The sequence below is a fragment of the Verrucomicrobiota bacterium genome, assembly GCA_039027815.1.
Lineage (GTDB): Bacteria > Verrucomicrobiota > Verrucomicrobiia > Verrucomicrobiales > JBCCJK01 > JBCCJK01.
The window spans coordinates 1-55,463 of sequence record JBCCJK010000014.1 but is presented as its reverse complement, the minus strand read 5'-3'; the positions used below and the strand labels follow the sequence as shown (position 1 = coordinate 55,463).

Annotated in this window: 60 protein-coding genes and 1 tRNA gene (1 of these 61 running past the window's edge); 47 read left to right on the top strand and 14 right to left on the bottom strand. The window is 59.6% G+C overall.

Features of this window, described 5'->3' with window-relative positions; genetic code table 11:
- Together AAF555_05855 and AAF555_05850 are read right to left on the bottom strand one after the other, a co-directional pair.
- Nucleotides 1–1,530, bottom strand: the 5' portion of a protein-coding gene (locus AAF555_05855) for an FAD-binding protein (GenBank protein ID MEM6911091.1). The gene continues 225 nt to the left of window position 1, outside the view; the window shows 1,530 of its 1,755 coding nt (coding positions 1–1,530); it begins with the start codon at nt 1,528–1,530; the stop codon falls past the left edge of the window.
- Nucleotides 1,531–1,657: 127 nt separating this feature from the next.
- Nucleotides 1,658–2,782 (bottom strand): alkene reductase, encoded by a 1,125-nt coding sequence (locus AAF555_05850; GenBank protein ID MEM6911090.1) that lies wholly within the window; start codon nt 2,780–2,782, stop codon nt 1,658–1,660.
- A 162-nt stretch (nt 2,783–2,944) separates the two neighbouring features.
- Between AAF555_05850 and AAF555_05845 the strand changes: the two genes are divergently transcribed.
- The 45 genes from AAF555_05845 to AAF555_05625 all read left to right on the top strand — a co-directional run bounded on the left by AAF555_05845 (nt 2,945) and on the right by AAF555_05625 (nt 42,549).
- On the top strand, nt 2,945–4,522 hold the full coding sequence (locus AAF555_05845; protein ID MEM6911089.1) for a sulfatase-like hydrolase/transferase: 1,578 nt from the start codon (nt 2,945–2,947) through the stop codon (nt 4,520–4,522).
- 36 nt (nt 4,523–4,558) lie between these two features.
- Nucleotides 4,559–5,617, top strand: coding sequence for an FAD-dependent oxidoreductase (locus AAF555_05840; protein MEM6911088.1), 1,059 nt, complete (start codon nt 4,559–4,561; stop codon nt 5,615–5,617).
- Between the two features lie 33 nt (nt 5,618–5,650).
- A complete protein-coding gene (gene queA / locus AAF555_05835; protein ID MEM6911087.1) occupies nt 5,651–6,649 on the top strand; it encodes a tRNA preQ1(34) S-adenosylmethionine ribosyltransferase-isomerase QueA in 999 nt (332 codons plus the stop codon).
- Complete coding sequence (locus AAF555_05830) at nt 6,646–8,058, top strand: NAD(P)/FAD-dependent oxidoreductase (protein MEM6911086.1); 1,413 nt, start codon at nt 6,646–6,648, stop codon at nt 8,056–8,058. The genes queA and AAF555_05830 overlap by 4 nt, the downstream gene beginning before the upstream one ends.
- 203 nt (nt 8,059–8,261) lie before the next feature.
- Nucleotides 8,262–8,906, top strand: coding sequence for an NYN domain-containing protein (locus AAF555_05825; protein MEM6911085.1), 645 nt, complete (start codon nt 8,262–8,264; stop codon nt 8,904–8,906).
- 975 nt (nt 8,907–9,881) lie between these two features.
- A complete protein-coding gene (locus tag AAF555_05820; GenBank protein ID MEM6911084.1) occupies nt 9,882–10,043 on the top strand; it encodes a hypothetical protein in 162 nt (53 codons plus the stop codon).
- A gap of 207 nt (nt 10,044–10,250) precedes the next feature.
- Nucleotides 10,251–10,532: a hypothetical protein gene (locus AAF555_05815; GenBank protein ID MEM6911083.1), complete on the top strand. Its 282-nt coding sequence runs from the start codon at nt 10,251–10,253 to the stop codon at nt 10,530–10,532.
- Complete coding sequence (locus AAF555_05810) at nt 10,529–11,122, top strand: hypothetical protein (protein ID MEM6911082.1); 594 nt, start codon at nt 10,529–10,531, stop codon at nt 11,120–11,122. Before AAF555_05815 ends, AAF555_05810 begins: the two co-directional genes overlap by 4 nt.
- 217 nt (nt 11,123–11,339) lie before the next feature.
- Nucleotides 11,340–11,753 (top strand): hypothetical protein, encoded by a 414-nt coding sequence (locus tag AAF555_05805; GenBank protein ID MEM6911081.1) that lies wholly within the window; start codon nt 11,340–11,342, stop codon nt 11,751–11,753.
- 27 nt (nt 11,754–11,780) lie between these two features.
- Nucleotides 11,781–12,674: a DHHA1 domain-containing protein gene (locus AAF555_05800; GenBank protein ID MEM6911080.1), complete on the top strand. Its 894-nt coding sequence runs from the start codon at nt 11,781–11,783 to the stop codon at nt 12,672–12,674.
- 184 nt (nt 12,675–12,858) lie between these two features.
- Nucleotides 12,859–13,098 (top strand): hypothetical protein, encoded by a 240-nt coding sequence (locus AAF555_05795; GenBank protein ID MEM6911079.1) that lies wholly within the window; start codon nt 12,859–12,861, stop codon nt 13,096–13,098.
- Nucleotides 13,095–13,757 (top strand): hypothetical protein, encoded by a 663-nt coding sequence (locus AAF555_05790; GenBank protein ID MEM6911078.1) that lies wholly within the window; start codon nt 13,095–13,097, stop codon nt 13,755–13,757. The genes AAF555_05795 and AAF555_05790 overlap by 4 nt, the downstream gene beginning before the upstream one ends.
- 290 nt (nt 13,758–14,047) lie before the next feature.
- Nucleotides 14,048–14,749: a hypothetical protein gene (locus tag AAF555_05785; GenBank protein ID MEM6911077.1), complete on the top strand. Its 702-nt coding sequence runs from the start codon at nt 14,048–14,050 to the stop codon at nt 14,747–14,749.
- A gap of 23 nt (nt 14,750–14,772) precedes the next feature.
- Complete coding sequence (locus AAF555_05780) at nt 14,773–16,119, top strand: DnaB-like helicase C-terminal domain-containing protein (protein MEM6911076.1); 1,347 nt, start codon at nt 14,773–14,775, stop codon at nt 16,117–16,119.
- 91 nt (nt 16,120–16,210) lie between these two features.
- Complete coding sequence (locus tag AAF555_05775) at nt 16,211–16,408, top strand: hypothetical protein (GenBank protein MEM6911075.1); 198 nt, start codon at nt 16,211–16,213, stop codon at nt 16,406–16,408.
- 185 nt (nt 16,409–16,593) lie between these two features.
- Nucleotides 16,594–16,836 (top strand): hypothetical protein, encoded by a 243-nt coding sequence (locus AAF555_05770; GenBank protein MEM6911074.1) that lies wholly within the window; start codon nt 16,594–16,596, stop codon nt 16,834–16,836.
- Between the two features lie 56 nt (nt 16,837–16,892).
- Entirely contained in the window at nt 16,893–17,270 is a 378-nt protein-coding gene (locus tag AAF555_05765; GenBank protein ID MEM6911073.1) for a hypothetical protein, read from the top strand.
- Nucleotides 17,263–17,589: a hypothetical protein gene (locus AAF555_05760; protein ID MEM6911072.1), complete on the top strand. Its 327-nt coding sequence runs from the start codon at nt 17,263–17,265 to the stop codon at nt 17,587–17,589. Before AAF555_05765 ends, AAF555_05760 begins: the two co-directional genes overlap by 8 nt.
- A gap of 78 nt (nt 17,590–17,667) precedes the next feature.
- Nucleotides 17,668–17,940: a hypothetical protein gene (locus tag AAF555_05755; GenBank protein ID MEM6911071.1), complete on the top strand. Its 273-nt coding sequence runs from the start codon at nt 17,668–17,670 to the stop codon at nt 17,938–17,940.
- Nucleotides 17,883–19,664, top strand: coding sequence for a hypothetical protein (locus AAF555_05750; GenBank protein ID MEM6911070.1), 1,782 nt, complete (start codon nt 17,883–17,885; stop codon nt 19,662–19,664). Before AAF555_05755 ends, AAF555_05750 begins: the two co-directional genes overlap by 58 nt.
- A gap of 40 nt (nt 19,665–19,704) precedes the next feature.
- Entirely contained in the window at nt 19,705–20,079 is a 375-nt protein-coding gene (locus AAF555_05745) for a hypothetical protein (GenBank protein MEM6911069.1), read from the top strand.
- Nucleotides 20,080–20,391: 312 nt separating this feature from the next.
- Nucleotides 20,392–20,772, top strand: a complete 381-nt coding sequence (locus AAF555_05740; GenBank protein MEM6911068.1) for a hypothetical protein — start codon at nt 20,392–20,394, stop codon at nt 20,770–20,772.
- A gap of 53 nt (nt 20,773–20,825) precedes the next feature.
- A complete protein-coding gene (locus tag AAF555_05735; GenBank protein ID MEM6911067.1) occupies nt 20,826–23,030 on the top strand; it encodes a hypothetical protein in 2,205 nt (734 codons plus the stop codon).
- Complete coding sequence (locus AAF555_05730) at nt 23,027–23,275, top strand: hypothetical protein (GenBank protein MEM6911066.1); 249 nt, start codon at nt 23,027–23,029, stop codon at nt 23,273–23,275. Before AAF555_05735 ends, AAF555_05730 begins: the two co-directional genes overlap by 4 nt.
- Before the next feature lie 133 nt (nt 23,276–23,408).
- Nucleotides 23,409–23,768, top strand: coding sequence for a hypothetical protein (locus tag AAF555_05725; GenBank protein MEM6911065.1), 360 nt, complete (start codon nt 23,409–23,411; stop codon nt 23,766–23,768).
- 70 nt (nt 23,769–23,838) lie between these two features.
- Nucleotides 23,839–24,138, top strand: a complete 300-nt coding sequence (locus tag AAF555_05720) for a hypothetical protein (GenBank protein MEM6911064.1) — start codon at nt 23,839–23,841, stop codon at nt 24,136–24,138.
- Between the two features lie 70 nt (nt 24,139–24,208).
- The gene (locus AAF555_05715) at nt 24,209–24,523 is read left to right on the top strand and encodes a hypothetical protein (GenBank protein ID MEM6911063.1); all 315 of its coding nucleotides are present in this window, start codon (nt 24,209–24,211) and stop codon (nt 24,521–24,523) included.
- Nucleotides 24,524–24,710: 187 nt separating this feature from the next.
- Nucleotides 24,711–25,100, top strand: a complete 390-nt coding sequence (locus AAF555_05710) for a hypothetical protein (protein ID MEM6911062.1) — start codon at nt 24,711–24,713, stop codon at nt 25,098–25,100.
- A gap of 154 nt (nt 25,101–25,254) precedes the next feature.
- Nucleotides 25,255–26,328: a hypothetical protein gene (locus tag AAF555_05705; GenBank protein ID MEM6911061.1), complete on the top strand. Its 1,074-nt coding sequence runs from the start codon at nt 25,255–25,257 to the stop codon at nt 26,326–26,328.
- A gap of 74 nt (nt 26,329–26,402) precedes the next feature.
- Entirely contained in the window at nt 26,403–27,356 is a 954-nt protein-coding gene (locus tag AAF555_05700) for a DUF5309 family protein (GenBank protein MEM6911060.1), read from the top strand.
- Nucleotides 27,357–27,467: 111 nt separating this feature from the next.
- Nucleotides 27,468–27,821, top strand: coding sequence for a hypothetical protein (locus AAF555_05695; protein MEM6911059.1), 354 nt, complete (start codon nt 27,468–27,470; stop codon nt 27,819–27,821).
- Complete coding sequence (locus AAF555_05690; protein MEM6911058.1) at nt 27,818–28,819, top strand: hypothetical protein; 1,002 nt, start codon at nt 27,818–27,820, stop codon at nt 28,817–28,819. The genes AAF555_05695 and AAF555_05690 overlap by 4 nt, the downstream gene beginning before the upstream one ends.
- Before the next feature lie 15 nt (nt 28,820–28,834).
- Complete coding sequence (locus tag AAF555_05685) at nt 28,835–29,143, top strand: hypothetical protein (GenBank protein ID MEM6911057.1); 309 nt, start codon at nt 28,835–28,837, stop codon at nt 29,141–29,143.
- On the top strand, nt 29,143–29,934 hold the full coding sequence (locus AAF555_05680) for a hypothetical protein (protein MEM6911056.1): 792 nt from the start codon (nt 29,143–29,145) through the stop codon (nt 29,932–29,934). Before AAF555_05685 ends, AAF555_05680 begins: the two co-directional genes overlap by 1 nt.
- Nucleotides 29,934–30,608: a hypothetical protein gene (locus AAF555_05675; protein MEM6911055.1), complete on the top strand. Its 675-nt coding sequence runs from the start codon at nt 29,934–29,936 to the stop codon at nt 30,606–30,608. The genes AAF555_05680 and AAF555_05675 overlap by 1 nt, the downstream gene beginning before the upstream one ends.
- A gap of 21 nt (nt 30,609–30,629) precedes the next feature.
- Entirely contained in the window at nt 30,630–31,295 is a 666-nt protein-coding gene (locus AAF555_05670) for a hypothetical protein (protein ID MEM6911054.1), read from the top strand.
- Complete coding sequence (locus tag AAF555_05665) at nt 31,295–31,732, top strand: hypothetical protein (protein MEM6911053.1); 438 nt, start codon at nt 31,295–31,297, stop codon at nt 31,730–31,732. Before AAF555_05670 ends, AAF555_05665 begins: the two co-directional genes overlap by 1 nt.
- Nucleotides 31,729–32,349: a hypothetical protein gene (locus tag AAF555_05660; protein MEM6911052.1), complete on the top strand. Its 621-nt coding sequence runs from the start codon at nt 31,729–31,731 to the stop codon at nt 32,347–32,349. Before AAF555_05665 ends, AAF555_05660 begins: the two co-directional genes overlap by 4 nt.
- Nucleotides 32,346–32,912, top strand: a complete 567-nt coding sequence (locus AAF555_05655) for a D-Ala-D-Ala carboxypeptidase family metallohydrolase (protein ID MEM6911051.1) — start codon at nt 32,346–32,348, stop codon at nt 32,910–32,912. The genes AAF555_05660 and AAF555_05655 overlap by 4 nt, the downstream gene beginning before the upstream one ends.
- Nucleotides 32,909–33,253, top strand: a complete 345-nt coding sequence (locus AAF555_05650) for a hypothetical protein (protein MEM6911050.1) — start codon at nt 32,909–32,911, stop codon at nt 33,251–33,253. The genes AAF555_05655 and AAF555_05650 overlap by 4 nt, the downstream gene beginning before the upstream one ends.
- Nucleotides 33,254–33,365: 112 nt before the next feature.
- Complete coding sequence (locus AAF555_05645) at nt 33,366–35,081, top strand: hypothetical protein (GenBank protein ID MEM6911049.1); 1,716 nt, start codon at nt 33,366–33,368, stop codon at nt 35,079–35,081.
- A complete protein-coding gene (locus tag AAF555_05640; GenBank protein ID MEM6911048.1) occupies nt 35,078–36,388 on the top strand; it encodes a tail fiber protein in 1,311 nt (436 codons plus the stop codon). The genes AAF555_05645 and AAF555_05640 overlap by 4 nt, the downstream gene beginning before the upstream one ends.
- Before the next feature lie 15 nt (nt 36,389–36,403).
- On the top strand, nt 36,404–37,171 hold the full coding sequence (locus AAF555_05635) for a hypothetical protein (GenBank protein ID MEM6911047.1): 768 nt from the start codon (nt 36,404–36,406) through the stop codon (nt 37,169–37,171).
- Entirely contained in the window at nt 37,171–37,938 is a 768-nt protein-coding gene (locus AAF555_05630; GenBank protein ID MEM6911046.1) for a hypothetical protein, read from the top strand. Before AAF555_05635 ends, AAF555_05630 begins: the two co-directional genes overlap by 1 nt.
- A 6-nt stretch (nt 37,939–37,944) precedes the next feature.
- Nucleotides 37,945–42,549: a hypothetical protein gene (locus AAF555_05625; GenBank protein MEM6911045.1), complete on the top strand. Its 4,605-nt coding sequence runs from the start codon at nt 37,945–37,947 to the stop codon at nt 42,547–42,549.
- A gap of 51 nt (nt 42,550–42,600) precedes the next feature.
- Here AAF555_05625 and AAF555_05620 read toward each other — a convergent pair whose 3' ends face one another.
- The 8 genes from AAF555_05620 to AAF555_05585 form a co-directional block, all read right to left on the bottom strand.
- The gene (locus AAF555_05620; protein MEM6911044.1) at nt 42,601–42,879 is read right to left on the bottom strand and encodes a hypothetical protein; all 279 of its coding nucleotides are present in this window, start codon (nt 42,877–42,879) and stop codon (nt 42,601–42,603) included.
- On the bottom strand, nt 42,876–43,136 hold the full coding sequence (locus AAF555_05615; protein MEM6911043.1) for a hypothetical protein: 261 nt from the start codon (nt 43,134–43,136) through the stop codon (nt 42,876–42,878). The genes AAF555_05620 and AAF555_05615 overlap by 4 nt, the downstream gene beginning before the upstream one ends.
- Entirely contained in the window at nt 43,133–43,435 is a 303-nt protein-coding gene (locus AAF555_05610; protein ID MEM6911042.1) for a hypothetical protein, read from the bottom strand. The genes AAF555_05615 and AAF555_05610 overlap by 4 nt, the downstream gene beginning before the upstream one ends.
- 512 nt (nt 43,436–43,947) lie before the next feature.
- Nucleotides 43,948–44,196, bottom strand: coding sequence for a hypothetical protein (locus tag AAF555_05605; GenBank protein MEM6911041.1), 249 nt, complete (start codon nt 44,194–44,196; stop codon nt 43,948–43,950).
- A gap of 146 nt (nt 44,197–44,342) precedes the next feature.
- Nucleotides 44,343–45,509, bottom strand: a complete 1,167-nt coding sequence (locus tag AAF555_05600) for a hypothetical protein (protein ID MEM6911040.1) — start codon at nt 45,507–45,509, stop codon at nt 44,343–44,345.
- A gap of 171 nt (nt 45,510–45,680) precedes the next feature.
- Nucleotides 45,681–45,752 (bottom strand) — tRNA-Arg (locus AAF555_05595).
- A gap of 101 nt (nt 45,753–45,853) precedes the next feature.
- Nucleotides 45,854–46,582 carry a hypothetical protein gene (locus AAF555_05590; protein ID MEM6911039.1) on the bottom strand — a complete coding sequence of 243 codons (729 nt, stop codon included), beginning with the start codon at nt 46,580–46,582 and terminating at the stop codon, nt 45,854–45,856.
- Between the two features lie 42 nt (nt 46,583–46,624).
- Nucleotides 46,625–48,142: a tetratricopeptide repeat protein gene (locus tag AAF555_05585; protein ID MEM6911038.1), complete on the bottom strand. Its 1,518-nt coding sequence runs from the start codon at nt 48,140–48,142 to the stop codon at nt 46,625–46,627.
- Nucleotides 48,143–48,267: 125 nt separating this feature from the next.
- On the opposite strand from AAF555_05585, the gene fbaA reads away from it, so the two are divergent.
- Both fbaA and AAF555_05575 read left to right on the top strand, forming a co-directional pair.
- Nucleotides 48,268–49,299: a class II fructose-bisphosphate aldolase gene (fbaA, locus tag AAF555_05580; protein MEM6911037.1), complete on the top strand. Its 1,032-nt coding sequence runs from the start codon at nt 48,268–48,270 to the stop codon at nt 49,297–49,299.
- 98 nt (nt 49,300–49,397) lie between these two features.
- On the top strand, nt 49,398–50,156 hold the full coding sequence (locus AAF555_05575) for a VC0807 family protein (protein ID MEM6911036.1): 759 nt from the start codon (nt 49,398–49,400) through the stop codon (nt 50,154–50,156).
- Nucleotides 50,157–50,181: 25 nt separating this feature from the next.
- Here AAF555_05575 and lysS read toward each other — a convergent pair whose 3' ends face one another.
- The 4 genes from lysS to AAF555_05555 form a co-directional block, all read right to left on the bottom strand.
- The gene (lysS, locus tag AAF555_05570) at nt 50,182–51,651 is read right to left on the bottom strand and encodes a lysine--tRNA ligase (protein MEM6911035.1); all 1,470 of its coding nucleotides are present in this window, start codon (nt 51,649–51,651) and stop codon (nt 50,182–50,184) included.
- 5 nt (nt 51,652–51,656) lie between these two features.
- Nucleotides 51,657–53,045, bottom strand: coding sequence for a twin-arginine translocase subunit TatC (gene tatC, locus AAF555_05565; GenBank protein ID MEM6911034.1), 1,389 nt, complete (start codon nt 53,043–53,045; stop codon nt 51,657–51,659).
- A gap of 73 nt (nt 53,046–53,118) precedes the next feature.
- Nucleotides 53,119–53,592 (bottom strand): TspO/MBR family protein, encoded by a 474-nt coding sequence (locus tag AAF555_05560; protein MEM6911033.1) that lies wholly within the window; start codon nt 53,590–53,592, stop codon nt 53,119–53,121.
- Nucleotides 53,593–53,619: 27 nt separating this feature from the next.
- On the bottom strand, nt 53,620–55,161 hold the full coding sequence (locus AAF555_05555) for a pyridoxal-phosphate dependent enzyme (protein MEM6911032.1): 1,542 nt from the start codon (nt 55,159–55,161) through the stop codon (nt 53,620–53,622).
- Between the last annotated feature and the right edge of the window lie 302 nt (nt 55,162–55,463).

Below are 55,463 nucleotides of genomic sequence, written 5' to 3'. Positions count from 1 at the left end.
GGCTTCGGCTGACATGATGGAGCCCTCCAAGTCGAAGGCCAACATGAGGTCTTCGAAGCCTTCGGAGTCGGGCCGGACGTCGAGGTCTTGGATCCGTTCTTTCAATTCGCTAATTTTTTCCAAGCCACCTTGGAGGCGCTCTCCGTCCCGCACCACGCCGCAGTGCTCCCACATGATGTTCCGCAGCTCCCGCTGGAGCGGTCGTGCCACTTCACTGCCGGTGCGCAGGAAGCTATTGATTTTGTCGTGGGCTTTTTGGACCACCTCGCGCGAGCGCATTTGCACGTCCATGCGAAGGGAGCGTTCGGCGGCAGAGCGTCCGGCCCTCTTTCCGAAGATGAGGATTTCGGCGAGCGAGTTGCCGCCGAGTCGGTTGGCCCCGTGAAGGCCGCCTGTGACTTCGCCGGCCGCGAAGAGGCCGTCGATCCCGGTCCAATGGTCATCCGGTTCGACCACGATGCCTCCCATGGAGTAGTGGGCGGTGGGGGCGACTTCCATGGGTTGCTTGGAGATGTCGATCATGAGGGTGTCGAGAAACTGGCGATACATCCGGGGCAGCTTTTCAACGATGAAGGCTTTGTCCTTGTGGCTGATGTCGAGGTAGACGCCGCCATTGGGGCTGGAGCGGCCCTCCACGATTTCGGTGTAGTTGGCCATGGCCACGCGGTCGCGCGTCGAGAGTTCCATCCGCTCGCTATCGTAGCGGCCCATGAAGCGTTCGCCCTCGCCATTGATGAGGTGCCCGCCTTCGCCACGGACGGCTTCGGTCACGAGGGTCCCGGCGATTTCCTCTGGAATGACCATTCCGGTGGGGTGGAACTGGACCATTTCCATGTCGGAGAGGGTGCAGCCGCCTTTGAGGGCGAGGTAGAAACCGTCGCCCGTGTTTTCATTTCGCCTGGAGGAGCTTTTCCGCCAGATGCGGGTGTGCCCGCCGGCTGCGAGCACCACGGCGTCGGCCAGGTGGACGGTGCGCTCGCCTGAGCGAATGTCGAAGGCCATGGCCCCGAAGCAGGTGCCCTCACTGATGAGGAGTTCGGTGACGTATTGGGAGTCGAGGACGGGGATGCGGAGTTGCTCGGCCTTATCGATCAAGGCCATGAGGATGGAGCGCCCGGTGTAGTCGCCCGAATAGCAGGTCCGACGGTAGGTGTGGGCGCCGAAGAATCGCTGGTCGAGGGCCCCATTTTCCAGCTTGGCAAAGTTGGCTCCCCACTCATCGATCTCGAGCACGGCTTCCATGGACTCTTTGGCCATGAGTTCGATGGTCCGCGGTTCGCCCACGCCGTAGCCTTCGAGGTAGGTGTCGGCGAAGTGCTGTTTCCAATCGTCCTGAGGATCGACGTTCCCAAAAGCGGCATTGATCCCGCCCGCGGCCAGGACGGTGTGGACGTCTCGCTTGTCCCGCTTGCCCAGAACGGAGACTTCCAGTCCGGCGAGCTTGGCCTCAATGGCGGCGCGCAGGCCAGCGCCACCGCTGCCGATGACGAGAATATTGGAGATGCGGGTCTGATGGGGAATGGATTTCATGAGTTTGGAGTGGGGCGACGATCGATCAGAAACAACGGGAGAGACTGATACCCAATCTCATTACGAAACGCAAATCCTACCCGGACCAATTCTGGTCCCGGTGAGGTGGACAGGGAGAGGCCGCAGATCAGCCTGGGAAGTCCTTTTCCCCTGCAACCTGTGCCGTGGGGTAGTCGGTGTAGCCCTGAGCGCCGGTCGGGGAATACCAAGTGGACATGTCGCCTTCCTTAGAGAGTGGCCAGCCCTTGGCGAACCGCTCCACGAGGTCGGGATTGCTGATGTAGGGCCGCCCGAAAGCGATGAGGTCCGCGTGGCCGCTTTGGAGTCTTTCTTCGGCGGCGGCTTGGTCGTAGCCGCAGTTCCCGATGAGAGGGCCGTGAAAGGGCTCGCGAAACTCGGCCAAGGTCATGGGTTCTCCCAACTCGTGAAAGCCGAAGGCCAGCCCGTCCATGACGTGGAGGTAGGCCAGGCCGTGCGAGTTCAGTTGTTGGGCGGTGTAAAGGAATTGCTCGCGATAATCGGGTGAGCCCATGTCGTTGAAGGCGCCGTTGGGCGAGAGGCGGACGCCGATGCGTTCTGCGGGCCATTCGGCGAGCACGGCGGTCAGGACTTCGCCCAGGAGGCGGTAGCGATTTTCCAGACTCCCTCCGTAGGAATCGCTGCGCTGATTGGTTTTCGACTGAAGAAACTGGTCGAGGAGGTAGCCATTGGCGGAATGGATTTCCACTCCATCGAAGCCTGCCTCGCGCGCCAGCCGAGCGGCTTGGCGGTAATCGGCCACCAGGGCAGGAAGCTCTTCGGTGGCAAGCGGACGGGGCGTTTCATGAGGGTGCTTTTGGCCATCGGCTCCATGAACGCCTTCGCCCTCAATCGCGATGGCGGAGGCCGAGACGGGCCGTGCTCCCCCGAGAAAGCTGCTGTGCCCGGCCCGCCCGGTGTGCCAGAGCTGGAGGAAGATTTTGGCCCCTTGCGCTTGGACGGCGGCCACCACGGGTTTCCAACCATCTCGCATGGCCTCCGTCCAAATCCCAGGCGTCTCGACCCAGCCAAGGCCTTGGGGGGAGATGGTGGTGGCTTCGGTGATGACGAGTCCGGCATTGGCGCGCTGGGCATAGTATTCCGCCATGATGGGCTGGGGAATGCGGTCGGGTCCAGAGCGAGCCCGGGTCATGGGCGCCAGCACCACCCGGTTTTTTAGGGAGAGGCTGCCGAGTTGGGTAGCTTCGAGAAGTTTTGAGGAAGAGGAATCCATGTTCCCCCCTACACGCTTTTGGAAAAGGAGTCGTGCGATCTCTCGCGGAGGGTGCCCCAGGGGCTTGGGGCGACTTCTCTTCCAGATGGCCCTCTGCCACTCTGCCCCTTTGCAAAAAGCCGGTCCTTGCCAACGTATCGGGCGGAGCTTTTTCTTTCTTTTATGCGCCGCTGGTTTTTCCTTCTGAGCTTGGTCTTTTTGGCTCTCCCCTGGGGAGCGGTCGCCAAGCGCCCCAACGTCATTCTCATTATTACCGACGACCAAAGTTGGGATTCGCTGGGCTTCATGGGCGGGAAGGTGCACACGCCGCGTCTTGATCAGATGGTGCGGGAGGGTCTTTTGCTGACGGACTTCAATGTGACCTCGACGGTTTGCTCGCCTTCGCGTTACAGTTTCATGACGGGTCGCTACGCAGGCCATTGCACGGCCGAGAAGTTCCTGCACGAGCATCCCCCGGGCGACCAAACCCAAGTAGAAAACATCGGCGAATTGGAGCCCAATCGTTGGAATCTCGCCCGGGCCCTCCAGCGGGGTGGCTACAAGACGGGTTTCATTGGCAAGAGCCATCTCATCAATCACGAGTGGGTGGCGGAGGGCGGGGGCAGTCACGTCGGCCGTTGGGAGAAAGCGGGCTTTCAGCTCTACCCGAAAGACGCGGACCCGCGCGATCCCGAGGTGAGCGCCAAGATGCGCTACAATCACGCCAAGTGGTGCGAGGCCATGAAGGCTTACGGCTTCGATTTTGTGGACGGTTACTACGCCGCCAATCTGCGCGAGTTGTTCAATGAGTCCCTGAATGTCCACAATCTGGAGTGGACGGTTTCGAAGGCTTTCCAGTTCTTGGAGACTTACCGGGAAGATCCCTTCTTCCTGTATTTCTCGACCACGCTCCATCACGGGCCGGCGCCTTGGAACAACCAATACAGTCTGGAGGCGGATCCTCGAATGACTGGAGAGGGCTTTGTGCCCGAGGGTTTCGACGTCATGCCGAGCCGGGAAGACGTCTTGCGGCGCAACCGAGAGGCCGGCTTCAAGGACCGGGCGGCCTATGCGCTCTGGCTCGACGATGGGGTGGGCGCCATCCTCGACAAGGTGGCGGATTTGGGCCTGGAGGAGGACACGCTCATCGCCTTCGTCCCGGACCATGGGTCCTATCGACACGGGAAGGCCACGCTGCATGACTATGGCATGCGGGTCCCGATGATTCTTCAATGGAGGGGGACCATTCGACCCGGGAGTGAATACGATGGCATCGTGGCCAACATCGATTTCGCGCCCACGATTTTGGATCTCTGCGGGGTGCCGGTGCCGCCCCATTACCAGATCGACGGCTTGAGTTTCCGCCGGGCTGTCTTGGGCGATCCGCGGCCGATCCGGGGCCATCTTTTTGGCGAACTGGGCCATTCCCGCGCGGTCAAAACCAAGGATTGGAAATACATCGCCATCCGCTACCCGGAACGGATTCAGAAGCGGATCGATGAGGGAGAGACCTTCCGCAGTTACCATGGCGAGCGGATGGAAGCTCCCTACCTGACCCGCAATGGACACCTCGGGCATCACGCGGCCGTCAAGAACCCCAATTACTTCGTGCGGGATCAGCTCTACAGTTTGCAACGTGATCCCGAAGAGACCGAGAACGTCTTTCGCGAGAACCCCGAGGTGGCCCAGCAGATGCAGCGCTTGCTCAGCCAGGCAGCCCGGCAGTTTGAGGGCCGACCCTTTGGCGAATTCACGAACTGAGTTGGCCTCCGGGGACGGGGAACGTAGTCAAATGGGATGAGTTCCAAAGAGTCTCCGGTGGCGATTGTGGGCGCGGGCGTGGCGGGGTTGGCGGCGGCTTGGGAGCTGTCTCGAAACGGGCGCCCGGCGGTGGTTTTTGAAAAGAGCCGGGGCTTTTCCGGGCGAGCTGCTTCCCGCAGCCGCTCGGGGGTGCGCTATGACTACGGGGCCAATTTTTTCAAGTTGGCGGAGGACCGGGTGGGCGAGGTGATTCGCTCTCACTTGCCCACCGAGGAACTGGTGGAAATTCCTGGGGAGGTGCGCGTCTTGACCGAAGACGACGAGATTCTCCCGGGCGACGAGAAGGCCAACGCCGAGACGAAGTGGACCTATTCCTCGGGAATCAGCACCTTGGGCAAGCTTTTGGCCCAGGCGGCCAACCGGGCCGAAATCGTGCGAGAAACGCAAATTGCCGAGGTCATGGGGAGCGGGCAATCGTGGCGACTCCTAAGCCCGGCCGGCGAGAGTTACGGGCCTTTCGAGCAGGTTCTGTGGACCCTCCCCGCCCCGCAAAGCTATCAAATTCTGAAAGCGTCTTCGCTCGAGGGGAGCTGGCTGGAGTGCTTGGGGGAGTGCTCGTATCATCGCCAATTCACCTTCGTCCTCGGCTATCATCACGAGCCCGCACGGCCAGCAGGAGTGCACGCGCTGGTGAACCTGGACCAGGGGCATGACATCGCTTGGCTCTCTTTTGAAGAGGACAAACCAGGACATGTCCCGCCTGGTCAATCGGTCCTGGTGGTGCAGATGGCCCCTGAATGGAGTGCGGGGGAGTTTGCGAGCGAGCGCGAGCTACTCCTGCACGAAGTGGTGGAAAAGGTGGCCGCGATTTTGGGGAGCGATTGGGACCAGCCGGATTGGTGGGATAGCCAGCGCTGGAAATTTGCGCACCCGACCCGGCTCCTGGATCGGGGCCTCTTGGAAGAGGAAGAGTGTGCGGGGCTGGGCTTTCACTTCGCCGGGGACGCACTCGTGGGGAAAGGGAGGGTGCCCTTGGCCTTGGGGACTGGTTTGGAGGCTGCGGATCGTCTTCTGGGAAAGCGGGAAGCTGTTTGATCCGAGGGTCTTTTCAGACAAGTTCCGATCTTGATGGCTTCCTCTTCCGAGCAGGGTCTGCGAACGAGCGACTTCGATTACCTGTTGCCCTCGGAGCTGATCGCTTCGCGGCCGCTCGCGGATCGCTCCGCTTCCCGCATGATGGTGGTGGATCGGGCGCGGGGAACGATTTCGCATGGCCAGTTTCGCGACTTCTCCGAGTCTCTGGGAGAGGGCTCGCTCTGCGTGTTCAATGACACGAGGGTGGTGCCAGCCCGCTTTTTTTCGGACGAGGGGAAGGTCGAGCTTCTCAAGTTGGAAGCGGCCGAGCCCTGTCTTTGGCGCTGTCTCGTGAAACCCGGCAAGCGCATGAAAGTAGGGCGCAAGATTGCCCTGGGCGGGGTGGAAGGGGTGGTCGAGGCGGTCTTGGAAAACGGCGATCGCCTGATTCGCTGGCAATCATCGATCGAAGAAGACCGCTACGGCCAACTCGCGCTGCCGCACTACATGGAGCGGGAGATGGAGCCAGAAGATCGCGAGCGCTATCAAACCGTCTATGCCGCCAAAGAAGGCGCGGTGGCCGCGCCCACGGCCGGCCTCCATTTCACCCCTGAAATGATGGAGACGCTTCCGCATGTGTTTGTGACGCTGCACGTGGGGGTAGGAACCTTTCGGCCGGTTAAGGCGGAGAAGGTGGCCGACCACGAAATGCACGCCGAGCGCTTTCACCTGAGCGAGGAGACGGCCAGGCGGATCAATGAGGCGAGGCGCGTGGTGGCCATTGGCACCACCACGGTGCGGGTGCTCGAGAGCCAGGCCGATCCAGCCGGATCGTTGCAAAGCGGTTCGGGAGAGACGAGCGTCTTTCTTTTCCCGCCTTATGACTTTCGTTGCGTGGACTCGCTCCTGACGAATTTTCACCTTCCCCAGTCCACCCTCCTCATGCTGGTGAGCGCGCTGGCGGGGCGCGAACTCATTTTGGAAGCCTACGCCAAGGCGGTGGAGGAACGCTACCGGTTCTTTAGTTATGGGGATTGCATGCTGATTTTATGAAGACTTATGATTATGTCATTCTGGGGGGAGGAAGTGCCGGCTACGCGGCCGCCCGGACCGCGGTCGGGCTGGGGATGGAGACGGCTGTCATTGAGGGCGGGGAGCCCATGGGAGGGCTCTGCATCCTCCGGGGATGCATGCCGAGCAAAACCTTGATTGAATCGGCCAACCGAGCGCTCTCGATCCGTCACGCGAGAGACTTTGGCTTGCGGGCCGAGGACTACCAGGTGCATCCAAAAGAAGTCCGAGATCGCAAGCGGGCTTTGATCGCCGACTTTGCGGGCTATCGCCAAGAGCAGTTGCAATCGGGGAAGTTCGATCTGGTGCGTGGGCGCGGCACGTTTCTGGATGAACACAGGCTGCGTGTGGCTCCCCTGGATGGATCGCCTGCTTGGGTGATGGGCGCGAGGGCGGTCCTGATTGCGACGGGCTCTCGCCCTCGTTTGTTGGAGATTCCTGGTCTGGAAGAGGTGGGGTATTGGCTGAGTGATGATGTCTTGGACGCAGAAGTGTATCCGGAGAGGATCGCGATTTTGGGTGGAGGGGCCATCGCTTTAGAGATGGCCCATTTTTTCGATGGGATTGGCAAGGAGGTCTCTCTCATCCAGCGCAGTCCTCGTTTTTTGCGCGAATTTGACCCGGAGATTTCAGAGGCCCTGCTGGAGAGCTTTCGAGAGCGGGGGATGCAGGTGTTTTCCGGCACGACCTTGCAGGGGTTTGAGAAAACCGAAGGGGGCAAGAAAGTGATCTTCGAGCAGGCTGCGGAGCGGAAGGAAATCGAGGTCGATGAGATCCTGCTTTCAGTGGGTCGCCTTCCCGAGAGCCGCGGCCTCCAGATGGAGGCGGCCGGGCTGGCCATGAATTCTCATTGGGTCCAAACCGGTCCGGACCAGCGGACCGGTCGGGCGCATGTTTTTGCGGCAGGCGATGTCTGTGGTCCCTTGGAGGTGGTGCACCTGGCGATTGAGCAAGCGGAACGGGCGACGCGCAATGCAGCCCGCCAGCTGGGGAAACTCGGGGGAGAGGCGGAGGAGATGAGCTACCGCTTGAAGCTCTTCGGCATCTTCACCAGTCCCGAGATGGCGCTCGTGGGAAGGAGTGAAGAGGAAGCGCGGGACGAAGGGATTCCGGTCGTGGCAGCCCGTTACCCCTTCGACGATCACGGCAAGAGCCTGGTCATGGGAGAGACCTCGGGGATGGTCAAGCTGATCGCTCACCGAGAAACGGGAGAGATTCTGGGAGGGCAGGTGGTCGGCCCGCACGGAGTCGAACTCATCCATGAAATCGTGGTGGCCATGCGCTTCCGGGCCACGGCGCAGCAGCTGGCGACCACGCCCCATTACCATCCGACCTTAGCGGAAATTTGGACCTATCCGGCGGAGGAGTTGGCGGAAGCCACCCAAGGATGACCAAGAGAGTGTTTGCAGGAGGAATCAAGCGGTTGGCTTTTTTGGCTAAGCCCAATCGGACTCCGAGTGAGCCAAGCATCCCCTCTGTCTTGACAAATCTGACTTATGACGGTTTTTTCCCCGACATCTCTCCTGTGTGCTTCGGCACCAGGACGCAGGGCGACTTCTAAGGGGGTCGCCCTCGCATTTTCTATGACAACGAGTTGAAGACCATTCTCTACATCGATGGCTTCAATCTTTACTACGGAGCCTTGAGAAAGACGCCTTTCCGATGGCTGGACCCCATTCGCTTGGCAAGACAGGCCTTCCCTAAAAACAGGATCGTCGGGACCAAGTATTTTTCGGCCAAGGTCGATCCAGCGATTGGCGATCCTCAAGCTCCGGTGAGGCAGGCGATCTATTGGCGTGCCTTGAAAACCTTGCCTCTTTTGGAGATTATTGAGGGGCAATTCCGAACACGTCGTAGCTGGGCCAAGGTTGCCTCACCTCCGCCCGAGAAAATCGAGGTCCTCAAAAACGAGGAAAAAGGATCGGACGTGAACCTCGCCTCCTATCTGCTTCTGGATGCCTTCCAGAACAAGTTCCAGGCGGCCATTGTCATTTCGGGAGATTCCGACCTCTTCACTCCGATTCGCATGGTAAAAGATCAGTTAAGCAAGCCAGTAGGGGTTCTCAATTCTCAGCGGCTTTCGGGACCCCACAAGCCCAAAGAAAGAAAGAACGCGGGCCTTAGACGTGCGGCGAGCTTTTACAAAAAGGGCGTCACGTGGGCCCAACTTGAGAGGTCTCAGTTTCCAGATTCTTTACGGGACAAAACGGGGCCCATGAAAAAACCAAGCAAATGGTGAGCTGCCGGCCACTGAGTCGTTCGTGAGTCCTTTTGGAAAAAGCAAGCGACCACAATTGATTGAGCCCCGTGTTCGAAAAACCAGCAAGAATCAATACGCCCGAGAGGAATCGAACCTCTATCTACGGCTCCGGAAAACTCTGTTTCCAAGGGCAAATCGTCAATGAGTTGCCGGTTAGGTTACAATAAAATTCTCCAAGGTTGTTTTTATTTCGTTGAACGGGCGCGAAATTGGCTGACAGTGATATGTGCGTAAATTTTGGCGTGTCCTTTGGGTGCTGTCAGCAATGTTAGCCGCATCGTTGGGGGGTGTTTTGGGTAACCGTTGGGCAGATAATCCACCGGGATCGAGCGTGGTGCGCGGGTTGGTTGCCCTGCCGCAAATTTTGGTGGAGCAAATTGGCGACGAAGTGTTTTTGTGGAGCGCCCTAATTCTGTTTTTTTTGATCTCAGTCGCTGCCCTGATACGCGCTAGACAAAGTCATGATGAGGACTCCTGAGGGAGGTTTTTATCAGAGTTGACCCTATACTGCACAGAGCCTTCATCTCTGATGACCATGTGTGCTCCTCTATTTGCTGAATCATCAAGGACCAGCGTCGTTATGTATTCGGAAAGGCTGGTGTAACCCAATCGTTTGGCGCGATCCTTGGCGCGTTCAAGCGTGTCACCTGGCAGGTAGATTGTGGTGCGGCTGTTTTTGGGAGGCGTTGACATTGGCTAGGTCATTTTGGCGCAGCATCCATTCGATGTAGCTGCTAAGGCTGGTGTGCGCTCCAAGGCGCGCCCGCTTGCGTGTGGTTGCAAGTATGGGCTCTGGGAGGCTGATGGTGGTGCGTTCTTTTCTTACCCTTTGGGGCGCTGATGTGGTTCGAATGGCGTCATGTGTATCAGTTTTTATGCCTATTAGTCAATTTATAAAATTATTGTGATGCTTTTTCGTTGACCAGTGTATGCAATTTGCATACACTTAGCATCATGCAAATTAAGAGGACTACTCTCAACCTGCCGGATGAGGTCCGGCGGAAGTTGGAAGAGGGCGCTGCGCGGGAGTGTCGCTCCCTCAGTGGCCAGGTGGAGTGGCTGATTCGGCAGTCCGAGGCGCGGGAGCAATCCAACGCGGAGGTGGTTGATGCCTAAACGCGCCCTCCCATCCGCGCCGGAGCCTTCGTGGTCGGTCCCTTTCTTGGCAGCCTACTGGCAGCTGACCCCGGATTTTATCCGCCGTGAGATCAAGGCGGGACGGTTTCCGGGCGCTTGGCAGGCGGGCAGTGACTGGCGGATACCGATCTCGGCTATCAATTCATACGCAGCAGCTCGACGCATTCACGGGACGGAGGCGGCAGCATGAGGGTGATCCCGGTGCAGTGGGTTGCCGCGCCTGATGGTGTGACTCCGGCCTGTTTTTTTTGGCGGATCGAGGATCACGCTGCATTGGGCGAGAGTGCTGAGTTTGAGCGCTGGTGGGAGCGAGTGGTGGCGGAGAGTGTGGGCTGCGTGCTCATGCACGGTCACTGGTGGCTCGGTGATCCGGTGGCGATTTCTTTTTTCAAGATTGGTGGACTCCCGAAGTCTGACCAACTCCAACCGCCTTTATTTTTTGCCCTAGATGAGGAGGCGGTGGCATGATCGACGAGACGCCACTGCAACGCATGGAGCGCGAGCAGGCGGAGCAACCGTTGTTGCTGGACGTGCCTGCGGATGTGCTGGCGGTGGCTGAGGCGGCGGGAGAGTATACCGGTGCGCTCCTAGCCAGTGCGCGGCCCGAGGTCTACAAGCAGTGCGTGGCGTGTCTGGCTGCAGGAGTGCCTGTCAAGGTAGCCGCAAAAGCTCTCAATGTTTCTACTCGGACTCTGGCGGGAGTCCGAGAGCGGGAAGCCGGTGACATAGCAACCCTAAAGTCGTTGATAGCCAAGGATATGGCGTCGGTTGTGCATCGTGGCGTGGAGTTACTGGCTCAGAATCTTGAGGCGCTTTCGCCGGATAAACTGGCCGTGACGATTGGGATCCTGACCGACAAGCTGCAAGCGCTCACGGGTGCGCCCACGTCCATTGTCCAGCACCTACAGGCGGAGACGGTGGACGACCTCAATAACATGCTTCAGGCCATCGAGGTGGAGGCTGAGGAGGTGCCGGGAATGGGTTTGGTTGGGGACGGGCGGGAGACAAAGGGGATTTCGGATGGTCGGGCGAACAGTGAGGATGCGTTCAATGGATAGTTTAGCCGTAGTTCAAAATTCATTTTCAACGAGTTATGAGTATTAGTTACCAAGTTAGTTACCAAACCGGGGAGTATTCTGGGGGTTTTGGGGGGATCGGTGTAGGTTTTTGGGGGGTGCCTCTCGAGGGGGGCGGGGGGGGTCGCGCCCGTCGCTGTCTCTCTATATTCTATATGGTTTCGGCCTCTGGAGTTTTTGCTACAAAGGGAGGCTTGCGATGACGGAGGGGGCGGTGTTGGAGACCGATTTGGTTCGGCAGTTTGGATTGCCCCGCGATGTGTTCCGCGACATTCGGTCGGGGATCGCTTCGAAGGGACTGCATTGGGAAAAAAATGGCGAGGGGGCGATTGTCTGGCTGGAGGCGGGGAAGGCTTTGTTGGCGGTGGAGCTGCCTGGTAAGCCGACGGAAAAAAAGGGGCCGGTGGCTCTCACGCTGCATGTGACGCAGCTTTGGAGGAATCCGCGGGTGTTGGAGGCGGAGGATCGGTCGGGGGCGCTACAGGGGCGCGTGCGCGTCCGGGTGCGGGATGCTGGCAAGTTTGTGATCGGGATGGAGGTCCGGGATTGCGTGGAGGAATCGGAGGGGGTGTGGAGCTGCCGCTGCCACCCGCGAAGAAAGGGTCGCTATTAGAATTTCCAGAATACAAACACTTGCATTATGAAAACTACAATTCTTTATCACCAAAACTGCCTAGACGGGTTCGGCGCGGCTATGGTGGCTCTGTTGAACTTTCGCTCGGAAGGGGAGGTGCGGCTGGTGCCGTGGCAGTATCAGACGCCTTGCCCGGTTTTGGACGAGATGGTGTTTGAGCGGGTGGTAGTGCTGGATGTCTCGGGCGACAGAGACGAGATGGAGGCGCTGGCGCACCGCTCTGTTGAAATGTGGTGGTTGGATCATCATGCGATTAGTGCCAGCACAACAAGGGCCGCCGTAGGAGGTGGGGCGAAGGTGGTGTTATCCAGCACAGACGCGACCTGTGTTTTGGCGTGGAAGACGTTTTTCCCGGAGTCGAATTGGATTCCGCCGGTGTTGCGCCATGTCCAAGACTACGATCTCTGGCTTTTTGATCTGCGGGGTACGCGGGAAGTTTGCGAGCGGCTGCGGTTGCTGGGCTGGGTGGAGTCTGCCTGGTTGGAACTGTTGTCTGACGAGGGGGATGAGGTGGAGCGCTTGGAGAATGAGGGGCGTTTGCTGGTGGCGGCCAGAGATAACGAGGTGGAGCGGATCGCCAAAAACGTGGCGGTGCAGGCTCGCCTTCGGCTGGCAATGGTGAACTCCACAGTCTGGCCGAATGAGGTGGCGGAGCTTGTGCTGGATCTGCACGAGGAGGTCGATGTGGTAGGGGTGTGGTATGCCCGCCGGGGCTTGGTAAAGTGGTCGCTTCGAGCGCGAAAGAATACCGTGCCAGTCAATGAACTTGCGGCGATTTTTGGAGGGGGTGGCCATGCTTGTGCGGCCGGCTGCGTCATGGAATGCACGCCGATGGCTCATGATTTACGGCTGAGCGATGCGCTGGAGACGCTGCAGGAGAAAGGAGGGCTGACTGCATGAGTGGGGCTGAGAATGTGGGATTGGTGTTGTTGCTGGTCGGTGTCGGGTTGGCGATGATTTGGATTTATCTTTTGGGGCAGAAGGTTGGTCAGATGGAGGGGCGTAGGCAGGCGGATGCTTTTGGCTGTCTGAAGTGCCGACGCCGGGCGGCTCGTTTGCAGAAAATAGGAAGAAAGGAGGCCGAGTGATGGACTTGTTCGCAATGGAAGACAGCGAAAGCCCGTTCTCTCGTTGGAAGCGTGAGCTGCGCATCGGGACGGTGCGAGAGCAGGGCGAGGGTATGATGCCTTGGATTGCTAAGACCGGCTCTGTGGTGGCTCGTGGGCAGGTTGAAGAAGAGGCGTGCTATAGCTTGGCGAAGAAGCTGGGCGTGGCGTGGCCTCCCTCCTTGTATTTCCAACAGAAAAAGGAGGGAACGAAGTGAGGCGGCGAGAGCAAGAGATTCACTTTGAGGGGGCGGTGGCTTGGTTTTGGATGGGATCCCGGGCGGAGCGCGTGCAGGTGGTGGTGGATGCGGAAGATGCTTGGCGGGTGCGGGGGCGGGTGTGGTCGCTCCATGAGCGCGGTGTCCGATGCAAGGAGGCGAGCCTGCTGCTGCACAGGCATGTGTTGGGGCTGCTGCCTCCTCGGCGTCCTTGGGTGCGGGTGGTGAATGGAGATTTCACGGATTGCCGGAAGGCAAATCTGCGGGTGGTCTTCACGGCGGCAGAGGAGGAATCGGCGGCGAGTGTGCGCGATGCGTGGGCGAAGCGGCTGCGCATCGGGCGCGAGATGGTGGAGCAGGTGCGCCTGTCGGCCAGGACTGCTTCGGCGCTGGATTCGGAGAGGCAGCCGGTGGGTATCCGGGAGTGGCGCGGGATGGTTCAGGCGAGGGTGTGTGTGGATGGAGAGAGATTCAGCAAGGCGTTCTCAATTGAGCGCTGGGGGCGTCGCAACGCTTGGCAGCAGGCGGTGGCTTGGCGTTTGAGTGTCTTGCGGGATGCTGGCCGCGTGGTGGTGTTTCCGGAGACGGGCGAGGCAGTGTCTGCCGAGCAGGTGCTGGGCGAGGTGGGGATGCGGGTGGTGGAAGGGAGGGCTGCGTGATGAGTGTTCTGGCTGCGGAAAATCGCGTGCTGCGGATCAAGGATTGGGAAGGGACGTTTGAGACGGGGGATACCAAGAAAAAGGTCAAAAAAATGAACTGGTTTCCGTGCCCTTCCGGATGTGAATCGAATGGCTTCCTTACGCTGTCCGGACGCGGTGCGGATGGATTCCGGACGCTTGGCGTATTCCAAGCGCTTTGTCAGGGGTATGCCGGAAAGTTCGTTTGGGACCGTGCTAAAGGGGTTTCTCGGGATGGGCGATTTGTGAAGCGGTCGGGGAAACCGATGAGCTTGGCGGAGATCGCAACGCTGTGTCGGGTGACTGTGGAGGTGTTGGAGGCGGAATTGGCGGTGTTGGAAGATCCAGATGTCGGTTGGGTTTTGTGGGAGCGTTCGGACGACGTTCGGACAGCATCCGCACTAGAGGAGAGGAGAGGAGAGGAGAATGAGGAGATCCCCCCTAACCCCCCAGCGGGGGAATTGGGTGGTGGTGTTGCGGAATCTTCGGATCAGGAATCGCTTTCGTTGACTTCGGAACCTGATTTCTCGGAAGAAAAAAAGCCGCGATGGGAGCCATCGCCGGAGCAGCGGGTGCTGAACGAGACGAAGCGATGGAACCGGCGGGAGAGCACGGAGTGGTCTGCCAAGGAGCTGAAGGCGTGGCGGGCGGTGCAGAAGCGGGCGGATTTCGTGCGAGAGCTGGCGCTGGTGGTGCGCTACTACCGGGCGGCGATTCCGGCGGAGGAGGATATTCGGCGGCGCGATTTGCAGACGCTGCTCAACAACTGGAGCGGTGAGGTGGATCGCGCCAGTTCGTTCTTTCCCGACGCTCGCCGCCCGAACAAAGGGCCGCGTGAGACGGTGCCGTTGGGCGAGGATGTGACGCGCGCGACGCGGGCGTTGTGGCAGCGGGAGGTGCCTTGGGCGCAGCTGCCGGATGCGGAGCGCAAAGAGGTGCTGGCGTGGCTGCAACGCGAGAAAGGAGAGCGCTGATGAGTGATTTCGAGCCAAGAAAAATGCCGTCTTCGCTGGAGGCGGAGGAGGGGGTGGTGAGCTGCTTGTTCCGCGATCCGAAAGGGTTGATTCCCGGGGCGCTGGCGGATATGCCGCCGGGGGTGTTCCATCACTTTGCGGTGCGGACGGTGTTCGAGGCGGTGTGTGCTGTCTTTGAGAAAAAGTCGGCCTGTGATCTCCTGCTGGTGACGCAGGCGCTCATGGACGCGGGCAAGCTGGATGACGCGGGCGGTGCGGGTGAGGTGACTCGCTTGGCTACGCTGGAGCCGGACACGGCGAACTACGCGCACTACGTGGCAATTCTGCGGGAGAAGCACAAGCTGCGCGAGGCCGTGGGGATTGCTCAGCGCATGTTGGGGGCGATTCATGGTCCGGATTGCCAATGGCGGACGGTGTTGGAGGAGGCGAGCGGGGCGTTGATGGACCTCCAGCGGGAAGGGAGTCAGGATCGGCTGCGTTCGGCGAAGACGGTGGCGATGGAGGCGATGCAGGAGCTGGAAGGCCGCATGAGCTCGCGGGGTTCGGTGACGAAAGGGTTGCCGACGGGCTTGGCGGAGATCGACCGGGCGCTGCAGGGACTGTCTCCGGGCGACTTGGTGACGATTGCGGCGACGCCGGGGAGCGGGAAGTCATCGCTCGCGCTGAATATCGTGGCCCACATCACGGGTCTCAATCCGCAGGCGGGGGTTATGATGTTTCCGATGGAGATGCCGGATCGGGATGTGATGATTCGAGGGCTGATGTGTGGGGCGGGGGTCAATTTGACGAAGGCGCACACGGGCATGTTTTCAGAGGGTGAGTTGAAGCGGGTGCTGCAGTCGGGGGCGCAATGGGCGTCGCGACGAGTGTGGTTCGATGATTCGCCGAGCGTGACGCACCACCACATCATGGCGCGGTGTCGGCAGGTGGCGAGTCAGTGCCCTTTGGACTTGGTGGTGGTGGATCATTTGCACCGGATGGCGGGTCGCCCAGGGCAGGAGGATCAATGGGCGATAGCGGAGAACGTGCAGGGGCTAAAGAATCTGGCGTTGGAATTGCGGGTGCCGGTGCTGCTGCTCTGCCAGCTCAAGAAAATTGAGCGTCCAGGGGGTCGCCCGACGGTGGGGGATTTGAAGGGCACGAACAAGATTTACGAGGAGAGCGACAAGATCCTTTTGCTTCATCGACCTCGCTATTGGGCGATGCAGAATGGGAAAAAGGGCGAGGATGGTGAACCGTTGGAGGATGATGGCATCTGCGAGGTGAATATCGCAAAGAACCGGAATGGTCCGGTGGGGGAAGTGAAGGTGAAGTTTTTGGGAGAGTTTACCAAGTTTGGGGATCTGGAAGGGGACCGAATGTATGGGTGATAACTCCAAAGTGAGGGACGCGATCCCTCAAGCAACGAACAACACCGAGGGCGAAACTCGCGTTCCTCTCCACTGACTGGTTATCAAAATTATGGATATATATGAACTGGCAATAGCCAAATCCACGCCAAAACAAGCGGCGCAGCTTGTCAAAGAAATGGCTGCTGAATCTGAAAAATACCGAAAGGCAATAACCGATGCGTTGATGCAACTCGAAACGAACTACGATGTCAATGGGAATTCGATGAAAGATAGCGATGCGGCAAGATGCCTTCGAGCTTCGCTTTGATAACGATCAACGCTCGCCACCGGCTACCGGCGGCGAGGCCACGAATCACCACCAACCAGAATGAAACCAGAAACCAATGAACTCGGAACGGGTAGCCGGTTGGTCTGCGCCGCCTTGTTCGACCTTTGAATTATGGATACCATGCAAGACGACCCAACCTGTGTCAGAACCCCACAAGTCCTCGAATGGATCGGGGAGCTTCACTGCGCAATCAAAGAACTGCAAAAAACAAAGAACTGCAAAAAACGTGCCATCAGCTTGATGAAAAATCCGCGCCGGTCATGCGCGTGATTCCCAGCGGCGATGAAGTATGCGGAAAAGATGACTGCGAACTGGTCACCATCGCGGACGAGATTAGAAGCGCCACGCGCAACGTGCAGATCGTGATTCGCAATCACCGTTCCATGTTGGATCGCGCCGAAGTGTAGGTCGAACGATGAGATCAGGGACTGCTGAGAGCGCGATCCCACAACACTAGAAAACTATGAAATCAGAAACGAAAACCAACAACGGAGGGGGAAGCGGTTCCTCTCCATCGGCTTGTTTGCCGATTCTGGCGCTGCCATCGGATACGGACGAGAAGACTGTTGCGGAATGCCGAGCCGCTGGATACCTGCCAGTGCTCACGGACTCCCCGGATTCAGTGCGGGTAATCCTGCCCGGATCGCAGGTGCAATCGTCCGATTTGCTCATGGCGGCATTGGCCGGTCTTTGCTGCCACCCGCAAGCGGACGGAAAACGAACGATGGTCGAAGAACTCCATCGGCGACTCAAAGCGCGGGAGTCTTCGGCGAACGATCAACGTGTGGCACCGGCCGAGAGCGGCCAGCCCGAAGCAAAGAAAGGAATTGAAGATGGGTAAAAGCGATGACAACACAGCCGAGAAGGCGGTTGACTACCACGGCCTTGTTCGGCTGTTCGTGGTTCTCTATGACGACAAAGGCGGGTTGCAATGCCCGATGATGTGGGATGCCGACTGCGAAGGAGCGTTGACCGCATGGTGGCACCCGAATCCAATCGCCACGTTCCCAAGCAGAGCGGATGCGCGAAAGGCAATCACGATCTCCACCAAATACGCTCAATTGGTGAAGGCTCAGGGTAAGCCTGAAAATACGGACTTTACCGAGTTTAAGAAGCACCTCCGAGTCGAGGAGCTTTGTCTGCCGAACAAGCAGATATAAGAACTTTGCAAGATTTCAGCTATGCCTAGCTCCTTCAGTATCAAGCGAAAAGGCGCTACCAGCGAACGCGGGCGACGTATGGCTCGTGCTCGGTGGGACAATGAGGCTCGGGAGTTCGAGCGACGGTTGGCGGCGCGGGAGGAGGAGTTGCCGCTTCGTGGGAATGGCTTGGAGGAGGGGGAGCTTTTGGGTGTTCTGCAATGGCAGGAGCGCTCGGGTCGAGTGCGGCGCTGGGTGGTGCGGCAGTCAAAGCGAAGCAATCAAATTAAGATTGATGGCGTGCCGAAGCCGAAGTGCTGGAGTTGGTTGCTGGCTCGACTGCGGAAACACACGGCCTGTTTGACTCGTTGACGATGTATAAGCTGGAGCAAATCGATCAGGCGCTAGCTTCGGGAGCTTGGCCGAAGGTGCCTACGGCGCATCCTCTGTTGCGTGTGCCTTCGGCGAAGGCGTTGGCGGCCGCGCGGCGTGAGCCGGCAAAGGCGGAGCCGCTGCGGCAGTTTCTGTGGAAGCGGGAGCGGAAGATCACGCTGGCTGTGGAGCGGCGGGTCGAACATGGATTTCGTTTACCAAGCTGGGATCGAGCGGATCGGGTCTTGGCGCAGCCAGGGGTGCGGGAGCTTTGTGTGTTTGGTGGCAACCGGGCGTCCAAGACGACGTGGGCGGCGGACAAAGTCATGAATGTGTTGATCGAAAAGCCGGGATCCAACGCATGGGTGTTTCACGAAAGTGAGTCGGAGAGCAGAGAGAGGCAGCAGCCCGAGTTTCACAAGCTGCTGCCTCCAGAGTGGCGAGGATTGAAGGGGAGGGGGGCAAATACTACGTTCTCCGAAAAGGGAGGATTTTCGGAGAATCGGTTTGTCCTCCCTAATATGTCGCGATTGACGTTTCGTTTCTACAAACAAGATATTCGATCCATTGAAGGGGGCGAGCTGGATATTGCGTGGTGTGATGAGTTGGTGCCGGTGGACTTTTTGAAGACGCTGCGGTATCGCTTGATGGACAGGGACGGATTGTTGTTGGTTACGTTCACTCCAAAAGAGGGCCTGTCGGATACCGTCCGAGAGTATGTGGATGGGATGGTTTGGGAGGAGTCCGCTCCGGCTCCGCTCCTCCCGATTCTGAAAGATGGAGACGTGGTCGGGCACAAGAAGCGTCCCTTGGTTGCGAGGTGTCGCAAGAAGAAGGCGAAAGTGGTGTATTTTTGGACGCAGCACAATCCATTTTTCAAGTATTCCAATTTGGTGGAAGAGTTGAAGGGAGAATCGGAAAAGGAGATCGATATTCGAGCTTACGGCTATTGTAAGAAAACTTCCGGAGCGCAATTTGCGCTGAATCAAGAGGGGCATGTGGTTTCTGTGGGTCGGCTTCCGAAGGTAGGAACGTGGCGGATGGTGGCTGATCCGTGCCCAGGCCGAAATTGGTTTATGCAATGGTGGTTGGCGACGCCGCAAGGCCAGCATATTTGCATGAGGGAGTGGCCTCAGCCAGATGATTACATTCCCGGAGCGGGTCCGCCCGGGGTGTGGGCCGTCCGTGGGAAGATGGCCGACGGCGAACGGGGGCCTGCTCAGTTGACGTTCCGGTTTGGTTATGAGGATTACAAGCTGGAGATTGAGCGCATCGAGCGTGAGCTGCACACGTTTTGCACAGGTGAAGAGGGGGGGAGGATAGAAGTCTTTGAGCGGATCATGGACAGCCGGTTTGCCAATCATCCCACGCTTTCTAGTAGCGAGGCGACGACGCATATTGAAGAGCTAGAAAAGCTGGGGCTGTTTTTTGAGCCTGCGCCCGGTGGTCGAGGTGTGTTTGAAAATGAGGGACCGCAAGCGATTGTGAGTTGGCTGCGATTCAACGAAGAGGAGCGAATCACGCCTTTGAATCAGCCGACAATGCTTTTCAGCGAGCGGGTGGAGAACACTCTGTATGCTATGGAAAACTGGACAGGCGCGGATGGCAATAAGGGGGCGACGAAAGATCCTATCGATTGTGTGCGGTATTACCGGCAGAGCGAGCCGGGGTATGTGGATTTGATGGGGATGCGGCAGGAGGCTTATGAACGGGAGAGGTTTTGAATAAACGAATAAGATGAGGCGGAACACTAAGAGAAGAATTTTGGATTTGGATGATAAGACGTTTACTTTCGCTGTCGAGCTTTGTGAGTTGGCGTATGAGTTGGAGTGTTGGCCTCCTTTTAGAGAATTACAACACGATGACAAAAATCCTCCCTTTGCGGGCGGGCCTTGGGTGTTGTGGGATTTGGCATTGGATATGTTGGGGTGCCCTAAAGATGGCGATGAGATTGATGATCCGCTTTATGAGGGAGAGGAGTTTACTCGCGAGTTTTACCGTGCCATTTGGGATGATATTGTAGGCTGCCGTGGAGATTGCGCTACTTTCTGCGATCTGCTGCGGGATGAAAGTCAACTGCCGATGTGTTGGGGAAGAGGGGAGGAACTGCACCGTCATGTTTATGGGTCAGAAGAATAACCGGAAATTATGGAAATAATCTACGCAAAACATTTGAAGGGGTTTCTTGTGGCAAAATGTAGTCGCGAAGATGCTCGCCGATTCAAAGGCAACGCTGGGTATTGGAGGGCAACGAGCCAAGACGTTCCGAGTCTTGTGCAAATGGTGGAATCGGACCTAGGCCATGCTGGGTTTAAGATACGTGAGGTGCCAATAAGTGAGTTTGACTAGGCGGGTTGAAACCGGAGGTGGGCGCGGATTAGTTGAACCGCTAAGACGCGAAGTGCGCGAACGGATTTTGAAGAAGATATTTTGAACCACGGATGGACTCTGATGGACACGGATTTTTTATTGGATTTGTTGCGAGCCTTTCAGGGGCAAGGGATGACTCATGCTGAGGCGTTGGAGCAAGTGGAGGAGGATGATTGGCGTTCTGCGCTACAGGAAGCGCTGGAGGAGGATGGAATGGATGCTCCTTTGTGTCAGTTTTGTCGGCGGGCTTTTGCGGAGCAGTCGGAAATGGCAGCGCTAGAGCAGGCAATGGATCTGTGGGGGGCTGGGTGGACGAGTGAAGATCCGATGCCGACTCAGAATGAAGTGTGGCAGTGGTATTGGCGGAGGCCGCCAAGAGGCAAACGAAAGAAGGGAAAGAGGTTTCTTTCGACGAACCAAGCGTGGAATGCGCTGCAGAGGGAGCTGAAGCCTGAATTCTAGGAAGCTTTTTCTCTCCTTTGTCTCCATTTTGTTGTCCCCCTTTGTAGAGGGATATGAAATCTGAAGAATTTGAGGAGTGGAAGCAGAAGCTGACGGACGCTTGGTGTTCGGAGGGGTGGTCGTCGTATGTGTCGAGCTTGCAGGGGCTGGAGGAGATCCGGCGCTGTGTCTGGGAGGGGCAATCGAAGGATGGTCGGGCGTGGGAGGAGAACTTCCAGGCGCGGGTGAAGCCTTGGGATGGGGCGGCGGATTCCCGGATTCGCTTGGCGGATCAGGTGGGTCGCGAGCTGACAGCGGTGCTGAAGACGGCTTTTTGGCAGGCGAAGATTCAGGCGGTGGGGCGCGATTTGAATGATGTGGAGCGTGGACAGCGGGTGACGCTGTTGCTGCAGTATTTCCTCTACACGCGGATGGAGGAGGATTTGGTGAATGTGCTGAATCTCCTGGGCTCGGATATGATGCTGGGCGGGCTGGGGGTGGTGGCTCCCGGTTGGCGGAAGCGCTACGGGACGCGGAGTCGCGAGCTGTCGCTGGAGGAGTTTGCGGAGAAGGCGAGCGCGGCGGGGCTGTTGGCGGCGGTGGAAGCGGGCGAGGTGGCGCAGACGGAGCAGGGGCCGAAGATCACGCCGATTGGCCAACAAATCGTGGTGGAGCAGGAGGCGGATTATCTGGCGTTTCTGACGGATGCGGAGAATGAGGTGGAGGTGGCCGAGATGCTGCAGGAGATTGCGCGTTCCGAGGTGGAGGACGAGCTGGAGGATGGGCGGCAGGTGATGACGCTGTCGGAGGCTCGCCAGCAGGCACGGGCTTTGCGCGAGGAGGGGAAGTGTCGGGTGCCAGTGCCTTACCTGCGTCTGGATGAACCGCAGTGGCGGGTGCTGCAGCCAGGCGTGGAGGTGTTTTGGCCGGTGGAGGTGACGTGTTTGAAGGAGTCGCCCTGGGTGGCGGAGCGCGAGTGGCTGGATGAGAAGGAGCTGCGGGCGCGGGCGGCGGTGGATGGTTGGCCGGAGTCGTTTGTGGAGGCGGCTTTGGAGCAGAAGGGGGTGAGTATGGAAGGCGAGGATGCGGACATTCTCTTGCACACGGATTCTGAGAAGCTAGCGGACGATCCTGAGGAGGAACGGATTCAGATTCACCGGGTAATTTACCGCGAGATTGATGAGAACGGCTTTGAGGGCTTGCGCGAGATGGTGCTGCATCATGCGGTGGAGGAACCGGCCTATGATGAGGTGCTGGTGCATTTGCACGGGGAGATGCCGTTTCGCGATTTTCCGCTCGAGCAGCAGACGCGAAGGCTGATGGACTCTCGCGGGGTGCCGGAGATTGTGACGACGTGGCAGATGGAGCTGAAGAATCAGCGGGATTCGCGGATCAATCGGAGTGATCTGGAGACGAGTCCTCCGCGCTATGTCCCGGCAAATTTGTTGAGTGGCAATCCAGGCAGGCGGGTGCGACCGGGCGAGGATTTGCCGCGCCATGGGTCGAGCGAGAAGAGCGAGGTGCGTTTTATGCAGTTGCCTGCGGGGCGGGTAGATACGTTTCAGATTGAGGATCGCACGCGGGCGGAGAATGATCGCTACTGGGGGCTGGTGAGTGATTTCGTGCCGACGGAGGTGGCGCAACTGCTAACGCAGGAGCGGGTGAATGACTTCCTGCGTCGCATGAAGGGCGTGGTGCGGCTGACGCTGCAGGATCTCCAGCAGTGGATGAGTCCGCAGGTGGTGACGCGGGTGGTGGGGGCTCCGCTGGCGAGTCCCTTTGAGGTGGATCGAGAGGAGATTCAGGGGCTGTTCGATGTGTCGATCCAGTTCGATGCGCGGGATATGAATACGGAGTTCCTGTTTGAGAAGTTGAAGCGGATTGCGGAGATTCTGGCGCTGGATTCGGAGAATGTGACGGATCGTGGGGCGCTGATGGAGATTGCTTTGCGCTCGGTGCTGCCTTCCGCGGCCGATCAGCTCATTCGTCCGACGGATGCGGTCAATGCCAAGGAGCAGGAGCTGGAGCTGCAGAATTTGGGATTGATGATGCAGGGGCTGGAACCGCCCAAGGTGGCAGGCGGGCAGAACCACGCGCTGCGGTTGCAGGTGCTGCTGCAGCAGGTGCAGGGGAATGCGAAAGTGCAGGAGGCAATCCAGGAGGATGAGCAGGTGCGGGCGATTTTTGAGGCGCGGGCGCAACACCACCAGCACCAGCTCGATCAGGAGGAGAACAAGAAGATTGGCCGCACGGGGGCTAGGGATGTGGTGCCGGTATGAGTGCGGTAATTGCCAAAATGATCGCTATGGAACCTACGAGTCGAGAAGCGCTGGAACGAGACTTTCCGTATTATGTGCGTCGGGGGCAGGTGTTTGAGTTGGTGGGGCGGTTCTTTGACAATGGGGAGACGATCGCAAGGACTTGGGTGGAGTCGGGGTTGTTGAAAGAGGTCGAGATTCCGGGCATCCGTTGGTCCTATTGGCTGCGGGATCAGGTGATTGAACTGTTGGGGGTGTTTGAGTGATGAAACGCTGATGCGCTGCCACCAGCGAAGGGAGAGCAGCCCGAATTTAAAACCAACCGTGAAACAACCTGAACACATTGAACTCGCAGCGGTCGCTGGTTGGTCAGCCGCTGCTTGTTCGACCTTTTGAATAATGATTACGAATACGACAAAACAAGAAGCCCGCCCTGAGTGGTTGATGGGCGGAAACCCTAGCGCCATCGAAAACCAAGAGGCTCGCGGACAGCAAGAACTCTGCGAATCGACGCAGCTCCCGACCCGCGTGCTACACGGCGACAAATCCAAACTGGAGGAAGCCGGGGTAAAGTTCGGTGAGCCGTGTAAGGATGATCCGATCTTCTGCAACGCTGAACTCCCCGAGGGGTGGAAGGTGGAGCCGACTGAACATTCAATGTGGTCGAAGCTGGTCGATGCCGAGGGGAAAGAACGGGCGATGATCTTCTACAAGGCTGCGTTCTATGACCGGCACGCATTTCTGAACGTGTCTGAGTAGGTCGAACAAGCAGATATAAAAACTTTGCAAGATTGGATAACGCCTCTGTGGAGGCATCAAGTAAATGACTATGAAAACACCAGCAAACGGAGCCAAGGTTGCCTCCCACGATTTGTTCAGCGCCGTTTATTCGGTTCTCGTCGAGAAGGCTGGAGCGATTGAGTCCTACCGCCGCGACTTTATTTATCACCACGCCGAATCCAAACAGCCATGCGACGAGTGGAGGTTTCAAGGCAAGCTCGGGTTTGGGGGAAAATACTGGAGACGGTATAATCAGGTTTCGTGTTACTACGAAGATTTCACACCAGAGAGGGAAGCTATCATCAAAAAAACGAACGCGGGCCTTTCTTTGCTGAACAAGCAGATATAAAAACTTTGCAAGATTTTAGCTATGCCTAGCTCCTTCAGCATCAAACAGAAACACGTGATTGAACGACTATATGAAACATTGGTGGAATTGGATTTTTAGCAGTCGTAGGTCGCGGGTTTGCTACTACACGGAGGTGGTTTCTGGCTTGCGGGAGTTGGCGGGGAATGCGGTGGCTTTGCGGCGAGCGCTGGCGGGGAAGCAGGGGACGCCGGAGGTGATGGCGGTGCTGGTGCTGCTGGATCAGGCGCTGGCGGCGGCCACTGCGGATGTGGCTTCGGGGGAGGAGGCAGTGCGCGATGGAGGCAGGCTGGCGGCGCTGCTGGATTTCCAAGCGAGTTTGTTGGCGCAGTTGGCGGTGCCGCGGGCGGGGGAGGGGGAGGAGTGAGTTTGAAAACACCAATCCTCCTTCGGCGATGGAGGTGGCTGTTCTACAGCTCGACGGTTTTTGGCGATTGGACCGTTACGGTGACTCCTGCTCTTTCGTTTTCGTTTGTAGAGGGGTTCCATGTTCGGTTTGAATGGTTGTTTTGGGGCGCTGTGATTTGGCGGGAGCGGCGAAAGGACAAGGAAGAATGAGGGTAGTGCTGTTCCAAGATCGCTTTGCGGAGAAAGTGCGGGCGGGGCGGAAGCTGCAGACGGTCCGGAGAACGCCGAAACGGCAGGTGCGGGTGGGGGATGTTTTGTGCCGGCGGCGGTGGACTGGATTTGCGTATGGCTCCAAGCAGGAGACCCTTGGAACGGCGGTCTGCGAGCGCGTAAGGAAGGTGCGGATTGATCCGGTAAATGGGTGGCTGGAGGTCGATGGCGTGGCGCAGAATTTGTTTGAGCGGAATCGCTTTGCGAAAGCGGATGGGTTTCGGGATTTTGCGGCGATGGTGGGGTGGCTGCGCGAGACGCATGGGGATGGGGTTTTCGAGGGTGTTTGTTGGGAGTGGATGACGGTGGTGCCTCCGACGGCGTAATAAGTTCGGGGAAGTTCGGGGAAGTTCGGGGAAGTTCGGGGAAGTTGACGGGCAGGAGCTTTCCGAGCTGCGGCGGGTGTGGTGAGATTGCTCTTGAATCTTTTGCCGGGGTTGTGCTGTGAGAGCCGCGCTGCGCAGGGGATGCGAGAGAGCGATGGCTACGAAAACAGCAGACGCAGAGGCCGGGACGGCCACGGTGGAGGGGTCCGTAGAGGATGCCCTCTCGGATGAGGTGTGGAACGTTTTAGGCGCGGAGGAGGGTTTCGTCGGTGACGAGGTGCCTGAGGACGAGCCAAGGGCGATTCGCGAGGCGGACGAGCCGGAGGAGGAAACTGATGCGGACGAGGAGGCGACGGAGGACGAGATGTCCGAGGAGGCCACCGAGGACGAGGCGGAGGTGGACGCTGACGAGGAGTCTGCGGCAGACGACAAAAATGAGGAGGAGGATTCCAAGGCGCAGTGGCCCGAGGCGGCCCGCGAACGCATTGGCAAACTCAAACGGCAACGCGATGAGGCCCGGGAGAACAGCGAGACGCTGCAAGGTCGGGTTTCGGAGCTGGAGCAAAATCTGGAGACGCTGCAGAGCCGCGAGACGGTGACGCTGCGCAGCGAACGCAATCCGCTCCTGGAGGTGGCGAGTTCGGAAGAGCTGGCTACGCGCTTGGAGCAGACGGAGGCACACTTGCAATGGGCGCTAGACCATGAGGACGGCGGCGAGGTGCGTCTGGAGGGCGGCGCGGTGCGCGAGTTCACTCCCGAGGAAGTGGCGGCGATCAAGAAGAATGCGGAGGCGGTGCTGAAAATCCATGGCCCGCGGCATGAGAAGTTCCTGGCGGCTCGCGCGCAAGCGCGGGAGGAGGCCAAGGGGATGTATCCAGAGTTGTTTCAAGCGGGGACCGATGCGGCGCAGGCGCGGGAGGCTTTGCAGAAGCAGATGCCGGGCTTGCTGGAGTTGCCGAATTCCGATTTGCTGATTGGTGACCATTTATTGGGTCGGCTGGTGCGGGAGGGGAAGGTGAAAGTCACGGTGGTGGCCCAGAAGGGCAAAGCCGGGGATGCCTCCAAGGTAAAGGCAAAGGTGAAGCGCCCGCGAAGTACGGCTTCGGGCAAGGCGGCACCTGCGCCCAAGAAACCGGATGCGAGCACGGCGGCGATGCGCCGCTTTGAGCAAGATCCGAGCAATACGGATGCCCTGGTCGATGCGTTGGCTGCAGGGGATTTCGTTTAATCATTTAGCAATACAAGACAATGGCTGGAACTTTAGAGAAAGATAATATCGTCAAGCACAAGAGCTTGTCGGAGATGATCGTTTTGATCGATACGGCAAAGACGCCGATGGCGTCGATGTTGAAGAAAGTGAATGGGCTGGATCAACTGGAGCACAGTTGGACGGCCGACGAATACGATGCGCCGAATCTGACGGCCACGGTGGACGGTGCGGATGTGGGCGCGAGCGACCACGAGGATGCGCAGGCGAATCGCGGCGAGCTGAAGGGGCGCTGCCACTACCACAGCCGGGTGCCGAAGGTCTCGACCCTTACGGAAAGCACTTCGACGGGCGGCACGCCTGCCGGTCGGGCGATGGCGCAGGCCATTGCCAAGAAGATGAAGGAGCTGAAGCGAGACATGGAGTCCGTGATTGGCTCTTCGCAGGAGAGCGCGGCCGATGACGGCAACGATGGCAATGCCACTCGGGGTCTCGGCGCATGGCTTCAGACGGGTGCGCAGACGCACTTGCCGGTGCCTGCGGCGTTTCGTCCTTCGGCGGGTCATATCGATGCCACGCCCATGGCTTCCTTCAACGAGGAAACCTTGGACGGCGTGCTCCAGACGATCTGGAATGTGCGGGATTCGGCAGAGTCGTATCACCTGTTCTGCGGGGGGGTACTGAAGCGCACGATCTCAAATCTGAGTCGGGCGGACAGCATTACCGGTTCGGCGGTGCTGGCGCGAACCTTCGACGGTGCGGTCAACAAGCTCGAAACGAAGGTGGATATTTACCAGTCCGATTTCGGCATTCTGAATCTCCACTTAGACCGCCACTTGGGCGAGGACGAGACTACGGACAAGGTTATTCGCATGGCTCGCCGGGGGTATCTCGTGGATCTGGACCTGGTGGAGCTGAAATACAACATTCCGCTCCGCTCGAGGGATCTTCCGGACACGGGCGGTGGCCCGCGCAAGAAGCTGGAACAATGCTTTATGCTCTGCGTGGGAGATCCGCGCGGGCTCGGAAAATTTGCCGCTACGGCATAAGGCTTTCCGCCCGGAGATAGCAAGGCCGGGCGGGGTGTTGAAGAACGAACATGCAAGTGCGGGCGGGGGCAGTCTCCATGACTCCCCCGCCCAATCCCCCCCTAAATTATAATGGAAAACTGGACTGAAGAGCGCATGACGGAGGAGGTGGGACGCCTCTTCCAAGACGAGCACGATGCCAAGGTGGCCTTGGAGCGGGCGACGCAGGAGCGTCTGGCTGAGAGTGTGAAGCGTTTGGGCGCTTGCAAGTTGGTCGATGGACTGGGGCAGAAGCTCGGGAGTGTGGACGAATCGTCCTATCACTACTGGGGCCAGCGGCTGGGCTATAGCTGCTGGAAGGACAAGCGCTTTGTGCGCGAGTATTTCAAGGAGAATCCGGCGGGCGTGCCGGAGACGGTGTTGGCGACGAAGATCATTGTTCCGGATTCGGCGAAGTTTGAACGCAAGGAGGGATTGGCGGCGTGAGTGTGGCGATCCAAGAGACGCTGGGGCCGATTACGGCAGACGGCAGCTATGCTTTCTCCGAAGGCGGTGGCATGGTAGGGCATTCGTATGCGATTGGGTTCGCGGGGGTGTTTGGCGGTGCGACGGCGACGATTGAATATGAATGGGAGGGATCGTGGTATCCCTATAGCGATGGGGCCTATACGGCGGCCGATCAAGATTTGATGCCCGCGCTGGGTGCGCTGCGGGTGACGGTGACGAATGCGACGGCGGCGACGAACCTTTCGGTGCATGGCACGAGGATCGAGACGACGCGGGCGGTGAGTTACCGGGAGCTGCCTTTCAAGCGCGTTCTGCACGGGGTGGCGAATCTACTTGGCATTGATGCCACGAGTGGACGCTTGACCACGGCCCACGCAGAAGCGCTCAATACTTACATTAATGATGCAATGCGCCGGGCGTGGCGCTTTGCGGCTTGGAGAGAGCTGCAGGAGCTGGAGTGGCTGACGGTGCGTCCGGGCAATCTCATTCCGTGGAGCGCGGGGTTGACGCGGCAGATGGGGGATATTTGGAGGGTTTCCAAGCGCGATCCGCTGCGCTCGGATTGGGCGGAGGAGGTGAATTACCGCGTCTTCGGCCAAGGGATTCTCCTGCAAGGCAGCGGGCTGCCTGCGCAAGTGTGGGTGTTGTACACGCCTGCGGCTCCGGAGTTCACCACGGTGGAGTGGGAGACCGGTATCACTTATACTGCTGGGGAGTCGGTTTATGATCCGACGAGCGGCAATGTCTACCAGGCGCTGGTGGACAATACGAGCCAAGCGGTGACGAATGCGGGCGCGTGGCAGCCTGTGAGTTTCCCTGCCTTCCTGCTGGAGCCGGTGAAGATGGGAGCTTTTCAGTTGGCGCTGACGGAGGAGGGGCAGGCGAGTAGCGCCCGGCTTCCGGCGGCGGATATGGAGGACATGCTGCAGACGCTGTGGGCGCAGGAGGAGCTACGGAACTACGGGCGGGCAGCTTAAATTACACAGGGAATTATGACGACAGACTTTCAGGAGATCACAGGAATAACGGGGGATGGAAATTATGAGTTCTCCAACGTAAGCAACCAAGCAGGCGGGCTTTTGTTGTTGGGTATCCAAGGGGTTCCGGACGGGGCGACCCTGCAGTTGGAATACAGCGTGGACAATGGTTCGACGTGGTATCCCTACAGTGGGGGAATTTACACAGACACTTACACGGGGCGCTTTGAAAGTTTGGGGATGAATCGGGTGGTGGTCTCCAGCGCTGGTGCCTCGACGAATATCACGCTTCAGCTCCGGAGGATTTATACCCATCTTATCTGATGCCGCTGGTCCGACAGATTCCCGATTTAGCGAACGCGGAGGCTTCGGCTGCGGCGACGGAGGCGGAGCAAGCGCTAGCGAGTAGTCAAGCTGTCTTGGCAGATGTGCAGGCTGCGCAAGCGGCCGCAGAGAGTGCGCGGGTGGCAGCGGAAGCAGCAAGCGCGACGGCCACAGAAGCTTTATCAGAGTTGCAACTTTCCGCCCGATTGGATGCGGCGGAGGCACAGATAGCAGCTTTGACGGTGCCGACTCCAATTGCAGCGTTTGTTTTTGAGGTGCCGCGATACCTGGACACCGATGGAAATTTGAGCGCCGCGGCACAACCTGTCACCGATATTTGGCTGAAGGGAAGCATTCCGGCCAACCAGCAAGGGCAAGTGCAAATCAATGACGCTGATGTTCTCTATTGGCTGGACACGGTGAATATAGGATCACAATCGACGTCTCCTCCCAAAAATCAGCATTTGGCCGAGACGGCAGTTTACTATGTGTCGGGCGAGGCTGGAGACAAAACTCTCAAGCCATTTTTGAGGCGAGGCGAAACCGCGCCATTTAATGGCGCTAATTCGATTTATGAGCATGCCGGCAATCCTGGCGCGCTGCGAGCGGCCAGTGCGATCGCGGTCTTCATTGACACCAGCTCCTGGCCAACCTTTGATTCAAAGCAGGTAGTCTGGAATATTCTGTATCACGTCAATGGAGAACACGAGGCGCGTCCAGGTGGATCTGATCCGCGCTGGCGTGTGGTGGAGCCAAAATGGATTAACCAGCATCCGGAGTGGGTAGAGTGATGAAAAAATTTTGCATTGGTCTGATATTGTTTCTTTCTGTTGCCGTGTTTGCTGAGCCAACCGCGGTCATGGTGGATTCTGATGGCTCTATTTTGGAGCCAGCAAACTTTCTTGGTGGCTTGGGGCTAGAGCCCGAACGGGATCGAACTGTAGCAGTCTTTGCTCTGGCATTCCCGCACCAGTTGGACACCGACGGAGATGGAGCAATGGATGATGGGCCCGCCACTGATTTTGAACTGAAGGGTTTGTGGATGGAAGAGGGCCCAGCCAGCTTGAACGCGGAAAGGGTGGCTGACTATTGGCTGTACACGCCAGACATAACTCCGACTCCTATTGGAGTGCCCGATCGAAATGGAGGTTTGCAAAATACCGCGATCTACTATGTGCGGCCAGGATCTGGGGCTTTTGCAAAACAAATATTCAAATTCCTGGGCAAAGATTCCAGCGCGGCGTCCAGTTTGAGCCTGAGCGCAGAAGCAGCGCAACACGAAATTACGTCGCTGTTGGTCTTCATTGAAACAGATAACACCGACTTCGAAAGGGGCGTGGAATTGGTGTGGATGATGCGCTGGTGGTCTTCCACTTCGCCCGCTTTCACCCGGACAGGGGCACCGAAATGGATTTTTGTGCAGCCTACGGCGTGGATAGCTGATTTTCCTGTATGGCTTGAATAGAAATCCAAAACCAACAAAAAAATGAAACTACTACAACTAATTGCAATTCTAATTGTAAGCGCCGTTGGCGCACTAGCCCAAGATACGTTCGATTCAGATCGCGCTCTAATCGAAGACATGCCCAATTTTCAAAAGCTAAAACAAGGCGACATTACGCAAGCTGTGGTGGATCGAGCGGCCGAGATTTACGCTTATACTCCCTACGACGAAGCGACCGTCACTCAGCGGAGAATTGTTGTTTTGGGGGCCCTCAACGCCGAATGGGCTAACTGGGCCGGCAAGCAGCCGCTGACAGTTTTCAAGGATTATTTCCCAAAGTATGCGCCTCATTATTATAGGTATTTTGGAGGCACGGCTGAAGAGCTGAAAGAGTTCATTGGCCAAACGCCCGATGGGCTAGAACCCATGAATGACCGATTTGTGGTGTCACTAGTGGCTTCCCAATTCAAAGGGCTCTACAAAGAAACAGTGGAGGCCTATGCAGACCGCGGCTTTGGATTTAAGGGGTGGCGTAAATTGGCCCTGCGGTATGAGCAAGATTTAGATACTCCAGAAGAGAGGTTTGCGTTTTGGGAGAAGATTGCAAACGGCCTGACCGCGGTGCAGGGCCGGAACAAGGCCCAGGACGACTGGTTGACCACCGTCATTGGCAACGGGGTCACGGACAAAGCGTTTCAGGACAACTGATGAAACCTCTTTTTTATCTCGGAGTTGTTCTGGCTGCTGTTTCTCTGGCTTGGAGCCAGGAGATAGAAGATGCCGAAGCAGAACCACTTACCCAAGAGCAAAAGCAGTTCAATCTGGAAAAGCGGCTTCATTTGCTGGCGATTCTTGGGAAGATTGGGCAGCTCGAGAAGGTTCAGACGATCTCGGTAAAGAACAAGAGCAAAAAGGCTGGGGCGAAGGCCGCCAAGTTGCGCACTCAAGAGAATGGGGGCTTGCAAGATAGGGCAATTTGGTTGCTAGCTCTTTCGGATCAAAGTTTGCGAAGTTTGCGTGAGTTTGAGCTTTTGGTTCATCCTCAGTCGGCCTGGGGTTCGGAAATGCGAAGAGCCCGGGAAGGCGGTGATGTGCAAAAGGAGGCGGCTCTGCTGGCAGCGTGGGAGGAGCAGCGAGGACCATGACAGACAGCCTGCGGAATACCGAGGTGATTTTTGCTTCAGGCTTTACGGAGAAGCCTCATCTTCGCTGGAGTGGAATTGGGCAGCTCCATGTGGATCTCGAGCCTGTGATGGCGGCGTCGCCCGGAGTGCGGGTGCGGCTGCCGCAGCTTTGGAAGAGTTCGGCGAAGGAGCTAGCGCGGAAATTGCACACGTTTCGGCCCCATATTGGGCAAGTGTTTTTGGTTTGCCATTCGTGGGGGCTGGGAAATTTCGGGCGGACGTTTTGCGAGGAGTTACGTAAACTTTTTGGCTACACGGTTCGGGTGGTGATCGTGGCAGCAGATGGGGTGTGGCGCAACCGCCTGCTGCCTACGTGGCTGCCTGTGAACGCTTCAACGCTGTTCTCGAAACGAGTATCGATCAAGCTGCCTGACAATGTGGACAGGGTTGTGCAGTTCCGCCAGAGGGAGGGGATTCCTTATGGCTCGCCCATCAAAATTGAGAGCCACCCTAGCGGAACGCGCATTGAGTATGTTGAGGTGGAGGGGGTGAAACATACCGCCATGGATGAGACGGTGGAATTCCGGGAGCGGGTGCTGGAGGAATGGAAAAACTTTATAGGAGGGGAAACTGAATGAGGGGCTTTTGGCAGCAATTTCTCTATCAGCGTGGTTTTTTTCAGCCTTCCGAGCAACCCACACAGTCACCTGCTGTCGCGGCTCCTGTGCCGGAGGCGGTTGTCTATCCTGCTCCTGCCTCCGAGGCGCAAGAGCCGAAGGATTTTGCGGAGTGGTTTGACGCTCAACCGGATCTGCCAAATTTTTCTTCCGAGGAGGTGCTGCGCGTCCTTAGCAACAAGCGCAAGGGGGCGCAAAACGAGGTGCCGCCGCGGGCGCTGTGGGAGAATCTGGCGGGGGCGATGCGTGTGTGGCAGGAGGTGCGGACGCGGACGGGTAAGGCTGTCCTGCTCAACTCCACCTACCGTAGTCCTCGCTACAATGCAGTGGTTGGCGGGGCGCAACACTCACTCCATTTGCAGGCCAAGGCGGTGGATGCTCGCGTGGCTGGCCTGTCTCCGCGTGAGGTTTTTGGCGTGCTGATGGAGTTGCGCGAGGGGGGATTTTTCCGAGGCGGGATCGGGCAATACAGCTCGTTCTGCCATGCGGATATTCGAGGATCGAACGCGACCTGGACAGGATGACACTACCTAAAATTTCCGCAGAGAACATTGTGACAATTGACCGCGCGGCGCGATGGCTTTCGCCAGTGCTCATTGCGGTCATAGGTTTTTTCCTCGTGGGTTATTACAACCGCGCGGAGACGCGACACGAAAAGCTTCTCAGCCGCATGGAATCGGTTGTATCAAGCGTCCACACGGTGGAGCTTCGCTTGGAGCGTATTGACGTGCTGGCGCGGGATGTGGGCCGGTCTGAGGCGATGGGCGTCGAAAACCGGCAGCGGATCATCGAGGTGGAGAAGCGAGTGGAACGGATCGACCTCGAAGGCTCGCTGCGCTGGCGCGGGAAGGAGGAGCCGGAATGAGTGTGGAAGTGCAGACGGAAACCAAGGTCCGAGTCTCCCGCGTGGCGGTGGTGGCGGGCTGTGTGGTGGTGCTAGGTGTTTTGGCGGCGGCTCTGGTCAGGAGGGGGCGCGGATGAATCGTTACCGCAACCATTCGGAAGGCGCGAATGATCCTCTGACTCCAGAGGTAGATAGCGGCTTTGTGGGGGTGAATACGAAGCTCGATCCTGGCATGCTGCGCACGTCCTATCTCTACCGAGATGTGAATGAGCAGGCGTTGGCTCCTGGCTTGCTTTCGTATGCGCAGAATCTGAGGCTGGAATCGGGAGCGGCGGCGACGCGGCGGGGTTCGGCGACGCATGGAAATTTTAATCCGGCGGGAATGGCGGGGCAGACGATTTACGGGGAGGGGATTTTCAGTGATCCGAATGGGCAGGAGTGGCTGCTAGTGGCGGTGGCGGATCGGGTTTATCAATTGGCGGATCAGCGTTTCCCGAAGGAGGTTTCTTTGCCTGCGGGGGTGACGCTTGAGGAGGAGGTGTTTTTGGTGCAGGCGTTTGATACGGTGCTGCTGTTCCGCGGCGAGGCGCTGGCTCCTTTGGAATGGGATGGCACGGTGGGCGGTGAATTCGAGGTGGTGAATCAGACAGACCCGGGGGATGGGACGGAGGCGATTCCTTCGGCGTCCCGCGCGGTGGTGATGGCGAATCGGTTGTTCATCCAACAGGGGCGGGATGGAATCATCTTTTCCGATGTGCTGGACTATACGCGCTACCTGCCGCTGGCGAATGAGTGGCGGCTGAATGATGGGAGTGATGATTCGATTGTGGCGCTGCTGCCGTGGCGACGGAACAATTTGCTGGTCTTCAAGGACCAGTCGGTGCATGTGATTTCGGGGGTGTCGGGAGATTTGTCCGGGGCGCAGGCGGAGATTGTTTCTCGCTCGCTGGGGTGTGTGGCGGCGAATACGGCGGTGAATGTGGGGGGGGATGTGTATTTCTTGGCAAGTGATGGGGTGTATGCGGTTTCCGAGGTGCTGGAGAATTCGGTGCAGGGGGCTCCGGTGGCGTTGTCTGATCCGATGGAGGCGGTGATGCGCCGGGTGAATTGGGTGCGGGCGGATCGCTGCTCGGCGATGGTGCTGGGCAAGTATTATCGGCTGGCGGTGCCGCTGGATGGGGCGCTGGAGCCGAATGCGGTGCTGGTCTACGATTTGGAGACGCGGCAGTGGCAGGGGGTGGATGTGTTTCCGGCGGAGGATCGGGTGCAGCGCCTGCTGGCGACGGATTACTACGGGCAGCGTCGCGCCTTTGCGATTGATCGGACGAATGGTCGGGTGGTGACGCTGGATTGGGGGCGTTCGGATGTGCGGGGGTCTTCGGAGTCTGAAATTGCGTGTCTGGCTCGGACGCGAGGCTACACGCTGGGGACGCAGGAGGATAAGCTCTTCCGCTCGCTGCTGGTGAGTATGTCTACGTGGCGGCCGAGCTACACGGTGAAGTTTCTGACGGATGGGGTGGCGGAGGTGGTGACTCTGGTGTCTGACAAGACGCGGGATCGCACGCGCTACCTGGCGCATGGCAAGGGGCTGTGGCAGGTGAATAATGCGAATGACGATTACGGTGCTCCGGGCCGGGAGGATTATCACTTGCTGGCCGCGGAAGCTGGCTTTGAGGCGCACGAGGGTGTGGTGGCGTTTCTGCCGCAGGAGACGACGGAGGGTTTTGCTCTCCGTGCGGTGGGTCGGTGGGTGGCTATCGAGGTGAGTAGCCAGCAGGGCCATGTGGGTTTGCGGGCGGTGTCAGTGGATGGCAGGCCACGCAGAAATCAACGGAGGATTGCAGGATGAGCACGGGAGGAATCACAATTACGCCAGGCAAGGTCTGGACCGAGGATGAGTCAATTACGAATTCCAAGCTGGCGGAGACGAGCCAGCCGACGGGGCGCTTGGATGAGGCGAGCGTGGGATCGCGAGAGCTGATTGCGGAGGATGTGGAGGCGCTGGCGGCGAATGTGGCGGCGGGGCAGAATCTGTTCCGCAATGGGGGCTTACTGCTTTCGACGTGGCAGACGCTGGATGGGGCGGGGGTTTCGTGTCCGGATGGGGTGCGGACGTTCCCGCTTTTGGAGTGGTTTGCGCGTCCTACGGGGGCGGCGGCTACGGCGGTCTATAATGCTTCCGATGTGGGGGGGACGCTGGGCTATCAGTCTCTGCAGGTGTCCGGCAATACAGGCCTGACGACGCTGGAGGTGGGGCAGTATGTGCCGCCGGAGTTGGCGAAGCCTTTGGCGACGGGTTCGTTTACAGTGAGTTTTTTCTTTAAGAACAATTCGGGGACTTCGATGACGCCTCGCTTGCTGCTGCGCAAGAGCAATACGGCGGGGGATGAGGAGGATGTGTCGGAGGTGCTGTCTGAGGATTTGGTGGGGCAGGACAATGCGACGTGGCTGCGGCAGGTCTATACGGTGGATCCGACGGGGCTGGGCTTAGACGCGGGCTTCGAGCTGGTGGTGCAGGTGTCCGGCGGGCTGTTGGCGGCGGTCAGTAAGAGCATTCTGCTGGCGGAGCCGCAACTGGAGCGGACGACGCAGGTGACACCGTGGAAGGCTCCAGCGGGGGCGGAGCTGTGGCTGGCGGGGTTGGCGGCTTTACCGGCGGGCTCGGTCATGCCTTTTGCGGGGACAACGCTTCCGAGAAATTTTCTCTGGGCGGCGGGGCAGGCGGTGAGTCGCACGACGTATGCGGCGCTGTTTGCTGCCTTGGGCACGACTTACGGTGCGGGGGATGGTTCGACGACGTTCAATCTGCCGGATCTGCGTGGCCGCGTGGCGGCCGGGAAGGATGATATGGGCGGTAGTGCTGCGAGTCGCTTGACGAGTGGCGGTGCAGGTGGCATCGATGGGGCGATTTTGGGCACGGGTGGTGGTGGCCAGCAGCATGTGCTGACCAGTGCGCAGATGCCGTCACATACGCACGCGGGTATTGTGCGGGAGGGGTCATTTGTGGGGTGGAAAGCGGATGGGAATACGAGCGGGGTGACTTGGTATGCGCCCAGTCCAAATCCTGCAAGTGCTTCTACGAACGCTGCGGGCGGCAATCAGCCGCACAATATTGTGCAGCCTACTTTGGTGTTGAATTATATTATTCATATTTAGAGAGGAGCGATAAAGATGTTTGGACTTTTTGGGAAGAGTGATCCGCCGAAGCCGGATCTAGAGAAGTCGGCGGCGGAGTTGCAGGCGGTGGCTCCGGGGTTGAATGTTCTCCTAAACCAGCTCAACCGAGATACGGCGGTGCGGGATGCGCAAACGAGTGGCCAGGTGGCTCGCTCCGAGTTGGGCCTTTTGCGAGAATTGGGGCCGCGCTATGCGGCGGGGCTGCGGCAGACGCCGGAGATCGATGCGGCGACTGACCGGTTGTTGGGGCGTGCCGCGGATAGCACGAGTGAGCTGGGCTCGGCGCTGAATGCGTTGGCGTTGGAGGAGTTGTCTGCGGGGGGGGCGCTTTCCGGTGCGGAGCGGCGTGAGGTGGATCAAGCGAGCCGGGCGGGGGCTTCGGCGCGGGGGCTGGCGGTGGCTCCTTCTAGTCTGATTGAGGAAATTTTGAATCGCGGGCAGGCGAGCCGGGAGCGCTTGGCGGGGCGGCAGCAGTTTGCGACGGCGGTGGAGGGGCAGAATCAGAATCGCACGGCGCTGGATGATTCGGCGAACCGCGGGATCTTTTCGCTGGTCTCGAACTTCTACGATCCGCAGGCGCGGGTGTTTGCCAATCCTTCGCGGAGGACGGAGCCGGTCAATCTTTCGCAGTTGTTGGGGTTGGCGAGTGATCGGGATCAGTTTAGCCGGAATCAGCAATTTTCTGCGGATAGCCAAAGCGCCAACAATGCGGCGGGGCTGCTGGGTGGGGGTATTTCACTTCTTGGAGGGATCTTTTCGTGATGATTGAGAATCGAAGCGGTCAAATTCTAGGCAATGCCTTGGCAAACCTGGGGGGGCAAATTAAGCAGGGGAGGGATGAGCGGGCGGCGAAGCGGGAGGAAAGGGAGGAGCTGTTGGCGTCTTTGGAGGAGCTGGCGGAAGGTGATTCGGAGACGCTGGCGAAGGCGGAGGGGATGAGTATTGGTGCACTGCGTGGGCTGGCGGGCCAGAAGCTGGCGGAGGCGGGAATGATGCGTAAGCAGGAGATGGCTTTGATGGAGGATGCCTTGATGCGCGGTCGGGCGAGCCATTCGGCGGGCTTGCAGCGGGCGGGGGCGGAGCATCGCGCGGCGCTGAGTGCGCGGGAGCTTGACAGACGCCAGGAGGCGGCGCGGGCGAGTGAGCTGGAGGGCTTGCTGGGGCAAGCGGAGGTGCTGGGTCTGCCGGCGGAGCGGCTGGCGGCGGTGGAGGGCAATCCGGCGGCGCTGGAGGCGACGCTGCGGCTGTTTGGGGAGGAACAGACGACGGCGGCACGGGCGCAGGAGCGGCTGGCGGATACGGCGAAGGCTTCGCAGCGGCTGGTGTCGGAGAATCGCGGGCTGCTGGAGGCGATGAATGCGTATTTAGAGCCTAGCGAGGTGGAGCGGTATCAAAGCGTGGCGAATGATCCGGTGGCTTCGGGGGCGATGCTGGAGATGCTGCTGCCGGTTGTGAGGGAACGCCAGAAGGCGGCGGTGAAGGCGGATGAGCAGGCGGCTGGGAATGATCCGCTGGGAATTTTGGAATAATGCGCGATGAAGTTGGCAGAGTTCAGGGAGAGGTATCCGCAATATAAGGCTCTTACGGATGAGGATCTGGCGGGTCGCCTGCATGCGAAGTTTTACTCGGATATGGAGTTTGGCGAGTTTGCCAGACGGATTGATTTTACCCTACCCAACCCACAAAATGCGTCCATCGAGGAGGCGGGCAATACCGGTAATGCGGTGCCGCTCCTCGATGAGGCGCAACTGGCGGCGGGTGGTTTTGTAGAGGCGCTGGCGGGGGTGGTGCCTGCGAGCCACGAATTTGCGGGGCTGGTATCAGAGGTGGCTCGGCGCGAGCAGATGCGGGCGACGCCAGAGGAGCAGGTGCGCAGAACGGGGGCGCGAGATGCGCTCCGGAGTACGGAACAGGCGCGGGAAAAAAGATTTCGGGAGGCGGCGGGGCTGTCTTCTACAAAGCCTGTGACGGTGGATGTGCGCACGGGTGAAGTGTCGGGCGGGGCGGCTGCGGCCGATGATTATACGGGTTTTGCGGAGGCTTTTGTTTCTGGGGAGGATTATAGCTTCACGGAGGAAGAGAAAGCGCGGCGGGCGGAGGCAAGTGCGGTTTTGGAAGAGATTAAGGATGCGCAGACGGTGCGCGGGGATATGGGTTTGGCAGGGATTCTGGCAGACAATTTACGCGAATCGGCGCAGGGTTCTCGAAAAGCCATTCGCGAGGGCATTGAGGCAAGTGTGGAACGCGGGGTGACGGACTACGAGCGGCAGCATTGGAGTGGCCAGGTGGCGGCCGGGCTGGGGCAGATCGGGGCGATGGCAGTGGCGCGTAAGGTGCCAAAGGGCTTGCCTGTGGTGTTGGGGGGGGTGGCGATGAATGAGGCGGCGACGACGGTGGATGGGGAGTCCGAACGGCTGGGGGTGGAGCTGAGCGAGGGAGAACGTGCAATGGCGGTGACGTTGGGCGCGGCGGGATCAATTGTGTTGGAGCGCTTGCCTTTGGGGGCGATTTTTGGGAAGAGTAAAAAGTTGGCCGGGCGGACGCTCAAGGAGCGGCTGGCGGCGGTGCCTTTGGCGGGCTTGGCGGAGGGTTCGACGGAGGCCACGCAGGGGCAATACCTGGATTCGCTGACGCGGTGGTTTGCGGATGAGGAGTTGTTTGAGCTGGAGGATGTGAAGCGGCGACTGCGGGAGCTGCTGGTGGGTGGCTTGGTCGGCAGCTTTGCTCGCGGGTCGGGCGAGGGCTTGGATGCATGGAAAAATAAATCAAGTCGGCGCGAATCGGATGATGGTGCCCGCGGCGCGGCGGATCTTGAGGCAGCGATTCGGGGCAATTCAGAGCAGGCGTTGACGGGAGGACTGGCGGCGAGTGAGCGGTCGGGCGTGGCTGTGGGGGAGATTTTTAAGGCGGTAAGGGAGCGGGCGTTCGGGGCTTCTCTGCGGGCGTCCGATGTGGAGCGACTGCGAGAGGCGGTGCGGGGTTCTACGAAGGAGGAGCTGCTGGCTTGGGGTGCGGATTCGCAGTTGGGCCTGCATTGGAAGTCCTATTCCAAGAAGCGTATTGAAGAGGAGCTGGCCGGTGTGGTGGAGGAGTCGCAGCGGCGGATGACGCGGGATAGTTCTCCGGAGGAGATTGCGGCGATGCAGGCGGAGTTTCGGCTGCGGGAGCAGGAGCAGGCGGTGGAGCCGGAGGCAACCCAAGGGAATTTGGAAACTGAGTTGACGGAGGAGTTGCCGGGAAGTGAGCAGGCGGTGAGTTCTGCGGGGGAGATTTTCAAGGAGGTAAGGGAGCGGGCGTTCGGGGCTTCTCTGCGGGCGTCCGATGTGGAGCTGCTGCGGGACGCGGTGCGGGGTTCTACGAAGGAGGAGTTGCTGGCGTGGGGCGAGGAGTCACAGTTGGGGCTGCATTGGAAGTCGTATTCCAAGAAGCGTATTGAGGAGGAGCTGGCCGGTGTGGTGGAGGAGTCGCAGCGGCGGATGACGCGGGATAGTTCTCCGGAGGAGATTGCCGCGATGCGGGAGGAGTTTCGGCTGCGGGAGCAGGAGGGTCGCCCGAAGCAGCGTTCTCCACAAAATCTTGGGCCGGGTGCGGCCAATGCCAATGAGTTCAAGGACCGAGGCTTTGGGGCTCGGCTGGCTGCCGATGAGCGACTGCACCCTGACGTGCGGCGGGGCTTTGTGAATGACAAGTATGTGCCGGTGTCCAACGAGGACACGCAGGCGGAGGTGAATGCGAAGTTGGAGGAGGTGGGTGTGGTGCAGGCGGTGGAGCAGGCGCTGGACCCGGAGAGCGATTTATCGCCCCGAATGCGGATCGCGGTGGGCCAGCAGGCGATGCTGAAGCTGGATGCGGAGATCCGCACGCTGGAGAAGGCGGGCGATGCGAAGAGCTTGCAAAAGGCGGAAAGTCTCAAGATTCTAGAAGAGGATTTGGGAACAGAGTTGAGTGCTTATGGCACGGAGCTGGGGCAGGGAATCCAAGCGTTTGCGATGTGGCGGCGGATGACGCCGGAAGGGATGCTGCGGCAGTTTCGTCGGCTGATGAAGCGGGCTGAACCGAAGGAGGGCGATCCGCTGACGCCGGAGCAGGAGAAGCGGGTGCGCGAGCTGCAAGCGGAAGTGCAAGACGCTCCCGAGGGTGTGCTGAAAATGCGGGCTACGCAGCGGATGCTGGCGGAGCTGGCGCGCGTCGATGGGGTTCCGACTTCGGAGCTGCTGACGGCCTATTGGTATGCGAATATCCTGTCCGGCATGAGCACGCAGGCGGTGAATATCGGTGGTTCGGGCTTCAATTTGTTTTCCCGGACGCTGGGTTCGGCGTTGACGACTGCGCCTGCCGAGTCCTGGCAGATGCTGCGGGGGATGCTGAAGGGGGCGAGCAATCCGGCGCTACGCGATGCGGCGGCGGCTTTGCGGGGGGATCAGATTGTGAAGCAGGAGGGGAAGGTGCCGAAGCAGGGGGTGCTGGAGCTAGTTTACAATCCGGATGACAAGAGCTTAAAGGGGCGGGTCAAGAATTTCGTGGCGCTGGGGCGCTGGGTTTTCCGGGCGATGCAGGCGGCGGATGGATTCTTCTGGCGCTCAGCGATGGAAGGGCAATCGGCCCTGGCGCTGACGCGAGCAGCGCGGAAGCGGGGGATGCGTGGGGGTGCTCTCGCTGCGGAGGTGGCGGACCAGATGTATGGGACGCGGACCAAGCAGGATGCGGCATTGGCGCAGGCAAAGGCGGACGTGCGGGCAATTGAATCAAAGGATCTGAGCCGTTCAGAACGGCGGAATTTGGAACGCAGACGAGCGTATGAGATTCTGGAGGCACAGCGCCCGGAAGAGGTGCGGGCGGAGGGGCGCAGGTTTGGTGACATTGTGACGTACACGCAGCGACCGGATGGGTTGATGGGGGTGATTGCCGATGCCGCCAACAAGGCGGTAACTTCAGCGGTGCTGCCGATTAAGGGCCAGAAGGTGGAGATTCTGCGCCCGGTGGTGCCGTTTGTGAATGTGGTGGCGAATGTGACTAGCTCGATGATGGATTTCACACCGGTCGGATTGGTCCGGGGGGCGATGGGCAGGCATGTGGTGGGGCGCGATACAGAGAAGTTCACAGACCTAGAGCGCAGGCAGCGGGCGGGCGCTGCGGTGTTGGGCTCGGCGTTGACGGGGATTCTCTACGGGCTAGCGAGTCGCTTCGTGGATGAGGACGATCCGGAGTTTATGGTAAGCGCGATGGGGCCGAATAGCTCGGACAAGCGGCGGCAACTGATGGCGAGCGGCTGGAAGCCTTTTTCGATAAAGATCGGCGGCAAGTATTTTGTCTATAAGGAGACGCCTTTGGCGATTCCGATGACGGTGATCGGTGGGTTCATGGATCGCAAGCGGTATAGCGATTCATTTGATGAGAAGGAGGCGACAGAGCAGTTAATGTATGTGGTGGGGCTGGCTCCGAAGGCGTGGATGGAGAGCGGATTTCTCTCCAGTCTGGCACAGACGTTTGATATGATCGAGGGCAAGCGTTCGGTGGGCGATTTCGGATTTCGCACGGCGGGCGGGTTGATTCCTGCACAGGGGCTACTGCGAGATATTGGTCGTCTGACGAATCCGGAGGTGGTGGATCGCAACAGCTTGGAAATGCAGGAGCTGCTGTGGAAAGATTTGCCTTTTGTCCAGCGCTTCGGCACGCGGCCCGCGCTGAATGTCTTCGGCGAGCCGGTGCGGCTAAACACGCTGGAGCGCGTGCCGGGGCTGAGTCGATTCACGAGCAGCCGGACGACCGATCCAGAGCTGCGGTGGATGGCGGAGAATAATCTATTTTTTCCTGGCATAGAGGAGAACCAGCGGGTGGTGCCGAGCTATGTGACCAAACGCGAGCGGATGATGCTGGAACATCTAGGTCGGATTTCGGAAGGGGCGATGACGCCAGAAGAGTTCTATGAATTCAGCAAGCAGGTGGGCGAGAAACGCAAAGAGAACGTGCAAACGCTCATGCGGCTGCAGAAGCTACGCGGCTACGATGCTGCGCTGCTGCAAGGAGCGCTGGAGCGGCTCGATCGCTACGCGCGAGATGATGCCAAGCGAGAGCTTTTGGGGCTGCCCAAAAAGCGGCGGGATTCAATAGCGGAGTTGCTGCGGGGGTTGGGTGAGTAGCGATAATCCCTCCGTCGCGCGAGGCGAGAGAGGGCTTGGCGGGTGCCGAATTTACCGGACGAGCCGGAGGCGGCGGCTGCGGCCTTTGGTAAGGTCAAGGCCGCGTCCGAGGCCGCTGCGGCGGGGTGCCTTGGGCTCATCAGGCGCTTTCCAGCCGGTCATGTCGGGCGCAGTTTGCGCAGGCGGGATGACAGGTAGGTGCCGAGTGTCGAGGCGGGCGAGGAGGTTCCCTAGCGCTGCCCATGGGGTGAGCGCACGGGAGGCGATGAGTTCCAAGGTGGGACGCCAACCGGAGGTTTCCCGGTATTGCGTGAAGTCAAGGGACTTCACGCCTCCTCCTTTCGTTCGGGGTAGAACAGATTGCTGAGCAGGAGGCATATCCCTGCTTCCGCGAGCATGTTCCAGTTAGGAGCTTCCTCCAGTATCCACGAGCCTGCGAAGGCAATGACGCCGAGCACTCCGATGATTGCCCACGCCGCTAGGATAAGCTGGCGAAGCCAATACTTTACTGTTCTCATTTTAGTCTCTTTCTCTTTGAGTTCCCGGAACCGCCGGGTCGGTCTGGACGTGGTGTCCGATTCTATCATATGCTCATGGCGCGAACAGTGCCGGGGTTGGTTCCAGCAACGAGCGAGTCGTATTCGGTTATGGTGTCGAAGTGGCCGTAACAGTCGACGAGCACTGCCCAGGCTAATTTTTCTACGTAGTCGCCTTCCTCGTTGAGTTCCGTGTTCATGACCCCTTCAGCGAGTTTGGCGTCTTCGGTGGAAATGAAAAAAGAAATTGAGTGAGTTCCACAGTCACGTTCCAGGTGTAAGTGCAGCTCACGGTTGGGGTCGTCGTTAAGAATCGCAATTAATTCAAAATGGGTAGTTATGCTGTTCATTTTCTTTAGGACCGGGCAAGCCCCCGGCGGCGGTTTGTTTTCTGTTTGGGCGGGGCTGAATTGCCCTCACATGGAAACATAGTAACACACTTGTTTATTTTTGTATAGACAAAAATTAAACTTTCTTTTGCGCACTTCGTTTCGCTGCCCGATTGAGCACCCCGCGCAGCCACGCGGAGCGATTCGTCTGACGGCTCTCCGCAGCCACCTCCCACGCCTCCCACTCCGCATGTGTCGCGCGAATCACGCGCTTGTGCCCTTTCTCGGATTCGTCTTTTTTCGGTCTCGCCATGCTGGAAAATAACTGTCTTTACGTTCGCAGATTTATTTAAGGTTCTCCGCCTCCGCGTGCGAAAGTTTTTCGGCGATCCTTAAGGCTTGGGAGCAAGGCAGATTCGCCGCGCCTGAGCGCCACGCCTCAACCGTGCGGCGCGCCCGATGCCCAAGAGCGCGGCCAGCTCCTCGGGGGAGTTGGCCGCTTTTGTCGCAGAGTGCGCGGTATTCGTGGGGAGTCATTCCACCAATTTTTTCACGGTTCCCAGCTCTTCCAGCGACGTTTCGCCAATGTCCGCCGGGGCCATGTCTTCCTCCGATTCGCCAGGAAACAGAGAATAGGCGGCGCCCTCGCGGTGGAGGACCCAGATATGCACCCCAGCGACGCCTTTATTTCTGACATGCGCCTCCAATTCCTCCGCGTGCATCCTCGGCAGGTCGCTCAAGGCGTCGTCCAGGCTCATGGTTTCGGTGGAGCGAGCAATCATTTCTGTTATTGTCATTGTTTTGGTTAGTTACTCGGGGCCTCATTGCCTCCGACGCATGAAATTATAATAACACACCCGCTGGTTTCTGTCTAGACAAAAATTAAAGTTTTTTTCGGTCTGGCCACCCCGGTGTAAAATTGCCTATTTTAAGCGCTATAATGGTCTCTGGTGGTGCGGCTGGTGGTGTGGCCGAGAGCGTGCTGGGCGGCTTTGTCGGCGCTTTCGTTGGCGAGTATCCACTGCCGTTCTTGCTCGCGAACGTCTTCGGCGTGCAGGAAGCGGCAGTAGTGCAGCGGCATTTTGGTGAGGCTGGGCGGGAAGTATTGACGCAGCCAGCGCTGTGGCTCGCGCTCGGTCCATGTTTTCCGGGCATACGGTGTGTCGGGGGTGACGAGGTGTTGTCCGGGCTGGGTGGGGAGGCGAGCAACTAGCGCGTCGCTGAGAATGCGCGGGCCGTAACGGTGGCCGGTTTTGTGGTAGTAATTTTCCGCCGGCCGATCGCTGATGGCGATGATGGTGTGTCCGGTAGAGGTGCGTTGAAGCCAGTCGGTGCGGGCGGCGTCGATCTCGCTCCGGCGCAGTCCGGCGTAGCGGGCGAGGGCAATAGTTTTGTAGAGTTCGGGGCGCTCGGTGGCGAGGGTTTCGAGGTCCGCGTGGAATCGGGCGAGGGTGTGTTCGTCCGCCATTTGTTTCCCGCGCTGCTCGGGGAGGTAGAATGGCGGGTGCATGTGTTCCACGTGGAGCACAATCCCGGCCTCTGCGTATTCGGTGAGCACTGCCCTAGCAAATAGCTGTGCATGTTTTCGGAGGCGAGTGTTTATGCCACCATGGGCTGGGTGGCGGGTGGCGAGGTCAATGGCTCCGGTCGGGCTGTAGTGGCGGACGAGGCGTTTGTAGTACTCGGCTCCTATGGCGGTGGCGGCGGTGCGCTGGGGGTCCATGCCGAGGGCCTGCAGGCTGGCGCGGACGGTGCGCACCACGTCCTCTGCAGTGCTCTGTTTAGAGCGGCGGAGGTCCGAGTTGAGGTAGATGCGGTAGAGATCGGCCATGGTGGCGTCCTGGCGGCATTTGGTGGCGTCGAGGGCTGCCCATTTGCCCTCTATCGCGGCGCGGAGGGCGGCTTTGGCTCGCTCCAGCGCGAGGCGTCGGTCGGTGGCGTCTGTTTTGCGGACGACCCGCTTCCGCGTCGCTGGGTCGCGGAAGTCCAGGTAGTAAGGGCTGATTTTTCCGGTGGGGAGCTGGTAACGGCAGGTGACGATTTTAGTGCCTCCCACGTCATGAGATTGGGTGTCGATGCGGGTTCCAGTGGGCATGGTGGTGGTGGGTTTTGAGGTGTGTGGTAACTCATTTACGTCGAGTTACCACGAGTGTCAAATAGGTAACCATAATTCACGTCCGCTCTAGTCCGCTCTAGTCAGGTCTCGGAGCACGGTTGAGGCCCCCAAAACCCTGATTGTCAGCGGATTTTCCCTGATAAATGGCAATACGCCCGAGAGGAATCGAACCTCTATCTACGGCTCCGGAAACCGTCGTTCTATCCATTGAACTACGGGCGCTTCGATGAGGGGCCACTGGGGTGACCCGGGCGAGCAAGATGCCCGGTTTGGGGAGGGCGGCAAGGTTTTTCGCTTCTTCACGAGAGGCTGCTCGTGGCTCCCTAGGGTCGGTCCTCTGGGCCTCGGAGGCGAGGGCGTTCTGAAGGAGGGTCCCGGCGTTCTCGTTTTCGTTGGCTGCGGACGCTTTCCCGCACGCTCGCCATGATTTCAGCTGCTTCCGGGTTTTGCGCTTGGACGGTTTCCTTGAGCGTTTCTTGGTATCGCTCAAAACTGGATTTCATGGCGGCCTGCGCTTCGACCGTCCGCTCGTCGGCCCGGACTTGCTTCATCAGCTGGCGGATTTTCCACAGTCCGGGGGAACCCGGGGGGAGGGGCCGCTCGGAGTTGGCCTCTTCCGGAAGAGGAGGGCGACCGCTGGGCGGGGAGGGTGGGCCGGATCGCTCGCTTCGCTTGCGTTTTTCGTGAAGGGGGCCGAAGCCGAGCGGGCGGTGGAGGCGATCCATTTGCTGGGCCACGTCGGGATCGATTTCTTGGGCCACGGCCAGGAGTGTTTGCCGAAACGTCTCTCCGGCTTGCCGGGCATTTTGGACCGCGGCTTGGACGGCGGGGTTTTCGTGAGCCTGGCGGAGGGCACTCCGGATGAGGTCAGCTTGCTCTTCGGTCAGGAGGCCTTGCGGGATGCGCTCCCGCTCTGCCAGGAGGCCCAAGGGTCCGCGGGGTCCGGGCGGCGGGCCTTTCGGGCGGTCGCGCCGCTGCGATTCCTCTGTTTCCGCCCAGGCGAGCGGGGCGAAGGGGAGCAGGAGGCCGAGTGCCAGGAAGATGCGGTGCATGACAGCGGGTGAAACCCGGCCGGGCAGGATTGGTTGCGGCCTTTACGGCCCTTGGCTTGGGCGATTTTTGCGAAGTTCTTCTAGTCGCTCACGATCTTTCGCTGTCAGGCGCGGTTCGATCGCTTCCATGAGTTGCTTGCTCTCCGGCGAGATTTCGGCTCCGCGAGAGGCCAGTTCGTAAGCCAGGGCCAGGTCCGGCTCGACGCCCAGGCCTTCGGAGAGAAAGTAAGCCAAGCGGGCTTGGGCGCGAACTTGCCCGCCCTCGGCGGCCGAACGGTAGAGGGCGATGGCCTGTTCGAGGTCGGTTTGCATCCCCTGTCCGGTTTCGAGGGCGACTGCAAGGTTGTACATGGAGTTGGCATCGCCCGATTGGGCGCCGCGGTCGAACCAAGCCGCCGCTGCCAAGGGGTCCCGTAAGACTCCGTCGCCATCGCGATAGCGACGTCCCATTTCGGTCTGCGCGGGGACGTAGCCTGCCAAGCCGGCCGCCTGAATCCATTCGCTGGCTTGGGAGGCATTCCGCTCGGTCCCCAGGCCATTGTCGAGGAAGACCCCCACATTGAACATGGCCACCGGCAGTCCGATCTCGGCTGCCTCTCGGAAGTGAGCCAGCGCTTGCTCCTCGTCCTTGCTTACGTGGAGTCCGTTTTGGTAGTAGTAGCCGAGCTTGTTGAGGGCGGTGGCGCTGCCGAGGCGGGCGGCTCGTTCGAGGTGGGCGACGGCACTTTCATAGTCGGCTGGTTCCTGACGTTCTTCCAAGAGGGCCAGGGCGATGAGTGATTGCGCGGAATCCAGCTCACTGCCTTTTTCGAGCCACTTGCGGGCTTCGGCTTCATCGGCTTCCACGCCCGTGCCGTTGAGGTAGATGTTGGCGAGGTGTTGCACTGCCAAGACCGAGCCCTTCTCCGCGGCTTGGGTGATCTCTTGAAGGGACTTTTCGGCGTCTTTTTCCATTCCCACCCCTTCCGCCCGCATCAGGCCAAGGTAGAGCACGGCGTCCGGGTCTCCCAGTTCGCGTCCTTGCTCGAACCATTTCTTGGCGAGGGCGGTGTCACGGTCGCGCCCCACCCCATTGAGGTAAATTTGCCCGAGGCGGACCATGGCGGCGGTGTCCCCCAGGTCGGCCCCTTTTTCGAGAAAGCCGATGCCTTCGTCAAAGCGGCTGGTTTCCTGGGAGGTGGCCATGAGGAATTGGGCCAAATCTCGCAAGGCAGGTAGATGATTCTGCTCTGCGGCTGAGCGATACCAACGCTCTGCTTGGGTCAGGGAGACGGGTGCGAGCGCGCCTTCTTGATACATCTGCGCCAGCCGCCATTGGGCCTCGGCTTCGCCCGCTTCGGCGGCTTCCAGGGTGTCGCTGAAACTGAGGCGAACGGGCTCGCTCGAATCGGTCAATTCGTCGGTCAATTCCGAGGCCGATTCTTCTTCGACCGGGAGGTCTTCTGCGGAAGCCTCCTGCGTTGTAGTTGGCTCTTCGGTTTGCGCTTGGGAGCGAGTGGCGGGGAGGGTGGCAGCCCCGATGAGTGCCAGCAAGGGAAGGAATAGGAGGCGGGAGGACATAGGCGGGGAGTGCGTATCACGAGCGAGAGCGGCAGCCAACGGGAAATCCGTCCCCGGGGGCTGGTTTTTCCGGTCTTGGCTCGAGGGAGCTCTTGCCTTGCGAGGAGCTTCTGCTACTAGCCCCTATGCCAGTCGCCACGCCCGCCCAATACCGCGCCATGCTCTCTGCCGCTCAAGAGGGCGGCTACGCCTACCCGGCGATCAATGTGACCTCGCTCCCGACCATCAATGGTTCGCTCAAAGCGTTCGCGGATGCCAGGTCGGATGGCATCATTCAAGTTTCCACCGGCGGGGGCCAGTTCGCTTCTGGAAGCGAGGTGAAGGAGGCCGCCTTTGGGGCCATCGTCTTGGCGGAAGCCGTTCACAAGCTGGCTGAGAAATATGATGTTTTGGTGGCGCTGCATACCGACCACTGTCATCCCGCCAAAGTCGATTCCTTCCTCAAGCCCCTTTTGCAGGCTTCGCGGGAGCGGCTCGCGGCCGGTTCCGGACCGCTTTTCCAAAGCCATATGTTTGACGGGTCGGTCGTGCCGCTCGAGGAGAATCTTGAGAAGTCCAAGGAGCTGCTCAAGGAATGCAATGAACTCGATATCATCCTGGAGGTGGAAGCGGGTTGCGTGGGGGGAGAGGAAGATGGGCATGACACCTCCGGGTTGCCCGCCGAAAAGCTCTACACCACGCCGGAGGACATGGTGCAGGTGTATGAGGCTCTCCATCCGCTGGGGCGCTTTCTTTTTGCGGCCACCTTTGGCAATGTGCACGGGGCCTACAAGCCGGGGGCCGTCCAGCTCAAGCCGACCATTCTCAAGGACGGCCAGCGAGCCGTGACCGACAAGTATGGTGCGGAGGCGGAGATGGATCTCGTGTTTCACGGAGGCTCCGGCTCCAGCTTAGAGGAGATTCGGGAAACGCTCGGCTATGGGGTCGTGAAAATGAACATCGATACCGATACGCAATATGCCTTTACTCGCCCCATCGTGCAGCACATGTGTGAGAACATTGAAGGGGTTTTGAAAATTGACGGTGAGGTGGGCGACAAAAAGACCTACGATCCCCGCAGCTACCTCAAAAAAGCGGAAATCTCCCTGGCAGCTCGTCTGCAAAAGGCCTGCGACGATCTTCTTTCCACGGGGCAGACGATTTTCGGGAAGGTTTGAGAGAGAGGTTTCAGGGTTCGGGTGTCAGGTTTGAGCACAGATCTGCGGCCCCCTCCCTCCCCGAAACCTGAACACAGAAACCCGAAACCTCTCCCACGATGTCCACCCCGCCCCCTCGCAGCACCCAGCAGGAAAACCCGCTCGCGAACATTCTCATCAACGTCCTGATCCCGGTCGTGGCCTTGAGTTTCCTCAGCAAGGAGGAGGGCAAGGTTTGGCAGATTGGGCCCGTTTGGGGGATGGCGGTGGCCATTGCCATGCCGCTCGGCTACGGCCTCTGGGATTTCATCAAACAGAGGAAGCTCAATCCGTTTTCCATCCTGGGTTTCGTGAGCGTGCTTTTGAGCGGAGGCATCACGCTTTATGTTTGGAAGGACGATGGCACCATCGATGGGAATGCGGCCCTTCTCTTTGCCATTAAGGAAGCCCTCATCCCGCTCGTCCTGGGGGCGGCCATTTTCTTTTCCCACCGGACGGCCACCCCGCTGGTGCGGGTCTTTCTCTACAATCCCGACCTCTTCGACGTGAAGAAGATTGAGCAAAAGGTGAAAGAGGCCGGGCGCGATGCCGACTACCGCAAGCTCCTTTTCACGGGAACGCTCCTCATGACGGGGTCCTTCGTCTTGAGTGCGGCCATGAATTTCTTTTTGGCGCTCTGGTTTCTGGGTGAGGTCGACACGACGTCCGAGACCGCGCGGGTCGATTACAATGAGGCGGTCGGTCGCTTGACTGGGTGGGGCTTTCTCGTTATCGGCGTGCCCATTTTGGCGATCCTGATGTTTGGTATGTGGAAGCTCCTCAGTGGATTGAAAAAGCTGACCGGCTTGGAAACCGAAGAAGTGCTGCTGCCTCGGTAGGGAGTTTCAAGTTTGGTGGTGCGGATCAATCTTCCTTTCGCTTCAGTTGCGGGAAGAGCACGACGTCGCGGATGGTGGGGGCGCCGGTCAGCAACATGATGAGGCGGTCGATGCCGATGCCAATCCCTCCGGCGGGGGGCATGCCTTGCTCGAGGGTTTCGATGAAGTCGTAGTCGACCTTCTGCTCTTCTTCGCCCCCGGCTTGGTGTTCCAAGCGCTCGCGTTGCACGTCGGGATCATTCAGCTCGGAGTAGCCGGGGCTGATTTCCTGGCCGTTGATGAGGAGTTCGTAGACTTCGACCGTCGGCTGGCCTGGGCTGAGCTTGGCCAGGGGGATGAGTTCCTGGTTCACGCGGGTCACGAAGCAGGGGTCGAAGGTTTTTTCTTCGACCAGTTTTTCAAAGACTTGCTGGGTCACTTCATAGTCTTGGAGGGCCTGGCTGATTTCCAGGCCGAGTTCTTTCTGGGCCTTGGTCCGGCGCTCTTCGGGAGAGAGGGCGAACCAGTCTTTTCCGGCCACGCCTTCCACCAGCTCGCGGTAAGGGGCGCGTTTCCAAGGACGGGTGAGATCGATGGTGCGGAGCACTTCTCCTTCCTCGTTTTGGTGTTCGATTTGGAGGGTGCCGAAGAAGGTTTCGGCCAAGTGGCAAACGAGTTCTTCCACCAGTTCGGCCATGATCTCGAAGTCAGCGTAGGCCCAGTAGGCCTCCAGCATGGTGAACTCGGGATTGTGACGACGGGAGATGCCTTCGTTGCGGAAGTTTCGGTTCAGTTCGAAGACCCTGGGGAAGCCACCCACGAGCAAGCGCTTGAGGTGAAGCTCCGGGGCGATCCGCAGGGTGAGCGGCATGTTGAGGGCGTTGTGGTGGGTCTCGAAGGGGCGGGCGGCGGCTCCTCCGGCCACGTCATGCAGCATGGGCGTTTCCACTTCAAAGAAGTCTCGCTCGTGAAAGAAGGCCCGGATTTCGGCCAGCATGCGGGAGCGCAGGACGAAGAGTTGGGCGCTGGCTTCATTGCCGAGGAGGTCGAGGTGACGCTTGCGATATTTTAGCTCGCGATCGGCCACGCCATGCCATTTGTCGGGGAGAGGGCGCAGGGATTTGGTGAGGGGGGTGAAGTGGCGGACGTGGACGGTGGGCTCTCCTTTGCGCGTGAGGAAGGTTTTGCCGGTCAGGCCGACGAAGTCGCCCCGCTCCAGGCACTTCCAGATGGCCCACTCTTCCTCGCTGCATTCTTTCTTGCTGAGGTAGCATTGGATGCCGCCTTGGATGTCGCCGATGACGAAAAATTGACTTTTGCCCATGTCCCGGAGGGCGGTCATGCGCCCGGCCAGGGTCACTTCCAGTTCTTCAGCAAAGTTTGCTTTGAGGGCGGCGGGCTGGTGCGTGGTGGCGAAGGCTTGGCCGTAGGGGTCCACGCCGAGTTCGCGGAGCTTGGCCAGTTTCTGGCGGCGGACTTGGATGAGGGAGGCTTCGTCAGAGCTGGGCGCAGTCATGGGTCTTAGGACTTGGGAGGGGCTGGGTCGGGTGGGGTGGGGTCGTCCGCCGGGGGTTCCTTTTTGGGGTCTGGTTCGAGCTCAGGGGGGCTGAGGTCGACTTGGCCGTCGTCTTCTTCCTCGTCGTCGACGTCGTAGCCATACCCATACCCTTCCTCCTCCGCTTGGTCCTCTTCCTTGGATTCGTGGGAGGCCTTTGGCTGGCCCAAGTGGGAGGCGGCGGCGATCTGGGGGGTTCGGATTTCGCGCTCGGCCCAAGCTTGTTTTTGCTCAGCCGCCCGGGCGAGGTCCTTGCGCTGGAGGTTCCAAGTCAGCCAGATGCAGAGTTCGTAGAGGAAATACATCGGGCCCGCCAAGAGGAGGAGGGTGAGGGCGTCGGGAGTGGGGGTGATGATGGCGGCGACCACGAAGATGATGAGCACCGCGTAGGAGCGGGTGTTCTTCATGGTCTCATAGCCAAGCAGCCCTAGTTTCACGAAGGTCATGACGACCACGGGCAGCTCGAAGGCGAGCCCGAAGATGAGGGTGAACTGGGTGGCGAAGGTGATGTAGTAGCCAATCCGCCATTCATTGGCGATGCCCATGTCTTCTCCCCAGCCGTGGAAGAACTCGAGGACCCGCGGGAGGACGATGAAGTAGGCGAAGAGGGCCCCGGTCAGAAAGAGTCCCAAGCCAATGGCGAGGGCGGGCCAGAGTGCCTTGCGCTCATGCAGATGGAGCCCGGGCAAGATGAACTCCATGATGAAGTAGAGCACGAGGGGGAAGGCCAGCACGATGGCGGCGAAGAAGGCCAGCTTGAGCGAGAGCATGAAGGCCTCGGTGGGGTTGAAGGCGCCCATCATGCGGAGGTCTTCCCGGCCGCCGGTTTCGACCGGGAGGGTGGTGCGAACGATGGCTTCGACTTGTTGGCGGGTCTGCGAGTCGAGCTCGGGAATGCCATCGAGGAAGGCCTGGCGCTTTTCGGGCGGGAGGGATTCGACGGCGCGAGCCAGGACGACGGTGGCGACCAAGAAGCGGCCGGTCTCGTCCAGCTGGGCGAGGTAGGCCGCGCGGGCCTCGTCACTGAGAGCCTCGAGGGCGCGGGCGCTTTCGCGGGCGGCCGTCCACTGGGCGGCATCGAACTCGCGCGCGAGTTCCTTTTGGATCTCGGCGATTTTTTTGTTCTGCGTCAGCTCCCACACTTGATTGATGGGAGCGCGCATCACGGCCATGAGCTGATTCTTGAAAGCGAAGCAGAGCAGGGTGGTCACCAGCAGGGTGATGACGATCCGGAGGATCATCTTCCGAAAGTCCTCCAGGTGATCGAGGAAGGGCATTTCTGCTGCGTTCCGACCGCCTCGCTGCTCGCCAACCGATTCGCGGAAGCGGAAGAGTTTTTGGAAGAGCCACTGCATGGATCGAGAGGGCGAGCACCCTACGCGGAAAGGTTCCAGGGTCAATCGCCCGGAGTGAAAGGCCGACGAAGCTTCAGCGGTTGAGCCAAACGAAGCCCACATTGAGGTAGAGGGCGTAGGCCAACCAGAGGAAGTAGGGCCAAAGAAGGGCGGCTGCCAGGGGCCGGACGGCCTGAAAGCGCTGGAGCGTGAGGCCGACCGCCCCAAAGAGCAAGATGAAGACGATCAAGGCCAGGGTCATTTGGCGGAGGCCGAAGAAGATGGGTGTCCACGCCAGGTTGAGGCCGAACTGGATGCCGAACCAGGAGAGCGCGCTTTTGCGCTCGGGAGAGGTGTTGCGCCCGTCCAAGACGAGCGAGAGGGCCACGCCCATAAGGGCGTAGAGCACCAGCCAGACCGGTCCGAAGACGCCGTTGGGCGGCGTGCCCGGGGGGCGCTCCAGGCTGTCATACCAGCCTTCGAGCGAGAAAAAAGTCAGGAGGCCGCTGGCATTGCCGAGGACTTCGAGTGCCAGAATGCAGAGGGCGGTGCGCTTCCAAAACTTCACTCTTTTGGGTGGGGCCAAATGGGCCAACTAGCAAACATTTGCCGTGGAGAGAATGCGCTGGGCGGTGGCGGGATCGAGCGGGCGACAGGAGCGCACGCCCGGCCCGCTTTCGGGCAGGGCCTCAAGGAATTCACGGCGATGGGCCGCGGAATCAAAGTCGAGGCCGAGAAGGGCCCGGCCGACTCGCTCGCCGGTGTAGCGGTAGTTGAAGTAGGCGATGTTGGCCTTTCCTCGCACGGTGGCGGAGAGGAAGTCATGGAGCGCGCCCGGACGCTCGTAGAAGTCGAGCCGCAGGAGGGTGGGGTAAGAGAGCTGGTCCGGCTGAAGTGAGATGGCTCGGAAAGCGATGTCTTCTGCCCCGGTGATGTCTTCCCAGCAATAGTTGGCGGCATCCAGCTGCCTAGTCATTTCGGTCATGGCGGCCGTTTGCGCCACCAGGCCGAAGATGGGCCAGGCCTTTTGCGAGTCGTCTTTGGCGTAGAGGAATTGTCGGATGCTGACTCCCGCGAAGCATTCGTCCAGCAGGGCCAGCATGCTGCCGGCTCGCTCGGGGATCTGGATGCGGAGATGGCGAAGAGGGCGCCCTTTTTCGCTGGTGCGGTAGGAGAGATCGCCCAGTTGCTGGAAGTCCAAGTTGGCTCCGCATAGAATGACCAAGACCCGTTTTCCTTTGTGAGCGCTGCGGTCTCGGAGCGCGGCCGCCAGGCCCATGGCTCCAGCCGGCTCGGGGATGGCCCGCAAGCCATCCCACATGGAGCGAATGGCCCCGGCCACCTCCTCATTGCTGACGGTCACGATTTCGTCGAGGGTTTCGCGGAGGATTGGGAAGGTGTGGGTCCCCACTTGGCGCACGGCAGTGCCATCGCAGAAGAGGTCGACTTCCTCCAGGGGGACGGGTTGGCCCGCCGCGAAGGCTTCCTTGGTGCAGGCTTGGCCTTCGCCTTCCACCCCGATGAGCCGGATGGCGGGCCAATAGCTCCGCAGCCAGGTGGAGACGCCGGCCGCCATGCCGCCACCGCCGATCTGGAGGTAAGCGATGTCGAAGGGCCCCCGGCCCGAGAGGACAATCTCGTCAGCCAAGGTTCCCTGCCCTGCCATCACGAGGGGGTCGTCGTAGGCGTGGATGTAAGGGGTGTGTTCTTGGCGACTTTCGGCGAGCGCCGCTTGCAAGGCGTCGTCGTAGGAATCGCCCCCGATCACGGTTTCCACCCGGCCGGCACCATGCCGGAGGACGGCCTCTTGCTTGACCGCGGGCGTGGTCCGGGGCATGAAGATGCGCGCCCGGATCCCGAGGGCGGCCGCGGCCAAGGCTACGCCTTGGGCATGATTGCCCGCGGAAGCCGCTACCACGCCTCTCTGGGCCTCTTCGGGCGAGAGGAGAGCCATGCGATTGCAGGCCCCTCGCCATTTGTAGGATTTCACGGGGCAGAGGTCTTCCCGTTTCACCCAGATTTCGCTCCCGCCGTTGGGGAAGGCTTCCAGAGGGGAGCTTTTGCCGAAGCGGTAGACTCGCTCACGAGCGCGAAGGATTTCTTGGCGAAGACTGCGGACTTCCGGGTGATCCGTCATGTTGGCTTGTCGATGGCTGGGGGCCGATTTCTGAATGAGAGCGGCGGGGGACTACAGCATTCAAATCCGGATTGGGGAAGGAGGGATTTAGGATTTATACCAACCTCCAGAATTCACTGGTAGAATGGAGGGAGGGTGTTGTGGGGAAGAGGCGCTGAAGCGCGGGGAAGGAAGAGCCGGTGTCTTTCGAGCCAGCCCAGCGTTGCTCCTCGGTTACGGTGCCTGCACCGCGCCCTCGTCGCGCCTTGGTCTGGCCCGAAATTCACTCGGCCATTCTACCAGCCAATTCTGCAGCTTGGTAT

What these genes read in the sequence shown, in the direction of transcription:
- AAF555_05605 (MEM6911041.1), bottom strand. Translation starts at nt 44,196, where the DNA reads ATGATTGCTCGCTCCACCGAAACCATGAGCCTGGACGACGCCTTGAGC.
- AAF555_05615 (MEM6911043.1), bottom strand. Translation starts at nt 43,136, where the DNA reads ATGATAGAATCGGACACCACGTCCAGACCGACCCGGCGGTTCCGGGAA.
- AAF555_05755 (MEM6911071.1), top strand. Translation starts at nt 17,668, where the DNA reads ATGGCTCGTGCTCGGTGGGACAATGAGGCTCGGGAGTTCGAGCGACGG.
- AAF555_05830 (MEM6911086.1), top strand. Translation starts at nt 6,646, where the DNA reads ATGAAGACTTATGATTATGTCATTCTGGGGGGAGGAAGTGCCGGCTAC.
- AAF555_05710 (MEM6911062.1), top strand. Translation starts at nt 24,711, where the DNA reads ATGAGGGTAGTGCTGTTCCAAGATCGCTTTGCGGAGAAAGTGCGGGCG.
- AAF555_05660 (MEM6911052.1), top strand. Translation starts at nt 31,729, where the DNA reads ATGACAGACAGCCTGCGGAATACCGAGGTGATTTTTGCTTCAGGCTTT.
- AAF555_05700 (MEM6911060.1), top strand. Translation starts at nt 26,403, where the DNA reads ATGATCGTTTTGATCGATACGGCAAAGACGCCGATGGCGTCGATGTTG.
- AAF555_05770 (MEM6911074.1), top strand. Translation starts at nt 16,594, where the DNA reads ATGGATCGGGGAGCTTCACTGCGCAATCAAAGAACTGCAAAAAACAAA.
- AAF555_05630 (MEM6911046.1), top strand. Translation starts at nt 37,171, where the DNA reads ATGATTGAGAATCGAAGCGGTCAAATTCTAGGCAATGCCTTGGCAAAC.
- fbaA (MEM6911037.1), top strand. Translation starts at nt 48,268, where the DNA reads ATGCCAGTCGCCACGCCCGCCCAATACCGCGCCATGCTCTCTGCCGCT.
- lysS (MEM6911035.1), bottom strand. Translation starts at nt 51,651, where the DNA reads ATGACTGCGCCCAGCTCTGACGAAGCCTCCCTCATCCAAGTCCGCCGC.
- AAF555_05585 (MEM6911038.1), bottom strand. Translation starts at nt 48,142, where the DNA reads ATGTCCTCCCGCCTCCTATTCCTTCCCTTGCTGGCACTCATCGGGGCT.
- AAF555_05675 (MEM6911055.1), top strand. Translation starts at nt 29,934, where the DNA reads ATGAAAAAATTTTGCATTGGTCTGATATTGTTTCTTTCTGTTGCCGTG.
- AAF555_05695 (MEM6911059.1), top strand. Translation starts at nt 27,468, where the DNA reads ATGGAAAACTGGACTGAAGAGCGCATGACGGAGGAGGTGGGACGCCTC.
- AAF555_05820 (MEM6911084.1), top strand. Translation starts at nt 9,882, where the DNA reads ATGCAAATTAAGAGGACTACTCTCAACCTGCCGGATGAGGTCCGGCGG.
- AAF555_05720 (MEM6911064.1), top strand. Translation starts at nt 23,839, where the DNA reads ATGAAAACACCAGCAAACGGAGCCAAGGTTGCCTCCCACGATTTGTTC.
- AAF555_05610 (MEM6911042.1), bottom strand. Translation starts at nt 43,435, where the DNA reads ATGAACAGCATAACTACCCATTTTGAATTAATTGCGATTCTTAACGAC.
- AAF555_05705 (MEM6911061.1), top strand. Translation starts at nt 25,255, where the DNA reads ATGGCTACGAAAACAGCAGACGCAGAGGCCGGGACGGCCACGGTGGAG.
- AAF555_05800 (MEM6911080.1), top strand. Translation starts at nt 11,781, where the DNA reads ATGAAAACTACAATTCTTTATCACCAAAACTGCCTAGACGGGTTCGGC.
- AAF555_05815 (MEM6911083.1), top strand. Translation starts at nt 10,251, where the DNA reads ATGAGGGTGATCCCGGTGCAGTGGGTTGCCGCGCCTGATGGTGTGACT.
- AAF555_05600 (MEM6911040.1), bottom strand. Translation starts at nt 45,509, where the DNA reads ATGCCCACTGGAACCCGCATCGACACCCAATCTCATGACGTGGGAGGC.
- AAF555_05740 (MEM6911068.1), top strand. Translation starts at nt 20,392, where the DNA reads ATGGACACGGATTTTTTATTGGATTTGTTGCGAGCCTTTCAGGGGCAA.
- AAF555_05575 (MEM6911036.1), top strand. Translation starts at nt 49,398, where the DNA reads ATGTCCACCCCGCCCCCTCGCAGCACCCAGCAGGAAAACCCGCTCGCG.
- AAF555_05850 (MEM6911090.1), bottom strand. Translation starts at nt 2,782, where the DNA reads ATGGATTCCTCTTCCTCAAAACTTCTCGAAGCTACCCAACTCGGCAGC.
- AAF555_05685 (MEM6911057.1), top strand. Translation starts at nt 28,835, where the DNA reads ATGACGACAGACTTTCAGGAGATCACAGGAATAACGGGGGATGGAAAT.
- AAF555_05640 (MEM6911048.1), top strand. Translation starts at nt 35,078, where the DNA reads ATGAGCACGGGAGGAATCACAATTACGCCAGGCAAGGTCTGGACCGAG.
- AAF555_05780 (MEM6911076.1), top strand. Translation starts at nt 14,773, where the DNA reads ATGCCGTCTTCGCTGGAGGCGGAGGAGGGGGTGGTGAGCTGCTTGTTC.
- AAF555_05625 (MEM6911045.1), top strand. Translation starts at nt 37,945, where the DNA reads ATGAAGTTGGCAGAGTTCAGGGAGAGGTATCCGCAATATAAGGCTCTT.
- AAF555_05810 (MEM6911082.1), top strand. Translation starts at nt 10,529, where the DNA reads ATGATCGACGAGACGCCACTGCAACGCATGGAGCGCGAGCAGGCGGAG.
- AAF555_05680 (MEM6911056.1), top strand. Translation starts at nt 29,143, where the DNA reads ATGCCGCTGGTCCGACAGATTCCCGATTTAGCGAACGCGGAGGCTTCG.
- AAF555_05765 (MEM6911073.1), top strand. Translation starts at nt 16,893, where the DNA reads ATGAAATCAGAAACGAAAACCAACAACGGAGGGGGAAGCGGTTCCTCT.
- AAF555_05645 (MEM6911049.1), top strand. Translation starts at nt 33,366, where the DNA reads ATGAATCGTTACCGCAACCATTCGGAAGGCGCGAATGATCCTCTGACT.
- AAF555_05555 (MEM6911032.1), bottom strand. Translation starts at nt 55,161, where the DNA reads ATGACGGATCACCCGGAAGTCCGCAGTCTTCGCCAAGAAATCCTTCGC.
- AAF555_05840 (MEM6911088.1), top strand. Translation starts at nt 4,559, where the DNA reads ATGAGTTCCAAAGAGTCTCCGGTGGCGATTGTGGGCGCGGGCGTGGCG.
- queA (MEM6911087.1), top strand. Translation starts at nt 5,651, where the DNA reads ATGGCTTCCTCTTCCGAGCAGGGTCTGCGAACGAGCGACTTCGATTAC.
- AAF555_05760 (MEM6911072.1), top strand. Translation starts at nt 17,263, where the DNA reads ATGGGTAAAAGCGATGACAACACAGCCGAGAAGGCGGTTGACTACCAC.
- AAF555_05735 (MEM6911067.1), top strand. Translation starts at nt 20,826, where the DNA reads ATGAAATCTGAAGAATTTGAGGAGTGGAAGCAGAAGCTGACGGACGCT.
- AAF555_05665 (MEM6911053.1), top strand. Translation starts at nt 31,295, where the DNA reads ATGAAACCTCTTTTTTATCTCGGAGTTGTTCTGGCTGCTGTTTCTCTG.
- AAF555_05805 (MEM6911081.1), top strand. Translation starts at nt 11,340, where the DNA reads ATGACGGAGGGGGCGGTGTTGGAGACCGATTTGGTTCGGCAGTTTGGA.
- AAF555_05775 (MEM6911075.1), top strand. Translation starts at nt 16,211, where the DNA reads ATGGATATATATGAACTGGCAATAGCCAAATCCACGCCAAAACAAGCG.
- AAF555_05725 (MEM6911065.1), top strand. Translation starts at nt 23,409, where the DNA reads ATGATTACGAATACGACAAAACAAGAAGCCCGCCCTGAGTGGTTGATG.
- tatC (MEM6911034.1), bottom strand. Translation starts at nt 53,045, where the DNA reads ATGCAGTGGCTCTTCCAAAAACTCTTCCGCTTCCGCGAATCGGTTGGC.
- AAF555_05715 (MEM6911063.1), top strand. Translation starts at nt 24,209, where the DNA reads ATGAAACATTGGTGGAATTGGATTTTTAGCAGTCGTAGGTCGCGGGTT.
- AAF555_05845 (MEM6911089.1), top strand. Translation starts at nt 2,945, where the DNA reads ATGCGCCGCTGGTTTTTCCTTCTGAGCTTGGTCTTTTTGGCTCTCCCC.
- AAF555_05730 (MEM6911066.1), top strand. Translation starts at nt 23,027, where the DNA reads ATGAGTGCGGTAATTGCCAAAATGATCGCTATGGAACCTACGAGTCGA.
- AAF555_05655 (MEM6911051.1), top strand. Translation starts at nt 32,346, where the DNA reads ATGAGGGGCTTTTGGCAGCAATTTCTCTATCAGCGTGGTTTTTTTCAG.
- AAF555_05635 (MEM6911047.1), top strand. Translation starts at nt 36,404, where the DNA reads ATGTTTGGACTTTTTGGGAAGAGTGATCCGCCGAAGCCGGATCTAGAG.
- AAF555_05650 (MEM6911050.1), top strand. Translation starts at nt 32,909, where the DNA reads ATGACACTACCTAAAATTTCCGCAGAGAACATTGTGACAATTGACCGC.
- AAF555_05590 (MEM6911039.1), bottom strand. Translation starts at nt 46,582, where the DNA reads ATGCACCGCATCTTCCTGGCACTCGGCCTCCTGCTCCCCTTCGCCCCG.
- AAF555_05670 (MEM6911054.1), top strand. Translation starts at nt 30,630, where the DNA reads ATGAAACTACTACAACTAATTGCAATTCTAATTGTAAGCGCCGTTGGC.